The organism is Marinobacter sp. VGCF2001, from assembly GCF_049943275.1.
GTDB lineage: Bacteria > Pseudomonadota > Gammaproteobacteria > Pseudomonadales > Oleiphilaceae > Marinobacter.
Map to the genome: position 1 here is coordinate 54,234 of NZ_JBNFVX010000004.1, position 54,644 is coordinate 108,877.

Annotated in this window: 59 protein-coding genes (2 of these 59 cut by a window edge); 40 read left to right on the forward strand and 19 right to left on the reverse strand. The window is 55.9% G+C overall.

All coding sequences use genetic code 11. The features are described 5' to 3' along the window. The 7 genes from ACP2AU_RS06890 to ACP2AU_RS06920 all read left to right on the forward strand — a co-directional run. On the forward strand, window positions 1–168 hold the 3' portion of the coding sequence (locus ACP2AU_RS06890) for a hypothetical protein (protein WP_426375380.1). It extends 141 nt beyond the left edge of the window; only the last 168 of its 309 coding nucleotides appear in the window; its start codon lies beyond the left edge, outside the window; it ends in the stop codon at window positions 166–168. Window positions 169–279: 111 nt separating this feature from the next. Next, entirely contained in the window at window positions 280–546 is a 267-nt protein-coding gene (locus ACP2AU_RS06895) for a DksA/TraR family C4-type zinc finger protein (protein ID WP_426375381.1), read from the forward strand. 284 nt (window positions 547–830) lie between these two features. Beyond that, entirely contained in the window at window positions 831–1,244 is a 414-nt protein-coding gene (mntA, locus tag ACP2AU_RS06900) for a type VII toxin-antitoxin system MntA family adenylyltransferase antitoxin (RefSeq protein WP_426375382.1), read from the forward strand. Then, window positions 1,226–1,642, forward strand: a complete 417-nt coding sequence (gene hepT, locus ACP2AU_RS06905; RefSeq protein WP_426375383.1) for a type VII toxin-antitoxin system HepT family RNase toxin — start codon at window positions 1,226–1,228, stop codon at window positions 1,640–1,642. The genes mntA and hepT overlap by 19 nt, the downstream gene beginning before the upstream one ends. 249 nt (window positions 1,643–1,891) lie before the next feature. Next, entirely contained in the window at window positions 1,892–3,196 is a 1,305-nt protein-coding gene (locus ACP2AU_RS06910) for a ferredoxin reductase family protein (protein ID WP_426375384.1), read from the forward strand. 475 nt (window positions 3,197–3,671) lie between these two features. After that, window positions 3,672–3,965, forward strand: coding sequence for a type VI secretion system PAAR protein (locus ACP2AU_RS06915; RefSeq protein ID WP_426375385.1), 294 nt, complete (start codon window positions 3,672–3,674; stop codon window positions 3,963–3,965). A gap of 29 nt (window positions 3,966–3,994) precedes the next feature. Further along, complete coding sequence (locus tag ACP2AU_RS06920; protein WP_426375386.1) at window positions 3,995–4,945, forward strand: adenosine deaminase; 951 nt, start codon at window positions 3,995–3,997, stop codon at window positions 4,943–4,945. A gap of 48 nt (window positions 4,946–4,993) precedes the next feature. Here ACP2AU_RS06920 and ACP2AU_RS06925 read toward each other — a convergent pair whose 3' ends face one another. Next, window positions 4,994–5,554 carry a TIGR00730 family Rossman fold protein gene (locus ACP2AU_RS06925; RefSeq protein ID WP_426375387.1) on the reverse strand — a complete coding sequence of 187 codons (561 nt, stop codon included), beginning with the start codon at window positions 5,552–5,554 and terminating at the stop codon, window positions 4,994–4,996. 147 nt (window positions 5,555–5,701) lie between these two features. Between ACP2AU_RS06925 and ACP2AU_RS06930 the strand changes: the two genes are divergently transcribed. Beyond that, window positions 5,702–6,418: a substrate-binding periplasmic protein gene (locus ACP2AU_RS06930; RefSeq protein ID WP_426375388.1), complete on the forward strand. Its 717-nt coding sequence runs from the start codon at window positions 5,702–5,704 to the stop codon at window positions 6,416–6,418. A gap of 126 nt (window positions 6,419–6,544) precedes the next feature. On the opposite strand, the gene ACP2AU_RS06935 is transcribed toward ACP2AU_RS06930, so the two are convergent. Further along, window positions 6,545–7,879 carry an ATP-binding protein gene (locus ACP2AU_RS06935; RefSeq protein ID WP_091855226.1) on the reverse strand — a complete coding sequence of 445 codons (1,335 nt, stop codon included), beginning with the start codon at window positions 7,877–7,879 and terminating at the stop codon, window positions 6,545–6,547. Continuing rightward, complete coding sequence (locus ACP2AU_RS06940) at window positions 7,866–8,531, reverse strand: response regulator transcription factor (protein WP_022990681.1); 666 nt, start codon at window positions 8,529–8,531, stop codon at window positions 7,866–7,868. Before ACP2AU_RS06940 ends, ACP2AU_RS06935 begins: the two co-directional genes overlap by 14 nt. Window positions 8,532–8,730: 199 nt before the next feature. On the opposite strand from ACP2AU_RS06940, the gene ACP2AU_RS06945 reads away from it, so the two are divergent. From ACP2AU_RS06945 to ACP2AU_RS06985, 9 genes are all read left to right on the forward strand, one after another. Next, window positions 8,731–9,264, forward strand: a complete 534-nt coding sequence (locus ACP2AU_RS06945; protein WP_058340739.1) for a cupredoxin domain-containing protein — start codon at window positions 8,731–8,733, stop codon at window positions 9,262–9,264. 84 nt (window positions 9,265–9,348) lie between these two features. Beyond that, the gene (locus ACP2AU_RS06950) at window positions 9,349–11,058 is read left to right on the forward strand and encodes a copper resistance system multicopper oxidase (protein ID WP_064226807.1); all 1,710 of its coding nucleotides are present in this window, start codon (window positions 9,349–9,351) and stop codon (window positions 11,056–11,058) included. Next, window positions 11,055–11,804, forward strand: a complete 750-nt coding sequence (locus ACP2AU_RS06955; protein ID WP_426375389.1) for a copper resistance protein B — start codon at window positions 11,055–11,057, stop codon at window positions 11,802–11,804. Before ACP2AU_RS06950 ends, ACP2AU_RS06955 begins: the two co-directional genes overlap by 4 nt. Before the next feature lie 152 nt (window positions 11,805–11,956). Next, window positions 11,957–12,310: a hypothetical protein gene (locus tag ACP2AU_RS06960; protein WP_094625993.1), complete on the forward strand. Its 354-nt coding sequence runs from the start codon at window positions 11,957–11,959 to the stop codon at window positions 12,308–12,310. 11 nt (window positions 12,311–12,321) lie between these two features. After that, a complete protein-coding gene (locus ACP2AU_RS06965) occupies window positions 12,322–13,674 on the forward strand; it encodes an APC family permease (protein ID WP_426375390.1) in 1,353 nt (450 codons plus the stop codon). A gap of 27 nt (window positions 13,675–13,701) precedes the next feature. Beyond that, window positions 13,702–13,929 carry a hypothetical protein gene (locus ACP2AU_RS06970; protein WP_048496390.1) on the forward strand — a complete coding sequence of 76 codons (228 nt, stop codon included), beginning with the start codon at window positions 13,702–13,704 and terminating at the stop codon, window positions 13,927–13,929. After that, entirely contained in the window at window positions 13,922–16,282 is a 2,361-nt protein-coding gene (locus ACP2AU_RS06975) for a heavy metal translocating P-type ATPase (RefSeq protein ID WP_426375391.1), read from the forward strand. The genes ACP2AU_RS06970 and ACP2AU_RS06975 overlap by 8 nt, the downstream gene beginning before the upstream one ends. A gap of 24 nt (window positions 16,283–16,306) precedes the next feature. Then, window positions 16,307–16,693, forward strand: coding sequence for a DUF302 domain-containing protein (locus ACP2AU_RS06980; protein ID WP_104739845.1), 387 nt, complete (start codon window positions 16,307–16,309; stop codon window positions 16,691–16,693). 176 nt (window positions 16,694–16,869) lie between these two features. Next, entirely contained in the window at window positions 16,870–17,328 is a 459-nt protein-coding gene (locus ACP2AU_RS06985; protein ID WP_022990672.1) for a hypothetical protein, read from the forward strand. Between the two features lie 60 nt (window positions 17,329–17,388). Here the strand turns inward: ACP2AU_RS06985 and ACP2AU_RS06990 are convergent, their stop codons facing one another. Next, window positions 17,389–18,681 carry a hypothetical protein gene (locus ACP2AU_RS06990; RefSeq protein ID WP_142947944.1) on the reverse strand — a complete coding sequence of 431 codons (1,293 nt, stop codon included), beginning with the start codon at window positions 18,679–18,681 and terminating at the stop codon, window positions 17,389–17,391. Window positions 18,682–18,869: 188 nt separating this feature from the next. Between ACP2AU_RS06990 and ACP2AU_RS06995 the strand changes: the two genes are divergently transcribed. The 5 genes from ACP2AU_RS06995 to ACP2AU_RS07015 all read left to right on the forward strand — a co-directional run bounded on the left by ACP2AU_RS06995 (window position 18,870) and on the right by ACP2AU_RS07015 (window position 21,552). Continuing rightward, on the forward strand, window positions 18,870–19,940 hold the full coding sequence (locus tag ACP2AU_RS06995; protein ID WP_426375392.1) for a YncE family protein: 1,071 nt from the start codon (window positions 18,870–18,872) through the stop codon (window positions 19,938–19,940). A 71-nt stretch (window positions 19,941–20,011) separates the two neighbouring features. Further along, complete coding sequence (locus ACP2AU_RS07000; protein WP_246166816.1) at window positions 20,012–20,230, forward strand: DUF2933 domain-containing protein; 219 nt, start codon at window positions 20,012–20,014, stop codon at window positions 20,228–20,230. Continuing rightward, entirely contained in the window at window positions 20,223–20,888 is a 666-nt protein-coding gene (locus ACP2AU_RS07005) for an isoprenylcysteine carboxylmethyltransferase family protein (protein ID WP_426375393.1), read from the forward strand. Before ACP2AU_RS07000 ends, ACP2AU_RS07005 begins: the two co-directional genes overlap by 8 nt. Then, window positions 20,885–21,307: a c-type cytochrome gene (locus ACP2AU_RS07010; protein ID WP_022990666.1), complete on the forward strand. Its 423-nt coding sequence runs from the start codon at window positions 20,885–20,887 to the stop codon at window positions 21,305–21,307. Before ACP2AU_RS07005 ends, ACP2AU_RS07010 begins: the two co-directional genes overlap by 4 nt. A gap of 41 nt (window positions 21,308–21,348) precedes the next feature. Further along, window positions 21,349–21,552 (forward strand): hypothetical protein, encoded by a 204-nt coding sequence (locus ACP2AU_RS07015; protein ID WP_022990665.1) that lies wholly within the window; start codon window positions 21,349–21,351, stop codon window positions 21,550–21,552. Between the two features lie 264 nt (window positions 21,553–21,816). Here ACP2AU_RS07015 and ACP2AU_RS07020 read toward each other — a convergent pair whose 3' ends face one another. Together ACP2AU_RS07020 and ACP2AU_RS07025 are read right to left on the reverse strand one after the other, a co-directional pair. Beyond that, window positions 21,817–22,056 (reverse strand): hypothetical protein, encoded by a 240-nt coding sequence (locus ACP2AU_RS07020; protein WP_426375394.1) that lies wholly within the window; start codon window positions 22,054–22,056, stop codon window positions 21,817–21,819. A gap of 149 nt (window positions 22,057–22,205) precedes the next feature. Then, window positions 22,206–22,490, reverse strand: a complete 285-nt coding sequence (locus tag ACP2AU_RS07025) for a hypothetical protein (protein WP_426375395.1) — start codon at window positions 22,488–22,490, stop codon at window positions 22,206–22,208. Between the two features lie 275 nt (window positions 22,491–22,765). Here ACP2AU_RS07025 and ACP2AU_RS07030 point away from each other — a divergent pair, with 275 nt between their 5' ends. The 3 genes from ACP2AU_RS07030 to ACP2AU_RS07040 are packed head-to-tail and all read left to right on the forward strand — an operon-like array spanning window position 22,766 to window position 28,445. Continuing rightward, the gene (locus ACP2AU_RS07030; protein ID WP_426375484.1) at window positions 22,766–24,025 is read left to right on the forward strand and encodes a TolC family protein; all 1,260 of its coding nucleotides are present in this window, start codon (window positions 22,766–22,768) and stop codon (window positions 24,023–24,025) included. Window positions 24,026–24,030: 5 nt separating this feature from the next. Further along, window positions 24,031–25,326, forward strand: a complete 1,296-nt coding sequence (locus tag ACP2AU_RS07035; protein WP_426375396.1) for an efflux RND transporter periplasmic adaptor subunit — start codon at window positions 24,031–24,033, stop codon at window positions 25,324–25,326. Then, window positions 25,323–28,445: an efflux RND transporter permease subunit gene (locus ACP2AU_RS07040; protein WP_426375397.1), complete on the forward strand. Its 3,123-nt coding sequence runs from the start codon at window positions 25,323–25,325 to the stop codon at window positions 28,443–28,445. The genes ACP2AU_RS07035 and ACP2AU_RS07040 overlap by 4 nt, the downstream gene beginning before the upstream one ends. A gap of 177 nt (window positions 28,446–28,622) precedes the next feature. Here the strand turns inward: ACP2AU_RS07040 and ACP2AU_RS07045 are convergent, their stop codons facing one another. Beyond that, window positions 28,623–29,531, reverse strand: coding sequence for a bestrophin family protein (locus ACP2AU_RS07045; RefSeq protein ID WP_426375398.1), 909 nt, complete (start codon window positions 29,529–29,531; stop codon window positions 28,623–28,625). Window positions 29,532–30,027: 496 nt separating this feature from the next. On the opposite strand from ACP2AU_RS07045, the gene ACP2AU_RS07050 reads away from it, so the two are divergent. Further along, window positions 30,028–31,308, forward strand: coding sequence for a dicarboxylate/amino acid:cation symporter (locus tag ACP2AU_RS07050; protein ID WP_426375399.1), 1,281 nt, complete (start codon window positions 30,028–30,030; stop codon window positions 31,306–31,308). Window positions 31,309–31,372: 64 nt separating this feature from the next. Here the strand turns inward: ACP2AU_RS07050 and choX are convergent, their stop codons facing one another. After that, window positions 31,373–32,320 (reverse strand): choline ABC transporter substrate-binding protein, encoded by a 948-nt coding sequence (choX, locus tag ACP2AU_RS07055; RefSeq protein ID WP_426375401.1) that lies wholly within the window; start codon window positions 32,318–32,320, stop codon window positions 31,373–31,375. A 218-nt stretch (window positions 32,321–32,538) separates the two neighbouring features. Further along, the gene (locus ACP2AU_RS07060; RefSeq protein ID WP_426375402.1) at window positions 32,539–32,979 is read right to left on the reverse strand and encodes a DUF3010 family protein; all 441 of its coding nucleotides are present in this window, start codon (window positions 32,977–32,979) and stop codon (window positions 32,539–32,541) included. Window positions 32,980–33,555: 576 nt separating this feature from the next. Here ACP2AU_RS07060 and ACP2AU_RS07065 point away from each other — a divergent pair. Next, on the forward strand, window positions 33,556–33,885 hold the full coding sequence (locus ACP2AU_RS07065; RefSeq protein ID WP_426375403.1) for a thioredoxin family protein: 330 nt from the start codon (window positions 33,556–33,558) through the stop codon (window positions 33,883–33,885). A gap of 80 nt (window positions 33,886–33,965) precedes the next feature. Here the strand turns inward: ACP2AU_RS07065 and ACP2AU_RS07070 are convergent, their stop codons facing one another. From ACP2AU_RS07070 to ACP2AU_RS07080, 3 genes are all read right to left on the reverse strand, one after another. Then, window positions 33,966–34,172, reverse strand: a complete 207-nt coding sequence (locus ACP2AU_RS07070) for a cold-shock protein (RefSeq protein WP_219474292.1) — start codon at window positions 34,170–34,172, stop codon at window positions 33,966–33,968. Between the two features lie 250 nt (window positions 34,173–34,422). Beyond that, window positions 34,423–35,535, reverse strand: coding sequence for an ADP-ribosylglycohydrolase family protein (locus tag ACP2AU_RS07075; RefSeq protein WP_426375404.1), 1,113 nt, complete (start codon window positions 35,533–35,535; stop codon window positions 34,423–34,425). A gap of 119 nt (window positions 35,536–35,654) precedes the next feature. Continuing rightward, a complete protein-coding gene (locus ACP2AU_RS07080) occupies window positions 35,655–36,257 on the reverse strand; it encodes a DUF938 domain-containing protein (RefSeq protein ID WP_426375405.1) in 603 nt (200 codons plus the stop codon). A gap of 96 nt (window positions 36,258–36,353) precedes the next feature. On the opposite strand from ACP2AU_RS07080, the gene ACP2AU_RS07085 reads away from it, so the two are divergent. After that, window positions 36,354–36,836 (forward strand): FKBP-type peptidyl-prolyl cis-trans isomerase, encoded by a 483-nt coding sequence (locus ACP2AU_RS07085; protein WP_426375406.1) that lies wholly within the window; start codon window positions 36,354–36,356, stop codon window positions 36,834–36,836. Between the two features lie 38 nt (window positions 36,837–36,874). Here the strand turns inward: ACP2AU_RS07085 and ACP2AU_RS07090 are convergent, their stop codons facing one another. Continuing rightward, a complete protein-coding gene (locus tag ACP2AU_RS07090) occupies window positions 36,875–37,153 on the reverse strand; it encodes a YebG family protein (protein ID WP_426375407.1) in 279 nt (92 codons plus the stop codon). 405 nt (window positions 37,154–37,558) lie between these two features. Here ACP2AU_RS07090 and ACP2AU_RS07095 point away from each other — a divergent pair, with 405 nt between their 5' ends. The 4 genes from ACP2AU_RS07095 (at window position 37,559) to ACP2AU_RS07110 (ending at window position 42,064) form a co-directional block, all read left to right on the forward strand. Further along, the gene (locus tag ACP2AU_RS07095) at window positions 37,559–39,322 is read left to right on the forward strand and encodes a DEAD/DEAH box helicase family protein (protein ID WP_426375408.1); all 1,764 of its coding nucleotides are present in this window, start codon (window positions 37,559–37,561) and stop codon (window positions 39,320–39,322) included. 40 nt (window positions 39,323–39,362) lie between these two features. Then, a complete protein-coding gene (locus tag ACP2AU_RS07100; RefSeq protein ID WP_426375409.1) occupies window positions 39,363–39,917 on the forward strand; it encodes a methylated-DNA--[protein]-cysteine S-methyltransferase in 555 nt (184 codons plus the stop codon). 158 nt (window positions 39,918–40,075) lie between these two features. Further along, on the forward strand, window positions 40,076–41,149 hold the full coding sequence (locus ACP2AU_RS07105; RefSeq protein ID WP_426375410.1) for an SO2930 family diheme c-type cytochrome: 1,074 nt from the start codon (window positions 40,076–40,078) through the stop codon (window positions 41,147–41,149). A gap of 180 nt (window positions 41,150–41,329) precedes the next feature. Beyond that, window positions 41,330–42,064: a ZIP family metal transporter gene (locus tag ACP2AU_RS07110; protein WP_426375411.1), complete on the forward strand. Its 735-nt coding sequence runs from the start codon at window positions 41,330–41,332 to the stop codon at window positions 42,062–42,064. Window positions 42,065–42,106: 42 nt separating this feature from the next. Here ACP2AU_RS07110 and ACP2AU_RS07115 read toward each other — a convergent pair whose 3' ends face one another. After that, window positions 42,107–42,772, reverse strand: coding sequence for a glutathione S-transferase family protein (locus tag ACP2AU_RS07115; RefSeq protein ID WP_426375412.1), 666 nt, complete (start codon window positions 42,770–42,772; stop codon window positions 42,107–42,109). A gap of 186 nt (window positions 42,773–42,958) precedes the next feature. Between ACP2AU_RS07115 and ACP2AU_RS07120 the strand changes: the two genes are divergently transcribed. The 3 genes from ACP2AU_RS07120 to ACP2AU_RS07130 all read left to right on the forward strand — a co-directional run bounded on the left by ACP2AU_RS07120 (window position 42,959) and on the right by ACP2AU_RS07130 (window position 45,404). Then, window positions 42,959–43,597 carry an SDR family oxidoreductase gene (locus ACP2AU_RS07120; RefSeq protein WP_426375413.1) on the forward strand — a complete coding sequence of 213 codons (639 nt, stop codon included), beginning with the start codon at window positions 42,959–42,961 and terminating at the stop codon, window positions 43,595–43,597. Between the two features lie 36 nt (window positions 43,598–43,633). Continuing rightward, entirely contained in the window at window positions 43,634–44,020 is a 387-nt protein-coding gene (locus ACP2AU_RS07125) for a DUF2750 domain-containing protein (RefSeq protein ID WP_426375414.1), read from the forward strand. 70 nt (window positions 44,021–44,090) lie between these two features. Beyond that, on the forward strand, window positions 44,091–45,404 hold the full coding sequence (locus ACP2AU_RS07130) for an MFS transporter (RefSeq protein WP_426375415.1): 1,314 nt from the start codon (window positions 44,091–44,093) through the stop codon (window positions 45,402–45,404). Between the two features lie 81 nt (window positions 45,405–45,485). On the opposite strand, the gene ACP2AU_RS07135 is transcribed toward ACP2AU_RS07130, so the two are convergent. Next, the gene (locus ACP2AU_RS07135; RefSeq protein WP_426375416.1) at window positions 45,486–45,971 is read right to left on the reverse strand and encodes a nucleoside deaminase; all 486 of its coding nucleotides are present in this window, start codon (window positions 45,969–45,971) and stop codon (window positions 45,486–45,488) included. A 306-nt stretch (window positions 45,972–46,277) separates the two neighbouring features. On the opposite strand from ACP2AU_RS07135, the gene ACP2AU_RS07140 reads away from it, so the two are divergent. Beyond that, window positions 46,278–47,834: a BCCT family transporter gene (locus tag ACP2AU_RS07140; protein WP_426375417.1), complete on the forward strand. Its 1,557-nt coding sequence runs from the start codon at window positions 46,278–46,280 to the stop codon at window positions 47,832–47,834. Here ACP2AU_RS07140 and arfB read toward each other — a convergent pair. Further along, window positions 47,831–48,244: an alternative ribosome rescue aminoacyl-tRNA hydrolase ArfB gene (arfB, locus tag ACP2AU_RS07145; RefSeq protein ID WP_426375418.1), complete on the reverse strand. Its 414-nt coding sequence runs from the start codon at window positions 48,242–48,244 to the stop codon at window positions 47,831–47,833. The genes ACP2AU_RS07140 and arfB overlap by 4 nt on opposite strands. A 97-nt stretch (window positions 48,245–48,341) precedes the next feature. Between arfB and ACP2AU_RS07150 the strand changes: the two genes are divergently transcribed. Then, window positions 48,342–49,019 carry an NAD(P)H-binding protein gene (locus tag ACP2AU_RS07150; protein WP_426375419.1) on the forward strand — a complete coding sequence of 226 codons (678 nt, stop codon included), beginning with the start codon at window positions 48,342–48,344 and terminating at the stop codon, window positions 49,017–49,019. 102 nt (window positions 49,020–49,121) lie between these two features. On the opposite strand, the gene ACP2AU_RS07155 is transcribed toward ACP2AU_RS07150, so the two are convergent. The 3 genes from ACP2AU_RS07155 to ACP2AU_RS07165 all read right to left on the reverse strand — a co-directional run bounded on the left by ACP2AU_RS07155 (window position 49,122) and on the right by ACP2AU_RS07165 (window position 52,930). Beyond that, complete coding sequence (locus tag ACP2AU_RS07155) at window positions 49,122–51,617, reverse strand: M66 family metalloprotease (protein ID WP_426375420.1); 2,496 nt, start codon at window positions 51,615–51,617, stop codon at window positions 49,122–49,124. Next, the gene (locus ACP2AU_RS07160) at window positions 51,577–51,969 is read right to left on the reverse strand and encodes an Ig domain-containing protein (RefSeq protein WP_426375421.1); all 393 of its coding nucleotides are present in this window, start codon (window positions 51,967–51,969) and stop codon (window positions 51,577–51,579) included. The genes ACP2AU_RS07155 and ACP2AU_RS07160 overlap by 41 nt, the downstream gene beginning before the upstream one ends. Before the next feature lie 217 nt (window positions 51,970–52,186). Continuing rightward, on the reverse strand, window positions 52,187–52,930 hold the full coding sequence (locus ACP2AU_RS07165) for a substrate-binding periplasmic protein (protein ID WP_426375422.1): 744 nt from the start codon (window positions 52,928–52,930) through the stop codon (window positions 52,187–52,189). Window positions 52,931–53,052: 122 nt separating this feature from the next. On the opposite strand from ACP2AU_RS07165, the gene ACP2AU_RS07170 reads away from it, so the two are divergent. The 3 genes from ACP2AU_RS07170 to ACP2AU_RS07180 all read left to right on the forward strand — a co-directional run. Further along, window positions 53,053–53,427, forward strand: a complete 375-nt coding sequence (locus ACP2AU_RS07170) for a hypothetical protein (RefSeq protein ID WP_426375423.1) — start codon at window positions 53,053–53,055, stop codon at window positions 53,425–53,427. 124 nt (window positions 53,428–53,551) lie between these two features. After that, the gene (locus tag ACP2AU_RS07175) at window positions 53,552–54,250 is read left to right on the forward strand and encodes a crotonase/enoyl-CoA hydratase family protein (protein ID WP_426375424.1); all 699 of its coding nucleotides are present in this window, start codon (window positions 53,552–53,554) and stop codon (window positions 54,248–54,250) included. 220 nt (window positions 54,251–54,470) lie between these two features. Beyond that, a protein-coding gene (locus ACP2AU_RS07180) for an acyl-CoA thioesterase (protein ID WP_426375425.1) crosses the window boundary here: on the forward strand, window positions 54,471–54,644 show its 5' end (the start). Its footprint extends 324 nt past the window's final position; the window shows 174 of its 498 coding nt (coding positions 1–174); it begins with the start codon at window positions 54,471–54,473; the stop codon falls past the right edge of the window.

Below are 54,644 nucleotides of genomic sequence, written 5' to 3' on the forward strand. Positions count from 1 at the left end.
CAGGCCATTGCCGATGTCTTCAAACAGCACGGCATTGACCCCTCCCGTTGCCAGCAGGTGGGCGCGATGGTGATGCCGCAGTTAAGAAAGCAGGGCCTGAAACCGGAAGATGCCCGAATTGTGATGGGGCAGGTGAGGGCGGCGTACCCTCTCGTTCGCGAGACCTGAATCAAAGCGGCCATTTGATCGGCCGCGTGCTCACAGTGATTGTTGACGACAAGCCCTCAACGTATTTCACTTAATCTTAAAGCTGCATTCATTTGATGATCGGAGAACGCTATGGCTGGTGGATGGTCACGGGATGGCGCCGTTCAGGATCAGATCGACGCCAGTGTTGAAGACGAGGTGCAGCGGGCCCGGAGCCAGCTCGGTAACGGCGAAAGTGCGCTCTATTGTGAGGAGTGTGACCGCGCGATTCCAGAAGCCCGCCGCCGGGCCATTCCGGGCGTGCGGCTTTGCGTTGACTGCCAGTCTGCGCTTGAGAAGGAGCAATCGACGTCGCGCGGGTTCAATCGCCGGGGCAGCAAGGATAGTCAGCTACGGTGAGAGCAAGGCCTGCACGTTGTTACCGAGGCCTTTATTGGTTCACCGAGAGCGGGGCAAGTGCCGATACGTTCAAAGCGTCCGAGCTTGGGGGAACCGGTGTTGAGGTGGAGTTGATTCTTTTTGCATCAAGTTTGCCTGGCCCCCGTGGCATGGGGCTTATGGCCAGTTAACCCGAGGTTCCCAACAATGTTATCCACAGCTTTTGTGGGTAAAGTTTCTTTGTTAGACCGACCGCCTGAACGCTTTCTGATACACTCGGAACTTAAACATTCCAGGCGAAAACCATGGCTCCTGATCAAACCAAGCATCCAGATATCGAGAAGCTCAGCGAGTTACTGGCCGATTTTCCCCATATACGGGTTGCGGCGCTCTTTGGCTCCATGGCTCGGGGAACGGCCCGGCCAGACAGCGATATCGATGTTGCCGTTCAGGCGGACAAAGAGCTCGGTGCGGATGAGCGTATTGCTATAACCGAAGCCATTGCTCTGGCCTTCAATCGCCCTGTGGATTTGGTGGACTTACGAACAGCCGGGCAGCCTCTGCTGCACCAGATTGTCAGCACTGGCATACAGGTTGTTGGCACGCGCCACCAATGGGGTGATCTGATTTATCGTAATATTATGGAAAACGAAGACTTTGTCCCTTACCAGAAACGTATCCTCGAAGGTCGACGCAACGCATGGATGAACAACTCGTAGCACAGAAACTGGAGTCCCTCCGGCGCTGCATTCAGCGTGTGGAATCCCGCCTACCGGAAGACCTGGATACTCTGCTGGTTGATCTGGACGCCCAAGACATCATTTCGCTGAACCTCACCCGAGCGGTACAGATGTGTGTCGACATCGCCTCCCACTGGCTTGCCGAGCACACTGAAGCGACAGCACCAAAAACCATGGGGCAGGCATTTGAAGCGCTGGCGCAGTCCGGCATTATCGACCCTGAACTGGCGGCTCGTATGCGGAAGTCCGTCGGATTCCGGAATGTGATGGTTCACAATTATGACGATGTGAACTGGGAGATCGTGTATACCATTTGCAGTAAACATCTTGGTGATTTTCGTGCGTTTGCCAGAGTGTTTTCGGATTTGATGGCGTAAACGAGAAAGCCTGAACCGGTCTTCGCCGGGTATCGTCCATTTTTGCATCAGGTTTCCCGAGCCCTTGTGAAATGGGGCTTATGAGGAGTTAACCCGAGGTTCCCAACACAGTTATCCACAGCTTTTGTGGGTAAAGTTCGCGGTGGGCCGCGATTCATCACTCAAACGAATTCGAATGTTCCCAAGCCGGCAGTATTGGCTAATATCAGGGTATGTTGCATGACCTGATACAGGGAACAGGCTATTCAGATGAAACCGCTCCTTCTGGTTGTTGCTTACTTTGCCGCTGTCACCCTGCCGTTGCTTTTGTCGGCCTGGGTGGGTGGTCCTCCCCGTTCGTTCCACCAGGAGCTGGCCTCCGGTCTGGGCATTCTGGTTTTCTCGATGGTGCTCGTGGAATTCATTCTGTCTGGCCGGTTCAAGGCGATTTCAAATGATGTGGGCATGGGGGTGACCATGCGGTTTCATCAGGTTATGGCCCGCACGGCTCTGGTCTTTGCGCTGCTGCACCCGTTGCTTTATCAGGGGACCCCGGCAGGCGGTTTGCGCCCATGGGACCCCACGCGCCAGTTGACGCTTACCATGGATTTTTCCGCTCTGGCGACTGGCATTGTCGCCTGGTTGCTGCTTGCTGGCCTGGTTGTTATGGCCATCGGGCGCGCTCAGTTGGGCTACCGATACGAGACCTGGCGTCTGTTACACGGGCTTGGCGCGCTGCTGATCGCGTTACTTTTGTTGCACCATACCGTGTTTGCCGGGCGATACGGATCGCAGCCTGTGATGGCTGGGGTGTGGCTGGCCATGACGGGTGTGGCGGTGGGGTCGCTACTGATGGTGTATCTGGTGGTGCCCTGGTGGCAGAAAACTCGCCCCTGGCGCGTGACGTCTGTTACCCGGTTAACGCCAAAGCAATGGGAAGTGACGGTGACTCCCGACGGTCACCGTGGTCTGGCTTACCAGGCCGGGCAATTCGCCTGGCTGAATGTGGGGCACAGCTCCTTTTCGTTGAAGGAGAACCCGTTCTCCATTGCCTCCGCACCGGCGGCCGGGCCGGACCTTTCCTTCATGATCAAGGAACTTGGCGATTTCACGGGAACCATTGGCAAGACAGAACCCGGAACCGTCGCCTATGTGGATGGCCCCTATGGCAATCTTACCATCGATAATTGCGAGGCTCCGGGGGTTGCGCTTATCGCCGGTGGCGTTGGCTTGGCGCCGTTGCTGGGCCTGCTCCGGCAAATGCGCCTGACTGGCGATGCACGCAAAGTGAAGGTGGTCTATGGCAACCGCACCATGGATCAAATTGCGTATCGTGAGGAATTGGGGGATGAGGGTGTGGCCTATGTCTTGTCGGAACCGCCGGAGCATTGGCAGGGAGAGACCGGCTTCATCGATGGCCCGCTGTTGGACCGCGTGTTCTCAGCGGAGGAGTTCCACGGCTGGGTGTTTGTGATGTGCGGGCCGGTGGCCATGATGGATGTTGTTGAAGACCACCTGATTCAGCGGGGCACACCCGCTCACAGAATTCTCTCGGAGCGGTTTAGCTATGACTAATCCCATCCAGCGGTTGACCCGGCAGCAGCGGCTTTCTTTGGTGATCTGGGGGCTGAATATTGCTCTGATGCTGAGCCTGCTGGTGTTTGTGTTGCGCTGAAAAACAGGGGCAGGAGCGCTGGCTCAGCCCTTGCCGCCAGACAGCCTGAAAACTCATCGTCTTTGAACCTGCCTGTTTTAGCATCAATTTTCGCGAGCCCCCTCTGCACGGGGCTTATGAGTAGTTAACCCGAGGTTCCCAACAACGTTATCCACAGGTTTTGTGGGTAACATTTTCGGCTATACCGAGTTATTCAACCGTCAGCACCGGCCAGAATTCGTGGCAGCAACGGCAGATTGAGGTCGCGTTCTGGTTAATAGGCGCGGTGTTTTGCTTGGGAATTGATCGGGCTTTGTTTACCATGAACCGGTTGGTTGCCAGTGACGGCAGCCCAATGGAAGCTTTGTAAATATTCAGGGACAGAAGGAACTGGGAATGAGCAAGAACGTTGTATTGTTGGGTGATTTAGGAACCGATCATCAGGGCTTTCCGCCCACGCCGGTGCTGGCTGGCTCCGCCGATGTCCTGATTGACGGCAAACCCGTCGCCCGCGTTGGCGACCCTCTCGCGCCGCACTCCAAGCCCAAACACCCGCCTCATCCACGCGCCATCGCGGCGGGCTCGGCAACGGTATTGATCAACGGCATTCCGGCCGCGATCACTGGCGGTGCAATCTCCTGTGGTGGTGTCACGATTGGCAGTGGTAGCGTGGTGATTGGTGATGTCTAGACAAGACTGAGCAACCTGTGGAGCGAATAATGAATGATTCCTGGCTAAAAGCCCTGCCCAAGGCTGAGTTGCACCTGCATTTTGAAGGTGCCCTGGAGCCGGAGCTGCTGTTCCGCCTGGCCGAGCGCAACAAGATTGATTTGCACTGGCAGGATGTGGAGCAGCTTCGCCAGGCCTATTCGTTCAATAATCTGCAGGAATTTTTGGATCTGTATTATCAGGGTGCCAACGTGCTGCGCACCGAACAGGATTTCTACGACCTCACCTGGGCCTATTTGCAGCGTTGCCAGGCTCAGGGTGTGGTCCATGTAGAGCCCTTCTACGATCCTCAAACCCATACCGAGCGGGGCATTCCCTTCGAGGTTGCCATTCGCGGCATCAGTGCCGCCATGGCGGACGGCCAGAGCAAATTGGGGATCAGCGGAGGCCTGATTCTGAGTTTTCTCCGGCATCTGTCGGAAGATGAGGCGTTTCAGACTCTGGAGCAGGCGATGCCGTTCCGCGATCAGTTTTTTGCCGTGGGTCTGGACAGCTCGGAGCAGGGGCATCCGCCGAGCAAGTTTGAACGGGTGTTTGCCAAGGCCCGAGCCGAAGGCCTGCTGGCGGTGGCTCACGCCGGGGAAGAAGGCCCGCCCGAGTACATCTGGGAGGCGCTGGATCTGTTAAAAGTGAGCCGGATTGATCATGGCGTGCGTGCGGCCGAAGACCCCAGGCTGCTGGATCGGCTGGCGGAGGAGCAGATTGCCCTGACCGTGTGCCCGCTGTCGAACATCAAACTGCGGGTATTCGATAACATGGCCCAGCACAATATTCTCGAGTTGCTGGAGCGGGGCTTGAAAGTCACCGTCAATTCCGATGACCCGGCCTATTTCGGCGGCTATGTGCTGGAGAATTTTGTGGCACTGCGTGACAGCCTGGGTATGACCGAAGCGCAGGCCCGGCAGCTGGCGAAGAACAGCCTGGATGCTCGGCTGGTTTAGAAGTTGGCGGCGTGTGCCGCCAACTTTAGCGCTCAGAGTCAGAGGCTGTTATGTCCATTTTGGCGTGGGTGCTTCGTAGCCGCGGATTGCCGAGAGCAGTTCTTCGGCGTTGTCCGTGCGAATCAGCATATCTGAGTGCTGTTGTTTCACAAAGCCGGCTGTCGACATATTCGAGATCATCTCGAACAGCAGATTGTAGAAACCGTTGATGTTGTAAAACGCACAAGGCTTGGCGTGGTAGCCAAGCTGGGTCCAGGTCCAGGCTTCGAAGATTTCCTCGAGTGTGCCAACGCCTCCGGGCAGGGCAACAAAGGCATCGGCCATCTGGGCCATGGCGGCCTTGCGTTCGTGCATATCGGCAACAATGCTCAGCTCGGTCAGCCCATGATGGGCCAGCTCCCGGTCTTTCAGGTGCTCGGGTATCACCCCGTATACCTTGGCTCCTTTTTCAAGAAAGGCATCTGCCACCACGCCCATCAGGCCGACGTTACCTCCGCCATACACCAGATCCACTCCGTTCGCTGCCAGGTAATGCCCCAGGGCGCGGGTTGCCTGAGCGAATTCCGGGTTTTCTCCACTGCTTGAACCACAAAATACGGCAATTTTCATGTGTTTGTAGAGGCTCCATCGAATCGGTTTAGGGAGTTGAATGGGTTGTTCACTCGATAGTGTTGGTCTGGCCGTGTATCTTCAACTATAAAGGCCGAGTTGGGCAATTGACGGCCCTACCGGATGGACCATTCCAGCGAGGACAGAATGAGAGTAGCACTGTTTACCATCATGGCATTCTGGTTCCTTCCAGTTTCTTCCCAAACGCTCCAGATTATGGGGTCGGACGATAGTTTTCTGCCATTTTATTACGGCCACAACCTCAACCAGGGCATTTTTGTCGAGGCGATCAGAGACTTCACAACGGAGACCGGTATCGCAGCCGATTTCCTCCCGATGGCCCGTAAACGCCAGGCCTGGGCCCTGCAACGAGGGCTCGCCAACGCAGTGTTTGCCAGCCCACGGTGGATGCCCTTGCCAGACCAAATGCACGCCGTCGGGCCGGTATTAACCTGGCGTGACCGGGTGTTCGCGCTACCGGGTCGCCAAGCGGATTCGTTTGATGATCTCCAGGGAAATATCTGTCTACGCAGATGGTTTGTATACAGTGATCAACTCGAGCGGCGGATCGGGAGCCAACTGGTGCGCCAGGATGCGTACAGCGCCCAGCATATGCTGCTGATGTTTTTGCACAAACGTTGCGATTACATCGTCATGAACGAAACGGAGTTCCGGTTTCTGGCATTGCTCGGAGATGTTGATCATGAGCGTTACAGCACGGAACTGATAGCCGCCGAATGGCCGGTCTATCTTGGAATACTCAAAACCGAGGCGGCTTTAATTGAAGCGGCGGAGAGCTTTTTCGCTACCTACTCGATTGATGTTGAAACCCTGTTGCCCAAACTGCCGCGGCCGGACCGTTGAAGAGGTTGACGGCCGATTTGTCCATATGACGGGCAGGCAAGGGGTGTTCCGGGCGTCGTACCTAAATTTCCGCTTTACTGTGTGGCCGCATCCAGAGCACTACTAAACAAAAGCGAACGTTCGATTTTATCTTAATAATTCGATAGAAACGCGTAAACCGCTACAGGACTTAGTCGAAAAGCTGATTTTACCTTCATAGCGAGTCACTATATCTCGAACGATAGCAAGACCGAGACCGTGCCCAGGTGTTTGCTCATCTAGCCGCAGACCCCTTTGGCCCAAACTGGCTAAATCCTTGTGATTAACCCCTGGGCCATCATCAGCAACAACTATTCGCTTAAAGCCGCTGCCTTGTTCCACAGAGAGCTCTACGCATCTCGAAGACCATTTGCCAGCATTGTCGAGTAAGTTGCCCAATACTTCATTAAGATCATGTTCTTCTATTGGCCATCGGCTGTCTTCAGGCAGAGAACTCGATAGTTCAAACGACTTTTCCGGATATAAACGACCGAGCATCCACAAAAGATCTCGTGCCTGTTTTATGGGGTAGGCGCTTTTCCCAATCTGGGGCCCTGCAAAACGGCTTCGACGCATTTCAGCTTCTAATTGCCTGTCGATATCGCTTAATCGCTCCGCCATCTGGCGCCTTAGATTGGTGTCGATAGGACGTGTGTCGTCTTCCAGTATCTGCCGGACGGCTGCGATGGGGGTTTTGACGCTATGAGACAGGTTTGCGAGAGCGTCTCTGGAGCGCTCCAGTCGCTGATCTAAGGAGTCCAGCAACTGATTTAGTTGAAGAACCAGCGGGTGGAACTCCTCTGGCGACTGAACGTTGATTCGGGAGATCTCTCCGTCCTGGAGTCTTTTTAATGCGGCTTTGAGTGTGACAACCGGTCGCATGGACATCGTGATACCGAACCAGAGCACGGCGACCAAGAGCATAATCAACAGAACTGATACTACGGCGGTCCAGGCATGAAGTGCAGCTTGGCTGCGTTTCAGCGCACCCAGATCTTCAGAAACGATTACGACGATGGGTGTTTCACCGACCTGAAAAGACTTTCGGTAGGCGAGGATGTCTAAGGGAGTATCAGTGGTTTCGGCATCTTCTACGCGAACGGTTCCGTCTTCTTCGTTTTCAATCAGAGGCGTTAACAAGGGCTCCCAAGTATCGGGTGAAATGATGGTCTGTTCGGGTGTATGTATGGCAAAGGCATGATGAAAAACATCCTGGAAATAATCGCCCGTCTGGAGAGTGTCAACTTCACCATTCGCGTCGCGAATCTGGTGTTCAAGGAAAGCGACTTCATCTTTCAGTCGGCTTTCAACGAATTCCCGAGACATTCGGTCGAGCAGCAAGCCATGAACCAACCACGCTACCCCCATTAGACCAATTCCGGCGGGCAGTAACAGCGCAAGCAAGGTTCCTTTTACGGACGCAGGCTTTTTAAGGAATCGCATTAAAAATGTACCCCTGGCCGCGTCGTGTTGAGATGGTTTCGCTGCCCACTAGCTTCCTTAACCTCCGAATATACGCCTCAATGACGTTTTCGCTCGGGCTATCATTCAAGTTGTAAAGCTGTTCCATTAGTTGTTCTTTGGAAAAGACGTGGCCAGGGCGGCTCATCAAACAACGTAGCAGCCGGAATTCGGTGCCGGTAAGTGTATGTTCCACGCCGTCGTCCATCTTGAGACTCTGGCGGTTTTCGTCCAGTTCAAAGCGGCCGGCTTTAACCTGAGCATGGACCCTTCCTTCACTTCGACGCACGAGTGCGTTGAGGCGTGCGATTAGCTCTTCTGTCTGAAAAGGTTTTGCCAGGTAATCGTCTGCCCCGGCTTTTAAGCCGTTAACCTTATCCTGCCAATCGCCTCTCGCGGTCAGAATCAAGACCGGACAGCTGACGTGATTCGTTCGCCACTTTCTCAATACGTCCAGCCCGTTGCCATCAGGTAGACCCAGGTCCAGAACAACAGCACGGTAATCCTCTTGCTCACCCAGAACGACGGCTTCTCGGGCACTGGGAGTTGTATCAACGCTGAAACCTGCTTTTCCCAACTGCCTGACCAGACCCTCAGCAAGCAAGCGGTCATCTTCGACGAGCAGTAAACGCATGAGTTTTTCCTTCTATGTATGGTCCGCGGTCGAAAGTGTGACTGATTAACCTGAATTCAGCCTGAACGGAAAATAGTTCGAGTTTTTCAGAAAGAATTCAGGTTAGTGAGAGAAGGTAACAACCGATTCTGGACATTGCTCAAGATTGGGGCTCAATCCTGCAGTGTTTTTCGAGCAATATTTTACAGAGGATAAAAAGATGAATGCATCAAAACTATTCGTAGCGGGTATGGCGCTTTCAATGTCGGCAACAGCGTTTGCGGCTGGCGCCCATGATGGTGGCCACGGGCACGGCGCTACAAGCGGTGAACCTGGCAAAGCGTCGGAGGCCAGCCGAACCGTAACTGTCGAGATGTACGACAACTACTACGAACCCGAAGAAATCAGTGTAAAGCCGGGTGAAACCGTTCGCTTCGTGGTGGAGAACAAGGGAAACCTCGTCCATGAGTTCAATGTTGGCACTCCCGACATGCACGAAGCTCATCAAGAGGAAATGATGATGATGGTTGAGCATGGCGTCATCCAGGGCGGCAAGCTGAACCACGACATGATGAATATGGATATGGGGAATGGCCATTCCATGAAGCATGACGACCCGAACAGCGTGTTGCTGGAACCGGGCCAAAGTAAAGAAGTGGTATGGAAGTTCTCTGATAAAGGCAATATCGAATTTGCCTGCAACGTGCCGGGCCACTATCAGGCCGGGATGTACGGTGAGGTCAATTTCGAGTAACTCGCTTAACTGAGGTCCGCGAGCGCGGGGCTGAGACACGTTTCTCGGCCCGGCTTCAATGACGTGTAGTTCGGAGCAACACAGATGAAACCACGCTTTTTGACAGGGCTTTTGAGCCTGCTGATGCCAGCCATGGTTTTGGCCGGCGAATACGACCTTACGGTCGACCGGGTAAAAATTGATACCGGCGATTTTGTGAAGGAAGGCATTGGATACAACGGCGCATCTCCGGGACCGGTAATGCGTTTCAAGGAAGGCGAGAACGTCCGGATCAACGTGACCAACAACCTGGATGAGATGACGTCCATTCACTGGCACGGCCTGATCCTTCCTTTTAACCAGGACGGTGTGCCTGGTATCAGTTTCCCGGGCATCAAGCCGGGTGAAACCTTTACCTATGAGTTTCCTATCCAGCAGGCAGGCACCTACTGGTTCCACAGCCACTCTGGTTTTCAGGAGCCGGACGGCGCCTATGGTGCCATTGTCATCGAGCCCGAGGGCCGTGAGCCATTCCGCTACGATCGTGAATACGTGGTGCAGCTGACTGACAAGCACCCCCATTCCGGTGACCGCATCATGCGCAACCTGAAAATGATGCCGGATTACTACAACCGCGAGCAGCAAACTGTCGGCGAGTTTTTCTCGGACGTGTCAAAGAATGGCCTGATGAACACCGTCAGTGACCGTATTGCCTGGGGTGGTATGCGGATGATGAAGGCGGACGTTGAAGACGTGCAGGGCTTTACGGGCCTGATCAACGGCAAAGGCCCGGACCAGAACTGGACGGGACTCTTTGAGCCGGGCGAACGCATTCGGCTGCGATTCATCAACTCTTCTGCGATGACCTACTTCGACATCCGGATTCCTGGTCTGGACATGACGGTTGTCCAGGCTGATGGCAACAACGTTCAGCCGGTCAATGTGGACGAATTCCGGATTGGTGTGGCGGAAACCTACGATGTGATCGTTCGCCCGAGAGACAAGCAGGCCTACACCATTTTTGCTGAATCCATGGGGCGGTCCGGCTATGCCAGGGCAACGTTGGCCCCCGAAGAAGGTATGGAAGCGGCTGTTCCGCAACTGCGTGATCCGGCGCGCCTGACTATGGCAGACATGAGCGGTATGCCCGGCATGGACCATGGCAACATGGCCGGTATGGATCATGGCGACATGGATATGAATAGCTCAGAAGGGATGTCCGGAATGGATCATTCCAACATGGAAGGCATGGATCATGGTTCCATGGCGATGGGAAAAGGCGGCCAAAGCGACCCCTTTTACGCCAAGGGAAGTGGCCTTGTACCCACGGCAGCCAATGGCGGCAAGTTCCTGTCCTATGCTGACCTGAAGGCCCAAGATCCACTGTATGAAGACCGCGAACCGACCCGGGAAATTGAGCTTCGTTTGACCGGCAATATGGAGCGTTATACCTGGAGCATTAATGGCGTCAAGTACGAAGACGCAGACCCAATTCGTCTCAAATACGGTGAGCGAGTTCGCTTCAAATTCGTGAACGAGACCATGATGACTCACCCTATGCACCTGCACGGTATGTGGTCCATTCTCGATGTTGGTGCAGACCAATGGAACCCGATCAAGCACACGGTCAGTGTGCAGCCAGGCACCACGGTTTACATGGAAACCGAGGTCGACGAGCCCGGTCAGTGGGCGTTCCACTGTCACCTGTCCTATCACGCGGCCGCTGGTATGTTCCGCAAGGTCATTGTTGAAGGTGGGCCAGAGTCGACGCAGGCCAAAACAGACGTGATTGCCAAAGATGGAGGTGAGGTATGAGCTGTATTCGATCAATTGTCGCAGTCAGCTTCCTTGCCTCTATTGGTGTCTCAACGGCGGTGACAGCTCAGGAAATGATCTCCGACACGACCGCTCGAAAACAGTCGCTCACAACCTGGGGCGTTCAATTCGAGGAATTTGAGTACCGCTACAGCGACGATGACGAGGAGCTGGGCGTCTGGAATGCGGATGCCTTCTATGGCACCGACGACTTTAAAGTCCGGCTGCTCACAACCGGGGAGTACGAGATAGAGGAGCAGGCCTACGAAACGCTGGAAAACCAGCTGGTCGGCCAGATCCCTATCTCCAAGTTCTTCGACGCCAAAGCGGGCGTGCGTTTCGATACGCCCGAGGGGCCGGACCGTACGTATGCGGTTCTCGGTGTGGCCGGGCTGGCGCCCCAATGGTTTGAGATCGATGCAAATCTGTATGTCAGCAAGGATGGCGATACGTCAGCTGAACTGGACGCTGAGTACGAATTGCTGTTCACCAACTACTGGATTCTGGCGGCAACGCTGGATGCCTCAGTAGCGTTCAGTGAGGATGAAGAGATCGGCGTCGGCAAGGGATTGGTTTCCACCGAAACCGGCCTCCGGCTCAGCTACGACCTGATCGACCGTGCGTTCTCACCCTACGTAGGTGTGGTGCACGAGCGTAAGTATGGCGATAGCGCCGACCTGGCCGAGGCGGACGGCGGTGGCACAGAAGACTGGTTTGCCGTGATCGGCGCTCGAATCGCATTCTGATGCTGATGGGCCATGGGGAAACCCACGGCCCTTTTTCATCTATGATTTGATGTAACTCAAATCCACCGAAAGTCTGTGTCCATTTTCAGCCGCAGTTCAGATTGAAGTGTTTTGATACAGGGAGAAGTCATCAGGAAGAGAGGTGTCACCCCATGACCAAAGCACACAAAGCAACCAATCAGGAGCAGTTTTTGTTGCGCCGAAAAATGGCCGTCGAGGGGCTTGGAGAGGATCAGTGGGATGGGCTCATCCACGATCTTAATCGCCACCCCTGCGTTGATTTCGCCGAGCGTAAGCCAAATGGCACATTGCAGGTGACGTACGACGGAACCCACTGGTCCGTCGATGAATTACTGGAACTGATCAAGGCTTACGGTGGCCAATTGAAAACCGGATGGTGGACCCGGCGCAAATTGGCTTGGTACCGGGTTACCGACGACAACGTCCGGGCAAATGCCAAGCATGAGCCGTTCTGCTGTTCCAAGATTCCACCCATGAAAAAATAACAGGAGGTTGAATGAACAGGGAGGAAGATCGAACTACCCGCTACCAGGAGGGCAGTCTCACTTTACCAGGGACAGTCATGCTGGGTACCGGCGTCATGATTGGCGCCGGTATTTTTGCACTTACCGGGCAGATGGCCCAGATGACCGGTGTCCTTTTCCCGCTGGCCTTTCTCGCGGCGGCGGTGATTGTCAGCTTCAGCGCCTATTCCTACATCAAGATCTCCAATGCCTACCCGTCCGCCGGCGGTATCGGCATGTACCTGCACAAGGCTTACGGAAACCGGCTGCCAACGGCTTTCAACGCCCTGTTGATGTACTTTTCCATGGTGATCGCCCAGAGCTTCCTGGCCCGCACCTTTGGCTCTTACACCATGCAACTATTCGGAGGGGACGAAAGCGGCCGTATGGTGCCCATTCTGGGGGTGGCATTAATCCTCGTGGCTTTCGTGATCAACCTGCTCGGCAATCGGATGATTCAGGGGGTGGCTTCCTTTATCGGGATCCTGAAAATCGGCGGCATACTGATTTTCGGTCTGGTCGGGATCTGGATTGCCGACTCAGTCTCGGTTGATTTTTCGGAGCCCGGTGAAGCCGGAGCGCTGGGCAACTTCCTGGGCGCAACCGCACTGGGGATTCTGGCGTTCAAAGGCTTTACGACCATCACCAACAGTGGTTCGGAAGTAATAGACCCAAAGCGAAACGTCGGGCGCGCCATCGTGATTTCCATTGCCGCCTGCGTGGTGATCTACACGCTGGTGGGCTTCGCGGTCGCCAGCAACCTGTCACTGGCTGAAATTATCGAAACGCAGGATTACTCCCTCGCTGCTGCTGCGCGTCCCGCTCTCGGCGATTACGGTGTCTGGTTTACTGTCGCTATTGCCATGATGGCCACGGCGGGCGGTATTCTCGCCAGCGTCTTCGCGGTATCCCGCATGCTGGCGATGCTGACGGAGATGAAGCTCGTACCACATCGGCATTTTGGCATGCCCGGCAGCATCCAGAAACACACACTGGTGTATACCGTTGTCCTGGGGCTGATCCTCACCGCCTTCTTTGATCTGTCACGAATTGCCGCGCTGGGTATCGTGTTTTACCTGATTATGGACATTGCCATTCACTGGGGTGTACTGCGCTATCTTCGCAAAGACATCAAGGCCAACACCTGGGTGCCAACTACAGCCATCTTGTTGGATCTTTTGGCGCTGGGCGGCTTCGTCTGGGTAAAGCTTAATACGGACCCGTTCGTCATCAGCGTGGCAGTCGTGACCATGATCGTGATTGCAGTATCCGAGCAGATTTTCCTTAAAAGATCACCGGAATCGGCGCAAGCGAAACAGGAAGAGAGTCATGCGCATCATCATTAATCTGAATCAGGAAGAGAGGCTATTGCCATGATGGGAGATAACATGTTCGGGAATACCATGTGGGCAGGCCACTGGCTGTGGATGCTGGTGATTGCCATTGTGGTGGTCATTCCGGCTTGGCGTATTTGCCAGCGCACCGGGTATCCGGGGTGGATGGGTGTGCTGATATTGATCCCCATCGTCAATCTGGTTCTGCTGTATTTTATTGCATTTGCAGACTGGCCCGCCGACAAAACAGGAGATCGCAATGGCTGAGCACCATCACGCCCATGACCACGATCACCACACCGATAAGGAACCTGGTGAGCACACCGCCAAGGATCCGGTTTGCGGCATGGCAGTGGATCCGCATACCGCGGAACACCGCAGCCAGCATGGCGGTAAAACCTGGTACTTCTGCTCGTCGCGTTGCCAGTCCAAATTCGACGAGGACCCTGAGCAGTACCTCGATTGGGAAAAGAAACAGCAAGAGCCGGTAGCGCCGGGCACTATGTATACCTGTCCCATGCACCCCGAGATTCGGCAGCAAGGGCCAGGGGACTGCCCAATCTGCGGCATGGCCCTGGAGCCCGAGCAGGTAAGCCTGGACGACGGGCCTTCGGAAGAACTCAAAGACATGACCCGCCGATTCTGGATCGGCCTGGTGCTGGCCCTGCCTGTACTGGTGCTGGAGATGGGTGGGCACCTCACCGGACTCGATCACATTATAGCCCCGCAGATGTCCAACTGGATTCAACTGGTGCTGGCAACGCCTGTGGTGCTCTGGTGCGGTTGGCCCTTCTTCGTCCGGGGTTGGAAATCCGTGGTTAGCCGTAACTTGAACATGTTTACGCTCATTGCCATTGGTACCGGCGTCGCGCTGATCTACAGCCTGGTTGCGACCCTGGCGCCGCAGATCTTCCCAGGCGCCTTCCGGCAGGAAGACGGGTCGGTCGCCGTCTACTTCGAGGCGGCTGCTGTCATCGTGGTGCTGGTGCTGCTGGGGCAGGTGCTGGAATTGCGCGCCAGAGAGAAAACCTCTGGTGCCATCAAGGCCCTGCTGGATCTGGCACCGGCGACGGCCAGAAAACTGGACGACGATGGCAGCGAATCCGATGTGTCGCTTGATCAGGTCAAGGTCGGTGACCGCTTGCGGGTACGTCCGGGAGACAAGGTGCCGTTGGACGGCGAGGTGCTTGAAGGCAGCTCCAACGTGGATGAATCCATGGTGACCGGTGAGCCTTTGGCAGTCAGCAAAAAATCCGGCGACCAGGTGATCGGCGGCAGTATCAACCAGCAGGGCAGCTTTATCATGCGGGCCGACAAGGTTGGCCGTGACACCATGCTGTCCCAGATTGTGCAGATGGTGGCGAGCGCCCAGCGCAGCCGCGCGCCCATTCAGGGCCTGGCCGACAAGGTGGCGGGTTATTTTGTGCCTGCGGTGATCGTGATCGCCATTATCGCCTTTATAGCCTGGTCATTCTTCGGGCCCACGCCGCCTATGGCGTTCGGGCTGATTGCAGCGGTCAGTGTTCTGATCATTGCCTGCCCTTGCGCACTTGGCTTGGCGACGCCCATGTCCATCATGGTGGGTGTCGGACGCGGTGCTCAAAGTGGCGTTCTGATTCGCGATGCGGAAGCCTTGGAGCGTATGGAGAAGGTGGACACCGTGGTGGTGGATAAAACCGGCACGCTGACAGAGGGCAAGCCGCAAGTCACCCGGCTTGTCGCGGCCAACGGGTTCGATGACAGTAGTCTCATGCGTTATGCAGGCGGCCTGGAGAAAGGCAGTGAGCACCCACTGGCTCACGCCATACTCGATAAAGCCAAGGGCATGGACCTGAAGCTTCCGGATGCGGAAGACTTTGACTCTCCGAATGGTAAAGGGGTTACCGGTCGAATAGACGGCAAGCGGGTGCTACTTGGTAACCGCCTTCTCATGGAGTCGGAAAATGTCGACACCACGCGATTTGACGGCGACGCCGACCAGCTCCGAAAAGATGGTGCTACCGTGATTTTTGCTGCTGTCGACGGAAACGTCGCAGGGTTGCTGGCGATTGCCGATCCGGTCAAGGAAACCACCGAAGCCGCTATTTCCGCGCTGCAAAAAGACGGCATCCGGGTGGTCATGCTGACCGGCGATAACCGCACTTCAGCTGAAGCAGTTGCCCGAAAACTGCATATCGACGAAGTGGAAGCGGAAGTCCTGCCGGAAGATAAGGGCAAGATCGTCCAGCGCCTGAAAGACGAAGGCCGTGTTGTCGTGATGGCGGGTGACGGCGTAAACGATGCGCCTGCACTGGCAACGGCGGATGTCGGTGTGGCCATGGGCACCGGGACCGATGTCGCCATCGAAAGCGCCGGCATTACGCTGCTACGCGGCGACCTGATGGGCATTGTCGAGGCGCGCCGTTTGTCTCTGGCGACCATGCGCAATATCCGTCAGAACCTGTTTTTCGCCTTCGTTTACAACTCCGCCGGTGTTCCGATAGCGGCAGGGGTTTTGTACCCGTTTTTCGGGATACTGCTGTCGCCCATTTTTGCAGCGGCCGCCATGTCGCTGTCCTCGGTCAGCGTGATCGTGAATGCGCTGCGTTTGAGGGTGGTGAAACTCGGGTCAAAGCAATGAACTTCTGAATCATTGGAGGTAGCTATGTCATACACGATCGATCAAGTTATCAAAGATGTCGATTTCGAGGACGTGGACAGAAGAGCGCGTCAGGCCCTCACTGATCACGGGTTCGGTGTGCTGACAGAAATTGATGTCAAAGCCACCATGAAGAAAAAGCTGGACAAGGATATGCAGGCCTATCGGATTCTCGGGGCCTGCAATCCTGGCATGGCCTGGGAAGCCATCGGTGTGGAGCCTCGCGTGGGTGCCATGCTGCCTTGCAACGTTATTCTTCGTGAGGTTTCGGAGGGCATTGAGGTAAGTGCAGTGGATCCATTGGCTTCCATGAGCGCCATCGATAATGACGAGCTCAAGCAGGTTGCCGGGAAGGTCAGGGATATGCTCTCTGAGGTTGTGGAATCGATCTGAAGCCGGTAGAGGCGTCGATTTGCTGCAGTGCCTGCGGTTTGCAATGGATTAGCGAATTAGCCAGGCGAGCGCATAGCCCAACTGAACACTGGAAATGCAAATAGGACTCCTCATTTGACGACGGGATACCTATTTGATGTCAGTCATATTATGGAGAAGAAAAAAGGAAAAAAGATATGGATATAAAGACTTTTGGACAACTGATCGACTGGACGCGCGATCTGCACTCACATCTGGCGAGCTGTCTGTCCCATTGCGCAACAAAGCACGAGGAAGAACGGGCCCGTGCGCTTTTGGATTATCTGGCAGCTCATGAATCGGAAATAGAGCGGATCGTGAACGAGTTTGAGCATCAAGGGGATAAGAAGGCACTGGAAACTCGGGTGTACGACTACCTGTCCCATAATCCGATCAAAACTCATCGAACCTGCGACGAGCCTTACGCGAAGCTTGATTTTGATGGTATCTGCCGGGAAGTGTTCGACTTTCATGATCAGATTATTGATCTCTACAAAACGCTGATTGGAAAAGCCGAAATTCCAGAAGCAAAAGAGCTGTTCGAATCTCTTTTGGCGATGGAGGAAAATGAGTCGATGAGACTGGCTCGTCAGGTTGGCCGAATGCAGGATCTATGAGATCCGAGCACTTTTGCTGACAGCTTAATCCCTTTGAATGTTTCCAATTGAGGCTCACCTTCACACCTCAAAGACGGGCGCAAAGCCACCTCCCGGCGTTCGAAAGTTGGTGGCCTGGCCCTGGTACACACGGGCAGCGGCAAGCAGATGTTGCCCGGCATAGGTGTACAAACGGATATCGACCTTTCTGGTGGTGACCGTGCCATCCACTCTCAGGGTGCGTTCTCCGGCGGGAACGAAGTTCTGCGCGATGTAATCACCCTTCAGGATCTCTTCGAAAACGCGGCGAGTTAGTTTTTCGCCCCGATAGACGCCCTTGCTGCCATGGCCCGCTACCGGTTTGAAAAACAGTTTACGCCGGTTGCTCCACAACTCCGCCTCATCACTTGCTGAAACCAGCCGGGTCTTCGGTACAGCTCTATCCAGAAATCCTGCCTCGGTTTCACTCAGGCCCCAGTCGCGCAGGGTTTGGGCATCAGATAGCAGGATCAGGTTCCGTTTGTCGGCCATCAGCGCATGGGCGCGTGGATTGGGCGTGACGACCGCCGCGCCGTCGAGGTAGGCGCGCCTCAGCGCCCCAAGAGCCGGGGCCTCCAAGGCAAAATCCACCAGGCGGTTGTACACCATGTCAATAGGCTTGCCGTGGGCGCTCAGGGCACCATCAACATACTCAAGCTCCGATGGGTCGAGGATCAAGGTCTCTATGCCTCTGGCCTGGAATAACTGCTGGGCCAGTTGGAATTCCGGGAACATAAACTGGGATTCTGGGGCATCGTCCACAATGGCCAGCCAACCGGGCGTCGAGTCGCCACCTTGCCGTTCCCACTCCTGCTGGAACATGGCAAACACCGCGTCCTCGAACCCATCCAATGCACGGTTGGTGCCAGCGGTCTGCTGGGACGGGTCACAGCATCGGTGTTGAGCCCGGGCCAATACCGTGTTCAGAAATGCGCCGCCGGCGTTGGTGTTGATTTCGATCAGCTGAGGCCCGTTCTCGCCCAGGTGAAAGTCGTAGCCCATGAACGCCCCGATGGGGCCTGGATCAAAACCGGCGATGTCCGGCGCCCAGGACAGAGCTTTTTCCTTATAGGGCGGAAGCTCGGCTGCGGATTCGATCGCCTGAACAATCCGCTCCATCGTCGCGATGTCAGCCTGGGGAACAAAAACCGGCGTGTTTGAAAAGAGATGATGGATCTCGGGAGTGGCCGGCGCCTCGTTCCCAGTGTCTGAAAACTGCTTCTGGAGGCTGTCAGTGAGCGCTTTTCGGTCAAGGGTGATGCAGTAACACTGCCGGTTGAGCTGGTCGGCGTGGGTTTTGGTTGTTCGCTGGTTTTCCTGGGGCACGTCTTGCATTGGTCGTCCATGGTCATTGTGAATCGTTCCACCTTGATTCTGGTCAAACGAATGCATGTTTCGCAACTGTTTTCAGGCCTGTTTCAGCTTGGTGTGATGGACTGCCAAGTAATGACCATGCCTGTTCGGGATCTTGCTTACCGGGCGAGGAGATCTTACTGAAACCCTCTGACCAAAAAGGGCACGCTATGAACCATTCGTTGCGCAAGCAGTGTATTGCTGGTATTACGGCCAGTGTCGCTATGAGTTTTTCGCTGATGGTGGCCGCAGACACGAACCGGGCATTTGTTCCCATGGGCACAGCGGATGCCGTCGGCGTTATTGATCTGGAAAACCGCAAGGTGACGTCGTCCATTGGCGGCACCCTGAATACCCACGGTTCGGCACTGACCCCGGATGGCCGGTATCTGGTGGTGGGTAGTTTGTCGGCGCATGATCGTCAGAAGCCGGTTAGTCGCCCCGAAGGCATTTCAGAAGATGAACACGCCGCTCATCATGGGGGCGGGAAGTCTACTGAATTGGAAGCAGGGAGTACGGGGCTGCTCTATTTGGTGAACACGGCCACAAAGACGATTGACCGCAAACTGGAAGTGCCGGGGCCGGTGCACCATGTGCTGGTGACTTCCAACGGTCGCTATGCCGTTTCCACGCATCCTGCTAGTGGCAGTATCAGCGTTGTGGATCTGGATTCCGGTCAGTTGGTCAAAACTGTGGCGACGGGGCCGGCCCCCAACTATCTGGTGCAAACCGACGACGGCCAATCCCTTCTGGTCAGCAATACCGGTAATGGCACGGTCAGCGAAGTGGATACCGAGCACTGGTTCGTCGAGCGCAATTTGCGAGTTGGCGGCAACCCAGAGCATATGGTGCTTGCCCCCGGCAACCAGCGGCTCTACGTGAATGATGCTGCATCCGGCCAGGTTCTTGTCCTTGAGCTTGCCAAAGGCGCGGTGGCGAACCGGTACGAGGTTGGGGAGGCGCCCCATGGCGTTGGCTTGAGCGCAGATGGCCAGACCCTCTATGCCACCAGCCAGGGCGGCAACCAGGTGGTCCGGATTGAGCTAGCCAGCGGCGCCCGCCACACCAGGCCGCTGGCTCCTGCGCCCTATCATCTTGCGGTCTCTCCCTACGATGGCCAGCTACTGGTGACCAGTCGGGCAGAGAACAAGCTTTGGGTGCTCGACCCGGAATCCCTCGATGTGGTTGATGAGATCGCGCTGAGCGGCATAGGCCATCAGATATCCCTTGAGGCCCATTAGTACCCTGTTCTGACACTGGCTTTTTCGCAAAGGAACCGCTCATGGATCGACGCTTTAAAATTACCTTGGCAATGTTTGCCGTTATCGCACTGGTTCTACTCTGGGGAGAACACAAGGTTCATCTGCTTGGCGCCTTGCCCTGGCTGATACTGCTTGCTTGTCCGCTGATCCATATTTTTATGCACGGAGGGCATGGAGGACATGGAGGACATGGAGGACATGGAGGACATGGAGGACATAACCACCAGGCAGAGCAACCGGGAAAGAGTGGAGAGCAGCGTGATGACTGATGGTGCATCGGATTATGGCCTTTGGAGCCTAGTGGTGCTGAATTCGGCGATTTTCATATTCTTCACCTTCAGTTTTTTCAAACCGCAGACCCGCCGGGACTGGCGTTCGTTTGGTGCTTTCAGCGCGTTTCTGGTGGCACTGTTCACCGAGATGTACGGGTTCCCGCTGACGCTCTACTTCCTCTCCGGCTGGCTGCAGAGCCAGTATCCCGACGTGAACTGGTTGGCTCACGACAGTGGCCACTTGCTGGAAATGCTGTTTGGTTGGAAGGGTTCCCCACACTTTGGGCCGTTTCATCTCTTGAGCACAGTGTTTATTGGCCTCGGGTTTTATCTGATTGCGGCTGGCTGGCGTACCCTGTATGCCGCGCAAAAGGCAGGGCAGTTGGCCACAACCGGCCTGTATGCCCACGTTCGCCACCCCCAGTATTCCGGCTTCGTGCTCATCATGTTCGGTTTTCTGCTGCAGTGGCCAACGCTGCTGACGCTGGCCATGTTCCCGGTGCTGGTGTGGATGTACTCGCGCCTGTCTATTCACGAGGAGCGTGAAACAGAAAAAGCGTTCGGCTCCGATTGGCGGGCCTATGCAGCCAGAACTCCCCGTTTTATTCCGCAATTGAGGAATTTGAGGCGCAAGGAAATCGAGGAACAAGAATGATGCATGGGGCAACTATCTCAGTAGGCGTTCTTGCAGTCGCACTAATCAGCGGCTGCGGTAAACAGACGGTGGATGACCGCTGGTACACACAGGCTGAGGTCGAGCGCGGCGCAGTGGTGTTCGACGACAACTGCGCAAGCTGCCATGGCGGCAATGCCCAAGGCGCTTTCAATTGGAAAAAGACTCTGAAGGATGGCTCTTACCCGCCGCCACCGCTCAACGGAACAGGTCATGCCTGGCACCATTCCTTCGACACGCTGATGGGTACAATTAGTCAAGGTGGCGCCCCCATGGGTGGGAAAATGCCGGCCTTCGCAGACGAGCTCTCCAGGGACGATCAAAAAGCCGCTATCGCCTATTTCCAGAGCAAATGGGACAAGCGGATCTATGAGGCATGGTCTGAAAGGAGTGGGCTCTGATTTCTCTGGGTAATCAGACGATTAACTCAAGGAGGCAGCGTATGAAATGCTTATGGGTGGTGGCTTTTCTAAGTGTTTTTCCGGGCAGTGCGCTGGGTGGTGCGCCCTCGGCGGAATCATTGATTGAGGGGATGGAGGCCACCCTGTGGTCGGACAGCAACCACGGCCGTTTCACCATGCGTATCGAAACCGAATACTGGACCTGGGAACCGGACCTGGAGGCCTGGATGGTTCGGCAGGTTTAAGATGGAATTATAGCGAGTTAATGCCGGTAGTCACATGGACAGGCACAGGGGGTAATTCCTCTTGCACAATGGGTTTTCTTGCCACCGATAACGGGCCTGATTGTCAAATGGATGTTTCTTGGGTGGTTGACTCTGAGAGCCAAATGAAGAGGCATCGTGGAAGTGAAGTAAATTACTTTCTGTATTTTCAATATTTAATAAATAGTCGACTGTCGTTCTAAGAGACAGTCGACTACTGGTTATTCTCTAACACGCTGGATTTATTTAAGTATGATTGTGGTGTGTGTTTCTGACTGATATTTTTTGCTGCTTATTGACATTGGACCCGTTCATTGATTTGCGAGATTGCATGTCTTTCATACAGGTCATCATTCTGGTTTTCGTGTCGACTGTTTTGTTCGGGTAAGTGCGCGCTTCATTAATCCGATCGGCCAATCCTGAATTGGCAGTGGCCATGGTAGAAAATAAAGTGGCAGCTGCGGCAGCGATAATGATTTTTTTCATGATACTCTCCTTAATTGCCTTAAACCGTTCAAGAAATTCAGTTCAGTTTCAGTTTTCTGTGATTTACTTGAGCGCGATCAGGACGTCGACTGCTCGAAGCCCGAGCCAGCCGGCGCTTGCGTCTCCACGAGTTGACTTTACCGCAGGGATTACCCTGCGGTATTTTTTTGCCTTTGTTTCAGAGCTTTGTGATAAGCCCGGCCTTCTTCCGTCATCATTTGCACGCGAGCCTCAAAGCCCCCTTCGGACATCGCATTACGTGTCATGTCTCTGTGTAAGCGCTGCATCTCTTCATTCTTAAGTATTTCTTCAATGGATGATTTGTCCATCATTTGGCTGTGCATGGCCTTCATGTCCTTATTGTCTGACATGTTGCCGGCGAGTACGGACGTTGAAACAGTAACTGCTGCTGCAAATATAAGAAAATTTTTCATTATTACACCTCCTAGTTGGTTGGTGAGTTAATTAAAACATCGGTTTCTGAATTGATCCTGAAAGAAATAAGAAAATTTAAAATAAAGTAATTTTTTTCAGGAATAACAGTATCTTGATATAAATCAAATTGTGAATTTTCGTTCTGCAATTCAGTTTGGTTTCAGATGAGCGCTATAAGATTGCGAGTCAGAAACATTTCAATGGAGATATAACGTTGTCCATTCTTCCTCACCTTATAAAGCCGGCCTTTCTCGGTGCTCTGGTTTTGACCAGTTTGCCCGCTTGGACGGCAACCAGACTTGAGTTAACCGGCGCGATTGATGCGGCCATCGAGAATGATCCGTGGCTGCGTCAGAGTGTGCAGATGCAAGATGCTCTGTTGGAAGAAGCTGTTGCCGATGGGGCACTCCCGGACCCCCGGATGACGCTTGGTGCCGCGAATTTGCCCACGGATACTTTCGATACCGGACAGGAGCCAATGACTCAGGCCACCATTGGATTTACCCAGCGAATTCCGCGAGGTAATAGCCGTCAGTTGGCCAGCGCAAAAAAAGAGGAAATGGCAGGCGTTCAGCCTTTTCGACGCGAGAACCGCCGGGCGCAGGTCATGGAATCGGTAACGCATCTCTGGCTTGAGGTCTGGCGATCCCAGCAAAGCATCGAACTGATTGAAGATAATCGTGCTCTGTTTCAACAGTTAGAGGATGTCGCAGAGGCTGGGTATACCTCAGCAAGCATGGGTTCCAGGCAGCAGGATGTTATCCGTGCCTCGCTGGAACTGACGCGACTTGAGGACCGGCTGACGGTGCTGCATTCGCAACAGGCATCGAACCGCGCGGAGCTGGCAGAGTGGATCGGCCCGGACCAGGCCAAGCTGGCTGTCAGTAAAGATGTACCCAACGAGTTGCTGAGAGTGTTTCCTCTGGGCTGGGCTGAAACATCCGCAGAGGCACTGATCCGTCATCCGTCAATCCGCGCGACTGATCAGCTGATTGATGCCCAGAGTGTTGACGTTGACCTGGCTCGCCAGGCCTACAAGCCGGAATGGTCAGTATCTGCACAATATGGATACAGGGAGCGGGCACCAAACGGTCAGGACAGGGCCGACCTGTTTTCTGTAGGCATTGGCTTTGATCTCCCGATCTTTACAGGCAACCGGCAGGATCGAAAACTGAATGCATCAGTGGCGCGACTGGAGGCGGCAAAAACAGAACGTATTTTGCAGATCCGGGGACTTCAGGCCAAAGCCCGTGCGGCCGTGGCCCGGATCGAACGACTGGATGACCGCATAGAGCTCTATGAACAGACCCTGCTGCCGCAAATGGAGGCGCAGGCAAGCGCAGCATTGACTGCTTACAACAACGATGACGGCGACTTCGCCGAAGCGGTACGAGCGCGAATTGCAGAGCTTAATACCCAGGTTGAATTGATACAGATGATGGCCGAGCGGGCCAAGAATCTGGCGAGTTTCCGTTATCTGACGTCCGACACTTCCGACATACCTTCCTTTTCACTGAATCGTTACCAGGACTGACCATCATGGCTAATTTTGCTCGCCCTTTGGGCTTTGTATTGCTCGGCGGCCTCGCCGGTGCAGGGGCCACGTACTGGCTTGACACTGACGCGACTTCGACGCCTGCAGCTGAAATGGCCGCTTCTGGCCCAAAGGAGCCGCTGTATTGGGTAGCCCCGATGGACCCCAATTTCAAAAGTGACAAACCCGGAAAATCCCCGATGGGGATGGATCTGATCCCCGTATACGAGGAGGGTGGGTCAGCTGAGGATCCAGCCGGCACGGTCCGAATTTCACCAACGGTCGTCAACAACCTTGGGGTTCGAACGGAGCCGGTGATTCAGGGGCGCCTGCCTAACAACATTACTACCGTAGGCTACGTGCAGTACAACGAAGACGAGATGGCCCACGTGCACCCTCGTGTTGAAGGCTGGATCGAAGCGCTTTATGTCAAAGCCGAGGGCGAGCCTGTTAAGCAAGGCAAGCCTTTGTACACGCTGTACTCGCCCACCCTTGTGAATGCGCAGGAAGAACTGCTTCTCGCGATGAACCGTGGCAATCAGAGACTGGTTGATGCTGCTACCGAGCGATTGTTGGCGCTGAACGTACCGGCTAGTCTGATCAGCCAACTGCGCCAGAAGCGCGAAGTCCAGAGAACCATGACGGTTTACGCTCCGGGTTCCGGGGTGATCGAGAATCTGAATGTTCGTGAGGGTATGTTCATCAAGCCCGGAAACCGGGTTTTATCGATTGCCGCACTGGATGAGGTCTGGGTGATCGGCGAAGTGTTTGAAAGCCAGCTTTCCGCCGTAGAGGCTGGTAATCGGGTGCAGATGACGCTGGATTACATGCCCGGTCGCGAGTGGCGCGGAAACGTGGATTACGTCTACCCCGAAGTGAACCCGAAAACCCGGACGGCGCAAGTGCGGATGCGCTTTGATAACGATGATGGTGTTCTGATGCCAGGCATGTTCGCTCGCCTGGATGTTCAGGGCGAACGGGGACAGCGGCAGTTTCTGGTGCCACGGGAGTCGGTCATCCGCACCGGACAGAGCGATCGACTGGTTCTGTCGATGGAAGAGGGCGCCTTCAAGTCGGTTAACGTGAACGTTGGGCGCGTCGGCGACAAGTATGCGGAAATACTCAATGGCCTCTCGCCAGGCGACACGGTGGTCACATCCGCCCAGTTCCTAATCGATTCGGAATCCAGCAAAACCTCGGACTTCCAACGGATGTCATCGCCTCAGGATATGGATGAGCAGGGGATGGATCATGAAGGCATGGATCACAGCACCATGAGCCATGGCGGAGGCGAGTCATGATTGCCGCTATTATTCACTGGTCTATTCGTAACCGCTTCCTGGTGTTGCTGGCGACGTTGCTTATCACAGGGCTCGGCCTTTATTCGCTGAAACAAACGCCGGTGGATGCTCTGCCGGATCTGTCCGATGTGCAGGTCATTATCAAAACCAGTTTCCCAGGCCAGGCGCCGCAGGTGGTGGAAGACCAAGTGACCTACCCGATGACGACAGCCATGCTCTCGGTACCGGGCGCGAAAACGGTCAGGGGATACTCGTTCTTCGGTGACTCCTATGTTTACGTGATCTTCGATGAAGACACCGACATGTACTGGGCCCGCTCCCGGGTACTGGAATACCTGTCCCAGGTTGCGCCCAGCCTTCCAGACTCTGCAAGGCCTCAGCTCGGGCCAGACGCTACCGGAGTTGGCTGGGTTTACCTGTATGCGCTGGTAGACCGCACTGGGAACCAGGACCTAAGCCAGTTGCGCAGCCTGCAGGACTGGTTCCTGAAGTACGAACTGCAAACGGTGCCGGGTGTCTCTGAGGTGGCTGCGCTAGGCGGTATGATAAAGCAGTACCAGGTCAAGGTCAGCCCGGAAAAACTCAGGGCGCTGGGAATTCCTCTGGCTCACATCCAGAACGCCATTAAGAGAGGCAACCAGGAAGTGGGCGCCTCCGTCATCGAGATGGCCGAGGCGGAATACATGGTGCGCACGTCTGGCTATATAAAGTCCCGTGAGGATCTTCTGTCGATTCCATTAGGACTCGATGACAACGGTACCCCCATATTGCTGAAAGATGTGGCCACCGTTGAAGTTGGCCCGCAGATGCGGCGTGGGGTTGCCGAACTGAATGGGGAAGGTGAAACCGTCGGCGGTGTTGTGGTGATGCGCTTTGGTGAGAACGCTCAGGCAACCATTAATGGCGTGAAGGCGAAACTGGAAGACCTGAAATCCAGTTTGCCTGAAGGCGTCGAGGTGGTGACGGTTTACGATCGCTCTGGTCTGATTGAGCGGGCGGTCAATAATCTCGGCTTCAAGCTGCTTGAAGAGTTTCTGGTGGTGGGCCTGGTGTGCATCGTCTTCCTGTTCCACGTGCGCTCGTCGCTGGTGGCGATTCTTAGCCTTCCCGTGGGTATTCTGGCGGCCTTTATCGTCATGCACTGGCAAGGCATCAATGCCAACATCATGTCACTCGGGGGGATTGCCATCGCTATCGGCGCCATGATTGATGGTGCTATTGTAATGATCGAGAACATGCACAAACACATGGAGCGAACCCCGTTAACGTCTGAGAACCGATGGGAAGTCGTTGCACGGTCAGCCTCTGAGGTCGGGCCCGCGCTGTTTTTCTCGCTCCTGATCATTACCGTCAGTTTTGTGCCGGTGTTTGCCCTGGAGGCGCAGGAAGGGCGGATGTTTTCTCCCCTGGCGTTCACCAAAACCTACGCCATGGCGGCGAGTGCGGCCCTGGCGGTGACGCTGGTGCCGGTGCTGATGGGCTATTTCATTCGCGGCAAGGTGCTGCCGGAGCACAAGAACCCCGTGAACCGCCTGCTGGTTGGCGTTTATATGCCGGTGCTGAAGCTGGTGTTACGCTTCCCGAAAACGACGGTTATTGTTGCGTTGCTGGCATTGGCTGTGGGCCTTTGGCCAGCCACCAAAATCGGCAGTGAATTCATCCCGCCACTGGATGAAGGCGACCTGATGTACATGCCCACCACCTACCCGGGCATCTCCATTGGTAAGGCTCGGGAACTGTTGCAGCAAACGGACAAGCTGATTGCCACCGTACCCGAAGTCGAAACCGTGTTCGGCAAAGTGGGGCGGGCGGATACCGCTACCGATCCGGCTCCATTGACGATGATCGAGACCTTCATCCAGCTCAAGCCGAGGGATCAATGGCGGGAAGGCATGACCACCGAAAAGCTGAAGCAGGAGCTCAATACTCTGATTCGGTTCCCGGGGGTAACCAATGCCTGGGTTATGCCGATCATCACGCGCATCGATATGCTGGCAACGGGTATTAAAACGCCGGTGGGCATCAAGATTGCCGGCCCGGACCTTACAGTCATCCAGAATATCGGTAAACGCCTTGAGGAAGTTATGGTAGACATCCCCGGTACAGCCTCCGTTTACTCTGAGCGAGTCGCTGGAGGCCGCTACATCAAGGTGGATATTGATCGTGAGCGTGCCGCTCGTTATGGGCTGAATATCGCTGATGTTCAGCAGGTAGTGGCCTCCGCTATTGGTGGAATCAACGTTTCCAGAACCATCGAGGGGCTTGAGCGCTACCCAATTAATCTGCGCTACCCGGAAGATTACCGGGATTCGCCCGAGAAGCTGGAGCAACTGCCCATCGTGACCGCATCCGGCCAGCGCATTGCCCTGGCAGATGTGGCGGAGATCGGCGTGGAGGATGGCCCGCCGGCCATTAAGAGTGAGAATGCCCGCCTGAACGGCTGGACCTTTGTGGATATTGAGGGTGTCGACGTAGGCACCTATGTTGAACAGGCCATGGTTACCGTGAGTGAAGAGCTGGATCTACCTCCCGGTTATTCAATCAACTGGTCTGGTCAGTATGAGTACATGCTCCGTGCGAAGGAAAAACTGACCTATGTGGTGCCGTTAACGCTGGCCATCATCGTCATCCTGCTGTTTCTTAACTTCCGCCGTTTTGCCGAAGTGGGGATTATTATGGGCACGCTACCGTTTGCGATGATCGGTGCTATCTGGCTGATGTATCTGCTTGGTTATAATTTTTCGGTAGCCGTCGGTGTCGGTTTCATTGCGCTGGCCGGCGTTGCGGTAGAGATTGGGGTGATCATGCTGGTGTATTTGAATCAGGCTTATAACGCAATGCTGGAAACGTGTGATGACAAAGGGCTGACGCCAAGGCGAGAAACCCTCCGCCATGCCGTACTACACGGTGCCGGTATGCGGGTTCGGCCAATCATGATGACGGCGGCCGCCATTATCGGGGGGCTTGTGCCCATTATGATTGGCACCGGTACAGGGTCGGAGGTGATGGGCCGGATTGCGGCACCTATGGTGGGCGGTATGATTTCCGCTGTCATTCTGGCGCTGCTGGTGATTCCTGTGCTCTTTTATCTCTGGAAACAGCGAACTCTTGGTGAGTAACGCCGATAGCAAGGTGCCAAGATTCGGCCTGGCACCTTGCTATCACGTCTTTACCGGTTATCACGATCATTCGCAGAGTGCCTACCCGTCTACTGCGCATATTCCAAAATCTATTTGCCTGAACGTTCGCTTTGCGACCTAAGCGGCTAGAATGCGGCGCCATGCCCAACCTGACCCTCACTGCAATTGGTAGTGAACCGGCTGCAGCGGCGCCGGTGCCGGGTCGCCCAGGGCTTCGGCCACGCTGATTTCGTGAATCCGGCAGATGGCATCCAGAGGCAGGTCGTTGGTGTGCCGGCCAAAGGGGAATTCGAGCTGTTCTGACAGCCGGTCTAGCCCGAAAAAGGTGTAGGCCACGATGGCGGTGAACACCGGCGTAAACCAGCCGGCAACACCCACCAGCCCGAACGGCAACAGGTAGCAGTAGACATAGGCGGTACGGTGCGCCAGCAGGGTATAGGCAAACGGAAGCGGGGTCAGGGCAATGCGTTCTGAGGCCGCCTGAATGCCAGCCAGGTTGTGCAGGTGCCGGTCGATGGCCGCGGTGGCTACCGAATCCAGCTCGCCCGCCCGGCGGGCTTCGGTCAGCACGTTTCCGGCCTGGTGCAGCATGAAGGCGGCCGGGTTCTGGGCGTTCAGGGCCTGGTCGATCAAAGCCGGTGGCAGTGCCTCTGGTAAGTCGTGCCGCACATCTTCCCCCCGCAGCTGGCCGCGCAATAGATGAGTGTGCGCCAGGCACCGTATTAACAGAGCCCGCTGTCGCTCCGTGTTCAAATAGATATTGCCGGTGCGCGCCAGGCTGCGTATTTCATACACCATGTGCCCCCAGTGTTTTCTGGCTTCCCACCAGCGGTCGTAGGTGGCGGTGTTGCGCACGCTTAAAAAAATGGACAGGGCAATGCCCATGATCGTGAATGGCAGCAGGGAATAATCCACAATGCCGTCGAGGTAGTGGTGGCGCGACACCCAGGTTACTGCGGCAGCAAATAGCCCGGCCAACGCGATGTGCGGCAGAATGTGGGGAACAACGGACCCTTTCCAGGCCAGCATGAGCCGGAGAGCGCCGGGGCGTTCGCGGACGATCATGTTCGAAACTCCTGTCATTGATGCTTGGGCGCAGAGAATAACCCAAAGCTCGCCAGAAGACAGTTGGAGGTGTTGGTCACATACCGGCTATTTTTGCATCAGGTTTCCCGAGCCCCTGTGTCGCGCGGCTCCCGGGTAGTTAACCCGAGGTTCCCAACAATGTTATCCACAGCTTTTGTGAGTAACTGGCCACTGGCCGGTTTCTATTTGCGCGATTTGTTTGGCCAGGCCTTGCTTTTTTACTTCTTTTGAGACTAATAATTTATATCCATATATCAGCCACTAATAGCCCAATTTTGCATCAATTTCCCGGAGCCCCTGTGGCGTGGGGCTTTCAGTTACTTAACCCTAGGTTCCCAACAACGTTATCCACAACTTTTGTGAGTAACGTAAGTGGCACTACCGGTTTACCCACAAGCCACTACTGACCAGAATCCCCTCCCTCAACGTAATAGTTTGCCTGCTCACTAAATGGTTAGGGTGTATGGGAGCCTCCATGAAAGCTGTATTTAACGCGTATTTGAATACCTCACTGGTGCTGCGCATTGGCGTTGCGCTGGTGCTGGGCCTGGTGGTTGGGCTGGTGGGCGGCCCGACGGTGGCTGAGTGGCTGAACCCTTTGGGCGACTTGCTGCTTCGATTGCTCAAGTTCCTGATTGTGCCGATTGTTCTGTTCACCCTTATGGTGGGCATCAATCAGGCTAACCTCGGCAGTATGGGGCGTGTGGGCAGGAAGCTACTGGGTTTTTATGTGTTGACCTCTGCATTAGCCATTGCGGTTGGGCTGGTCGTCGCCTCGGTGTTTGCTCCCGGCAGTGGTCTGGAACTGTCGTCTTCGGCGAGTGTCGATGTGCCGGAGAATCCAGGATTTGTGCAGGTGCTTTTGAATATTGTGCCCACCAATATCGTGGGGGCTTTTGCCGAGCCGAACCTTTTGGGGATTATTTTTACCGCGATTGTGTTTGGTATTGCGCTACTGAAGCTGCGGGAATCACAGGCGCACTCAGAAGCCGCCGAGCGTGTTTACGGGGTGGTTTCCGGCCTTAACGAGGTCACCATGAAGGTGATGGCCGGGGTACTGCAGTATGTGCCGATTGGTGTATTCGGCATTGTCGCCAGTACCGCCGGTGAGCAAGGCATGAACACTATCCTCGCCCTGGGCGATATGGTGATGGTGTTGTACATCGCTCTGGCGGTGCAACTGGTGGTCTATGGGGTTCTTATGCGCCTGAATGGCGTTAGCCTGATGGACTTTGTGCGTGAGGCGCGGGCGCCGGTCGCCACGGCCTTTGCCACCCAGAGTAGCTCTGGCACGTTGCCCCTGACCCTGAACGCCGCCCGGCGTATGGGTGTTCCGCAAAGTATTTACGGCTTCAGTCTGCCGCTGGGTGCCACCATCAATATGGATGGAGCGGGTATCCGCATCGCTATTTCGGCTGCATTCGCGGCCAATGTCATTGGCGTGCCTCTCGACATGATTACCATGCTGGAAATTGTGTTGATCGGGACCCTCGCTTCCATTGGTACGGCCGGTGTGCCGGGCGCAGGGATCGTGATGATTGCCACGGTATTCGCCCAGGTGGGCCTGCCCATTGAAACTGTGGCGCTGCTGGTGTCCATCGATGCTTTGGTGGGTATGGGCGCTACAGCGATGAACGTGACGGGGGATCTGGTGTGTACGTCGGTGATTGCCCGTTCCGAAGAGAAGCATGAGGCGACAGAGACAGGCCCGGGCGCGGCGATGCCAGAGCAGCAATGGTCTTACGGGCGGGAATGATCTCGAGCTTGCCCAAATACGCAAAAAGCCCCAAGCGGGGCTTTTTGCGTTTTGACTGACGCCTCTAGTTATTCAGGGTCAGCTTCATCGATTGCGCTATAGCGGTGGGGTTGGTTTTACGGCCATCACGATGAGTAACGCCGTTGAGCCAGGCTTCCACGGCCTCCGGGTTTTGATGCATCCAGTGGCGGGCCGCCCGGTCCTGGGGCACAAACTGGTTCAAAATCATATCCATTACCTGGCCTTCCATTGCCAGAGAGAATTCCAGGTTGTCCAGAAGGGTCGCGACGTTCGGGCACTGTTCGGAAAATCCGGCTCGGGTATTGGTGTACACCGTGGCACCGCCTTTATTCGGCCCAAAGTAATCGTCACCGCCATCCAGGTACGCGATATCAAAGCGCTCGTTCATGGGGTGGGGCGCCCAGGCCAGGAAGACAATCCACTCCTGATCACGAACCGCGCCATTCACCTGAGCCAACATGATGCGCTCAGAGGTTTCAATCAACTCAAACGGGCGTAAACCAAAGGCATTGGAATTGATCATATCGAGGATGAGCAGATTGCCATCGTTGCCTTTTTCGATGCCGTAAATGTTGTTTTCAAACTTGTCTGCAAACCGGGCGATGTCCGAGAAGTGTTTGACTCCGGCATCGTAGACGTACTGCGGCACGGCCAGGGTGTATTTGGCGCCCTCGAGGTTGGCGCCCAGCCGCTCGACCTTCTGGGCCTCAATCAGCGGGTCTGCCACCGGGGCCATACTCGGCATCCAGTTGCCCAGAAAAACGTCGATGTCGCCCTTCGCCAAAGCATCGTAGGTATCCACAACGGATTGGTTGGAAATATCCACATCGTAGCCAAGAGCCTGCAGCAGTTCCGAGGCCACAGACGTGGTTGCCTTTACATCGGTCCAATCGACAATACCAAATCGCACCTGATCACACTGTTCGGCGGCATGAGCGGTTTGGCCAGCCATAACCGATGCAAAAAGCACCAGAATCAACATCGTTCGCATATCGAATCCTTAATTGAACGCTCAATTAATAAAAAATTGGCGGGGATCATACCTAAGGCTGATTGAAAATGATATGCGAGTTCATGCTGTAAGAGGTTGTATTTGTGACAGTTTACGTCATTTTGTTACTTTTTTTGGGGTTCGGTTGTGGGGTGCATGACCGAGCGCACTGGATCAGTCCCTGACGCACGCCTGAAGTCTGTTGTGTATGGTTTCGCTCAGACTTGGCGATTCTGCAACTGCCCCACATAGGCGGCGGTAAAGGCGGTTTCCTGAAAGGCTTTCAGGCCTGTCTCTGCAAACGCAATGGGCAGCGGGTTGGCGGCCAGGGTGGATTTGATCAGGGCCGGGGGAAGCAGGGTCACCGTTAACTCGATACTGGTGATCAGTTGAATGGCCGCTTCCATTTTGAAGCTGACGGCGCCACCGGCAAACTTGCCTTTCGGCATCCGCTCTTTGATCGCAACCGTGGAGACCTCGTACTCGGTCATCAACTCCGCGAAGGTCGCCTGAAACCGCTGCAGATCTTCCCGACTATGATTTTTGGGCAGTGACAGCTTGCGCACCTTGCATTCCGGCAGGTTGAACTGCCCGCGATCCATATTCAGCATACATACCACGGCGTCACTGCCTGTCAGTTCCACTCCACACACAATCATCGTTATTGCCCCTTGTGCCACGACAGCGATTGGTCCTGGCATTGCCTGAATTTGAAACCGCCAACGCAATGTTTGCCTCGTTGCGGGACGGGGATATTACCACGATGACAGGCTCTCAGGTTCTTGTTGTGCGACCGGGGTTTCAGACACCTTCTTTAAATTTGGCTTTGCAATTCCCGCTCATGCACATGGTGCAGTAGTGCTCGCGATCCTCGTGCTTTGGGCCTTTCGCGATCGTGATGCCGCAGCCGTTGCAGAGCAGAAGGGCCACGTCTCCTTCAACCTTTACAACTGCATACTGGTAAGTCATAAGCTTGCTCGCTCTGCGTGGATATGGGCGGTATGGTATTGAGCTGTCGCCTTTTTGAATTGACTAATAGTGTTACGCATTCAAACTAAAGCCAGATTGCAGTCAACAGAGCGTTGCTGAGCTTGCTATGCACTCAATAAGCAACCGAAGTAAAATGGCATGACACTTCACGGAGAGGCCGAGACTGGATTTCGATTGCGGCCCGAAGCCGAGTTCGCCCGGCAGGCGCTGGGAATTGAACCTGCCATGCTGATCAGGATGTAACGATGCAAAATATCTGCTCTGAAGAAAGCTTGTCGCAATTGCTGCAGTCCAACCCTGCGGTGCTGCTTCTGTATGGAGGCGCGAACTGCGGTGTGTGCCAGGCCATCAAGCCTCAACTGGGGAAACTGTGCAAAGAAGAATTTCCGGGAGTGGTTACCGCCTACATTGATTGTCAGGAGTCTGCCGGCCCGTTGTGTGCCGCGCGGGGTATCTTTTCTTTGCCGGTTGTCCAGCTGTGGTTCGAGGGGCAACGGTTTGCGGAATTTGCCAGGGTGTTTTCGATTGGCGATGTGCGGGCAGCGCTGGAGCGGCCTTATGGGATGTTGAACTGATGGGGTGGGGAAGGGTGTGTTCAGTTTGCATTAAAAAAGGCAGCCGAAGCTGCCTTTTCTGATTACGTATTGGCTGTTATTTACAGGCCAATCACGTTCTCTGCCTGGGGACCTTTCTGGCCCTGGGTCACGGTGAATTCAACTTCCTGGCCTTCGGCCAGAGTTTTGAAACCGCTACCCTGAATTGAGCTGTAGTGAACAAAGACGTCTGCACCGCCTTCACGAGTGATAAAACCAAAACCTTTTGCTTCGTTGAAGAACTTAACGTTGCCGGTAATTGTAGACATAACTATTTATCCTGAAATTAATCAATAAGGTGCCGCCAAATGATCGTTGTGATCTTTGATCAGCGATATGCGGGAAACAAAAAAACGTGCAGGATCAAAAACAGGACAAAAGGTGTGACAACACAAGAGGTCTTATTCGTGAAATGCTTTGCTAAATCTTTCCAACGAGACTGACAGTACGCTAATTAAGAGCCCCTGCATAGCAAAGTTTCGGATATGGGTGAAATAACTTCATTCCGGCCTTCCGATGCTAAACCCTCTTTTGGGTTGCCGAAGAGATCAGTGCGGCGATCTCCCGGCCAATTGCCCGATGCTCCACCAACTGATCAAACCACTCGTTGGCCACGTCGTCGTTGGTCAGCCCCAGTATGGCCCCAAGCACCATCCCCCGATGAACATTGTCGCCGCCCAGGTTGGTGTTCACCCGCAGAGCCAGCCATGGGTCGTTGCGGTATTTGTACGCCAGGTACAGCACCACTGGCCAGGAGTCCGAAATGTAACACGCAGACGAATACATCCGGCCCACCACCTGGGAGTCTGGCAGGTTTCGGTTTGCCAGGGCCGCGACATCCAGGCCTCGTGCACCCTTACCGGCTTCTTCGAGAAGCGTTTTAATGCCTTCTTCGTCTGGCTTTTCCAGCAGGCCGCACAGCAGGTTTACATAGCGGTCGCACACCTGCATCAAGCCTTCATCCGGATGGGTGAGCGCGAGATGTTCCCGGCAAAGTGCCTGAATGGCTGCCATGCCTGTGCCCCGGAGACGCTCAGAAAAGACCAGCGGAGCAATGGTCACCAGGCCGCCGATGGACGGTGTGTCGTGGGTGACCATGGCGCATTGCTCGGGCGGCCTGCCTTTGGCCAGGTTGGCGAAGAAGCCGCGATGATACGACTCGGCGTAAGTGTCCGGATGCTCAGGAGGGTCGGCGGTCATAAAACCAATGTAGGCTTCGAGGAAGGCCTGTGACCGGTAGTGCCCGCTGGCTTCTGAGAGGCAGCGCATCAGTACTCGGCTGCAGTGCGCGTTCAGCGTGTTCTCACCGGCAATCATGCCGTGGTGATAGTGAACGTTCGGTACGTTCCAGAATTGTGCCCGGCCCTTGAGAATAAAGTCTCCGACAATCTGCGGTTCCTCTTGGTTTCGGTTGCCCCCATGGCGCCCGCCACGGCTTGTGGAGTGCAGCGACATGATGGAGGAAGGGTGAAAGTCGGGGGCTGCCTCGAATTGTTGGATGCCGCCGGGAAATGCCTTTTCAATATCCATCGGGTTGTAATACCAGTGCACGGGCATGGCCAGGGCATCGGCGATGAATTGGGTCTTCAGGCTGGTGCTGATGCTGTTTGCGTAACTGGAGTGTGTTGGCACTGGACGCTCCCGGCTGGATGTGTCCTTGTTAATACGATCATTTGTGATGCGCGGTTTTTCAGGACATCATGGAGCATCATCGCCGGCCGGTTTTTGCCTGGCGTCGACAGGCATGAACGCTAAACGCGGCGGGTGAATACCAGCAATTCGTTGTTCGCGGGCATCGCGATATCCGCCTGCATTGCCAGGCCCACCTGCCCGGCCAGCTCCGCCAGTGCTTCAATATCCCGTATGCCCATGTGAGGCGCGTTGGCTTTCAGGGATTGGTCGAAGGCCCGGTTGCTCTCGCTGGTGAACTCGCCCTGATGCCTGAACGGCCCATACAGGCAAAACGCGCCATCGCTCTGCAGGTGCGCACCGATACCCTGAAACATCTGCTCGACCTCTTCCCGCGCCATGATGTGGGCGGTGTTTGCTGAGAATGCCCAGCGGAAGCTTTGCACGGGCCAGGGAGCGGTGCCCACGTCCAGTTCGAGTATGGGGTGGATGTTTGGCAGCGCGGCTTGCGCTAATCGTGCGGTTGCCAAATGCGCGGCCCTTGGGTGGTCAGTGGGCTGCCAGCGCAGATGAGGCAGGGCAGAGGCAAAATGTTCGGCGTGCTGGCCGGTGCCGGTGCCGATTTCCAGTACGGTGCCGGATGCGCTGAAAATGTTGCGCAGCTTTGCCAGGATGGGGCCTTTGTTGTTTTCGCAGGCCTGGGAATAGGGGAGTTGGGTGTTCATGACGGCGTTTCTCCTTTTCCGGAACGGTAGCATAAAACAGTGTTTTTCTGATCAGGCCGTTATAATGGGACGACATGAATCAGTACAGAGAACACTATGCCAATCGAAAAGAATCAGGTGGTCCTTTTTCACTACAGTGTGCGTGATGAACAGGGTAATGAGGTTGAAAACTCCCGGGGTGGCGAGCCCAATGCCTACCTGCATGGCCACGGGGGCATTATCCGGGGGCTGGAAGAGGCTCTGGAAGGCCGCGAGGCCGGTGACACGTTCAGTGTGACCGTGTCACCGGACAAAGCCTACGGCGCGCGCCAGCCAGACGCTATTCAGCGGGTCCCCATCAAACACCTGATGGGCGCCAAGCGCTGGAAACCGGGCATGATCGCGCAGGTAAAAACCGAGCAGGGGCCCCGGCACGTTCTGGTTGCCAAGGTGGGGCACAAATTTGCAGATGTGGATACCAACCACCCGATGGCCGGAAAAACCCTCACGTTCGACATTGAAATTACCGACGTGCGGGCGGCGGATGCCGAGGAGATCGCCCATGGCCATGTTCATGGGCCGGGTGGGCACCATCACTGACAACCGGTGGTTGGTAAGGTAACAGCCGGGCCTGGTTGCTACTCGGCGTCAGCCGTCTCGTTAAGCAGCTCCGGCTTTTTCAGGGCCCGGGTGAACAGGTCCTTTTCTTCCGCAATGGCCAGGGCGCACTGCTCGGCCAACTCTTCAGACAGGCCGCTGACCTTGCGCTGCAGGAACGCGGCCACTTCTTCGGAAAGTTCGAGGATTTTGTCCCGGGCATCGGCTTCTGCTTTGGACGAAAACAGCATTTTGTCCGGGTTTTTCAGTGCCATGTCCAGTCCGTCCCTCTCGGAATAATAAAGTGCTTTTACGCCCATGGTATGCCATAGCCTCCGGGTAATGATGGTCGGCAAGACCGTTTGATGAGTGGGCAGTCTAGCACGAGTGGTGTATATTTATACAGTGTTTTGAGGGCTGGCGTTCTGGTTCAGGTATTGATCGATCAGTGGCTGTGTTTCGTCAGTCATTTCTGTGATTGAATAAATGGTCTCTACGCCGTTAGCCGTATTGTCTGTTTGGCTGAGCGCGTCAACGGATGGCGTGAAAAGGTACACGCTCGAAACCAGCAGAAATCGTTTTGTGATGGGGCTCATTAAAATTCCTTCTAAGTGAGTTTTCATATTAGTTACCTAATGATTGGGGTGGTTTGGATATTCCCAAGTTGCGGGAAACCGAGATGGCCGCCGTCGCTTTGCTTTCACATCAACCAGTAGACGCTTGCAATGCCTGTTTCCTTCCAGCTTCGGCCTTATCAGCAGGAGGCCGTAGACGCCACGCTTCAGCATTTCCGTCAATCGGATGAGTCGGCGGTGATTGTGCTGCCGACCGGCGCCGGGAAAAGCCTGGTCATTGCCGAGCTGGCCCGGCTTGCCCGGCGCAAGATTCTGGTGCTGACGCACGTGAAGGAACTGGTGGAACAGAACCACGCAAAATACGAGAGCTATGGGTTGTCGGGCGGCATTTTTTCCGCGGGCCTGAAACGCAAGGAACGTCAGCATCAGGTGACCTTTGCCAGTGTGCAGTCTGTGGCGGCGAATCTGGCTCAGTTCCGAAATGAGTATTCCCTGATCATCATTGATGAATGCCATCGTGTGAGCGGCGAGGATACCAGCCAGTATCAACGCATCATCGAACTGCTGCGCCAGCAGAACGCGTCGCTCAAGGTTCTTGGGCTGACCGCCACTCCTTATCGCCTGGCCATGGGCTGGATTTACCGTTACCACTACCGCGGATTTGTGCGCGGTTCTGCGGATGGGCAGGAAAAGCCGTTCCGGCACTGTATTTACGAGTTGCCTTTGAGCTACATGATCAACCGGGGCTATCTCACCCGGCCAGAGCTGGTGAACGCGGCGGTGGCGCAATACGATTTCTCCGCGCTGGCTGCGGATCGGTTTGGGGAATATGCCGAGAAAGACGTCAACCAGTTGCTGAGCAAACATAAGCGAGTGACTCGAGCCATCATCGAGCAGGTGGTGGAGTTGGCGGCGGAGCGCCATGGGGTGATGATTTTCGCCGCCACAGTGGCGCATGCGCAGGAGGTGACCGGCTATCTCCCGCAGAACGAGACCGCGCTGGTAACCGGGGCCACGGATTCGAAAGATCGGGATGTGCTGATTCAGCGCTTTAAACAGCGGCAGTTGAAATACCTGGTGAATGTCTCGGTGCTGACCACGGGGTTTGATGCGCCCCACGTGGACTTCATTGCCATTTTGCGCCCCACTCAGTCGGTGAGCCTGTACCAGCAGATAGTCGGCCGGGGATTGCGGCTGGCGGAGGACAAGAAGGATTGCCTGGTAATCGATTACGCCGGTAACCACATGAACCTGCACCACCCGGAGGTGGGGGAGCCAAAACCCCATCCGGACAGCGAGCCGGTTCAGGTGTTTTGCCCCGGTTGCGGCTTCGCCAATATTTTCTGGGGTAAAACCGACAGTGATGGCCGGGTTATTGAGCATTATGGTCGCCGATGTCAGGGGCTGCTGGAAACGGCTGAAGGCGACAACGCTCCGCCGCAGCAGTGTGATTACCGGTTCCGTTTCAAGGAGTGCCCGCATTGTGGCGGCGAGAACGACATTGCAGCGCGGAACTGCGGGCACTGCCGGCAGACCATCATTGATCCGGACGATCAGTTGCGCGATGCCCTGAAGCTCAAGGATGCATGGGTGATTCGCTGTGCGGGCCTTTCGCTGAATGTGGAGGGCACAAAGCTGAAAATCACTTACCATGGTGAAGACGGGGAAGAGCTCCGGGAGTCTTTCGATTTCAGCAAGCCGGCCCAGCGTGCGGTGTTCAACACCTTGTTTGGCCGCAGATTTGCCCGCGGGCAGGCACCGAAGACTTTTCACAAAGTGAACGAGGTGCTGGAAATGCAGGCCATGTTACCGGCCCCGGATTTTGTGATTGCCCGTAAACAGAAGCATTACTGGCAGGTGCAGGAGCGTATGTTTGACTACCAGGGGCAGTATCGGAAGGCGAACCAGATTTGATCAGGTTCGCCGTTGAGGCTAGATACGTGAGGCAAACAGGATGACCCGGCAAAAATCAGAAACCGATGCCGCGCCCAAGCCTGAAGAGGCTGTTGAACGTATTGTTTATGCTCTCAGGAGCACCCGGTTGGGATGGATGCTGGTGGCTTTTACCGACCGGGGTATTTGCTGTGTGCAGTTCGCTGATGACGAAGGCGTTCTTCTTGATGCTTTGAAGTCGGAATTCCCGCACGCGCACCTGGCGGCCGCACCGACCTCGGCGCACGATTCCTGGGTTACCTTACTGGATCAATACATCGGCGGAGTGGCGTCAAAGCCGGATTTGCCTCTGGATATTCGTGGAAGTGAATTCCAGAGGCAGGTATGGCAGGGCCTGCAGCGAATCCCGGAGGGGCAAGTGCTCAGTTATCGCGCCCTGGCAGAGCGCCTTGGCAGACCTTCGGCCGTCCGGGCTGTGGCTACGGCCTGTGCCAGAAACCGCATAGCCGTGCTGATCCCTTGCCACCGGGTAGTGCGCCAGGATGGCGGTCTCGGTGGTTATCGCTGGGGGCTGGAGCGCAAGCGTGCGATTCTCGCTGCGGAGCAGCTCAGATAAACCTCGCCAGAGCCCACTTTGCTGGTTAATTTCTTGAAGATTGCCGATTCAAGAAATTGCACACTCCCGCCTTTTCCTGTCTTGCAGCCCCTGGCCCACCGACGGGGGCCGAGGGCAGCTGCGATGCGCAGGCAGCCGGGGTGAATTGGGATGCCCTGATGTCTGAAACCTGCCCGAATCTGTCTGATTACAAGCTGTTTGCGGACGCCAGTGACCCGACCAGCGGCCCGGCTCAAGGCGGCGTGCCTTACGATTTGTCCACCGCCTTGTTTTCTGATTACACCAGCAAGTACCGATTTGTTTTTGTGCCTGAAGGCAAGACCGTGGGTTACAACGAATCGGAGGCGCTGGACTTCCCGGTCGGCACGGTAATTACCAAAACGTTCGCTTTGCCGGCCAACACGGCGATGCGCGATGGTGATGAACTGGTGATCGAGCCCCGTCTACTGATTCATCGAGACGATGGCTGGGTGGCGCTGCCGTATTACTGGTCCTCAGAAACCGATGCCACGCTGGCGATTGCCGGCAAGCGCCTGACGGATCTCAGTACCATTAACAATCAGGGCCAGACCCTGACCTTTGATTACGCGGTGCCGAAAGCGGCGGACTGTACGTCCTGCCATTCCATCGTGCCGGACCTTGAGGGATCGGACGATCAGCGGGAGCAGATATTTCTGCCTATCGGGCCGAAAGCCCGTTACCTGAACAAGGATTACACCTATCCGGATGGCACCGTGTACAACCAGTTGCAGTACTGGGCGGAGGGTGAGTTGCTGGCGGGCTTGCCTGCCGATTTCAACAGCGTGGAAAAGGCAGCTGCGTTTGATGACCAAACCAACATTGCCTCGTTGAGCGCAACCGAGCTAAACGACAAGGCCCGGGCCTACCTGGACATCAACTGCGCCCATTGCCATCGTGCCGACCTGACCCTGCCAGAAGGCTATGCCGGTCCTGCCGGTAGCAGCGGCGTGCAGTTGGAATACAACCGGGTGTACGCAGATTCGCCGGGCAAGTTCGGTGTCTGCAAAGACCCCGTCGCCGGGGGCAAAGACGGCTACCCGTTTGATGTGATTCCCGGCAATGCTGACGAGTCTTACCTGCAGTTCCGCATTGAAACCACCGATAGCCGCCACAAAATGCCGGAGCTAGGCCGCAGCACCGTGCATCAGGAAGGGGCAAGGCTGATACGGAGCTGGATCAACCAGTTGCCGAGCGCCAGTTGCTCGCCCTGAATGATCGTGTCGACCTGATGGCCTGTCGAGTAAGAGCAGGCCATCAGTTTTCCTGCACTTTCCCTCGGCCTCTTAACGCCCTTGATAACAGCAACTTTGCTATGGTTCCTGTCTGGCTATGATGACAACCCATGGTGATTTTGCTGTTTCAAGCTTCGGGACGGATAAGGGTAGGTGGAAATGCTGGAAGCTCTTCAGGCCAATGGCCTTCTGCAGATAGTTCTGCTGACTTTGATTGCCGGCCTGGCCATGCCGCTGGGTGCGGCGCTGGCCTCGGTGGAGCGCATTCACCCACGCTGGCTGGAAACCGAAGTTCGCCACAGTGTGATCGCGTTTGGTGGCGGTGCGTTGCTGGCGGCGGTCGCTTTGGTTCTGGTGCCGGAAGGCACGGAGAACCTTGCCATTTGGGCGATTGTGGCCTGCTTTTCTGCCGGTGGCGTGGCATTTATGATGCTGGATCGATGGCTGGCCGCCAATGGCACCCAGGCCAGCCAGCTGGTGGCCATGTTGTCTGATTTTGTACCCGAAGCGCTGGCTCTCGGTGCCACCTTTTCCGTCTCCAGCGAGGGCGGTATGTTGCTGGCCGGCATTATTGCGCTACAAAACATTCCGGAGGGATTCAATTCCTATCGAGAGTTGGCAGAGTCCACCCATTATGGCCGTTTGAAAATCATTGGCACTCTCGCGCTTATGGCCCTGCTAGGGCCTGTCGCAGGCGCCCTGGGGTATTTTCTCCTGTCGGATATGCCCCAGCTGGTGTCTGGTATCATGCTGTTTGCCGCCGGTGGCATTCTCTACATTATCTTTCAGGACATTGCACCGCAGGTGCACTTGAAGAGGCATTGGGCCCCGCCTCTGGGCGCATTGGCGGGCTTTATGCTGGGGGTTGTAGGTGAGGTGGCATTGTCCGGCTAGGGGCGCGCTGGCCGGTTAAGCCAGCGGCCCGGTGCGGCAGGCTCAGGCAAAATCGTATTCGCCGCCTTTCTCCAGCGCCCTCTGGTACGCGGGGCGTGCGTGTACCCGCGCAACCCAGGCTTTGATGTTGGGCCGATCACCAGCGGTGCCGCGGGCGACGGTGGCCTCCAGCGGGAAGCTCATCTGAATGTCGGCCGCGCTCAACTGCTCCCCCAGAAACCAGGTCTTTCCGGCCAGCTGTGACTCCACGAAGTCCAGGTGGGTTTTGATCATCGGGCCGATGAAGATCTGATTGGTTTTATCGGAAATGCCTTTGGCGATGGGCTTGATGAAAAACGGCATCGGGCTGGTTTTGACTTTTTCAAAGACCAGGCGCATCACCAGCGGCGGCATCAGTGAGCCTTCCGCATAATGCATCCAGTAAGTGTAATCCAGCCATTGCTGGCCGCCGGCCTCTGGCAACAGAGTGTCTTTGCCGTAGGTGTGGGCCAGGTAGTCGATGATGGCGCCAGACTCCGCCACCACCAGATCCCCATCGGTTATTACCGGTGATTTACCCAAGGGGTGGACTTTCTTGAGGCTTGCCGGGGCGAGCATGGTTTCGGGGTCCCGCTCGTAGCGCTGAATCTCGTAGGGCACGCCCAACTCTTCCAGCATCCAGAGAATGCGCTGAGAGCGTGAGTTGTTGAGGTGGTGTACTGTGATCATGCGGAAGCTCCGTTCTCGTGAAATAAGTGGACAGGTTACTACAGTAGGCCGTGAAGGACTGTTTGGTTCACCTAAAAGTGCAAACAGGTTATGCCTTAAAAATGGCCCTGTCTCTTGAATTATCCGTCTGCCGGGCGCAGCTTTGGGGTAAGCGAAATTCACACAGTCGAAAACGAGAGGTATTCCATGCACGTATTTATTGCAGGAGCCAACGGCCAGATCGGTCGTTATCTGCTGGAAGAAATGGCCGACAGCAACCATGAGGCCCGAGCGCTGGTACGTCATGCAGACCAGGGCCCGGAGTTGCAGAAACTGGGAGCAACCGAGACCGTTATTGGTGATCTGGAACAAGACTGCAGTGAAGCTATGCGGGGCTGCGATGCCGTGGTCTTTACTGCAGGATCAGGCCCCCATACGGGGCCGGACAAGACAGTCGACGTTGACCAGGACGGTGCCATTCGCCTGATAGATACGGCAAAGGCGATGGGCATCAATCGCTTTATCATCGTCAGCAGTATGCGCGCCGAAGAGCCGGAGAAGGGGCCGGAGAAGCTGCAACATTATCTCCAGGCCAAGCGTAATGCCGATGAGCACCTCAAAGCCAGTGGCTTGAATTACACCATCGTGCGCCCCGGTCGACTGACCAATGACGATGGCACCGGCAAGGTATCGGCGAGTGATCAGCCGGCAGCGTTTGGCGAGATTCCCCGCCAGGATGTTGCGCGGGTTCTGCTGGCGGTGTTGGATTCTGACAATACCGACCGCCGGGTTTTTGATGTAGTGTCGGGTGATGTGCCAGTGCGAGATGCGTTGGCGAAACTCTGAGCCGTCTTAGCCGGCATGATCAATAAGTGAGCCGTAATGAGCGATAACCCGTTAGCCTCGATTCTGGAAATGGATGGCGAGGAGCGCTACGACTTTTTTCTGGACGCTGTCGTAGAGGAGCGTGAGCTCTGGATACTAATTAACACCGAAAACCAGTTCCTGAAAATCGTATCGGACGAGGATGGCGTGGGCTATCTTCCGGTTTGGCCCAGCGAAGACTTTGCGGCTAACTATGCCGGGCCATCGAGTGATCTTCGCCCGAAAGCGCTGTCCCTGCCGGACTTTTTCAATAAGTGGGTGCCGGGTCTGACCCGGGATGGCCTTGAAATTGGCGTGCTCCCCGGCGCGGATGGAGAACTCTGGATCACAATGCCAGAGGAACTGAAGAAGGATCTCCAGGAAGTGATGTCAACGGCGTTCTGAGCCTGAATGCGGGCAGCCCTGTAAGTGCATTTTTCATGAGGCTGCCCGCCTTGCTGATTAGGGAAGATCGATGAGTTTCACCCCCAGGCACCGACCCTCCAAGCACTCTCGTGATCACGAGAACCGGCCTGCCCTCTGGTCGTGGGCGCTCTACGACTGGGCCAACAGTGCTTTTTTTACCATCATTCTCACCTTTGTTTTTGCTCAGTATTTCAGTGTTTCGGTGATTCAGGATGAGGTAGAAGGTACCCGGGCCTGGGGCAATATTGTGGGTATTGCGGGGGTGCTGATTGCTATTATTGCGCCCGTTCTGGGGGCTGTTGCCGATCAATCTGGCCGGCGTAAACCCTGGTTGATCGGGTTTACCCTATTGTGTGTTGGCTCTTCCGCCATGCTCTGGACGGTTACGCCAGATCAGGCGCAGTTCTGGAAGGCGGCGTTGTGGGTTGGGCTTGGAACCCTCGGGGCCGAGTTCGCGTTTATATTCTATAACTCCATGTTACCGGATCTGGCCCGGCCAGAGCGCACGGGGCGCTGGTCTGGCTGGGCCTGGGGGCTGGGCTACGTTGGCGGTATTGTCAGCCTGGTGGTGGCGCTTTACGGTTTTATCGAGGCGGATGGGACGCTCTTTGGCCTGGATCACGAGGCGGCAGAGCACGTTCGGGCGACCTTTATTCTGGTGGCGGTGTGGTATCTGGTGTTTTCGCTTCCGGCGTTCTTTTTTATCCCGGATCGTCCTGCAACAGGCCTCGGGCTGGCGGCTGCCACTCGTGCCGGATTACGCCAGTTAAAAGAATCGATTGCCCACGTGCGCCAGTATCGGGACATTGTAAGGTTCCTGGTTGCCCGTATGCTGTACACCGATGGTCTGGCGACGATCTTTACCTTCGGGGGCGTCTATGCCGCCGGCACGTTCAACATGAGCTCAAGTGAAGTATTGCAGTTTGCGATTGCGTTGAATGTGACTGCTGGTCTGGGGGCTCTGGGGTTTGCCTGGATTGATGACGCTCTGGGCGGGCGCAATACCATTCTTTTGTCTCTGGTGGGCCTGGGCACCAGCGCGTTCGCGATTCTGGTGGTGGAGGGCGCAGCGGCATTCTGGGTATGGGGAATGATACTGGGGATCTTTGTCGGGCCTCTTCAATCAGCCAGTCGCTCCCACCTTGCGCGGGTGGCACCCCCTCACCTGCAAACCCAGATGTTTGGCCTGTTCGCTTTTTCCGGCAAGGCGACCGCCTTTGCCGGCCCATTGCTGGTGGGTTGGGTGACGGCACTCACCGGCAGTCAGCGCTGGGGGATGAGCACAATTTTGCTGTTCCTGCTCATCGGGTTTGTGCTGATGTTGAAGGTGCCATCCAGTGAGGGAAATAAGGCCCGGGTCTGAATTGTGCAAAACGATGCTCTGTGCCTTCGGCCGGGCCATGGAAACGTGGGGAGCCTGAACGTGACGCCCAGGCTCGCGTATTCAGCCGTTTTCTTTTCTCAGGTAACGCGTGTGCAGGTTTTTCACGGTTTCCGCCAGTGATGGCGCCGGCCCGTCTACCTTGAGGCCCGGAACTACTTCGTTAATGGGCAGTGGTGTGATGGGCGGGCGTGCTGCGCCCAGTTCGTCCAGCCAGCCGATCAGTTGTTCCGTAGAGCTGGCGTAAACAATCCGGCCAAGGCCCACCCAGCCATGGGCGGCCGCGCACATGGCGCAATGCTCTCCGGAGGTGTAAACAATCGCTTTCGCCCGCTCTTCCGGGCTCATGTTTTCGGCCGCCCAGCGGGCAATGGCAATCTCCGGATGCTGGGTATCGTCGCCGCCGGCAATGCGGTTGTGGTCTTCAAAGCGCACCTTGCCATCGCCATCAACCAGCATCGAACCGAAGGGCGAGTTGCCGGTTTCCAGTGCCTCGCGCGCCAGTTCCACACTGCGTTCCAGATACTTCAAGTCCACATCACTGATCATGCGGTTCTCCTGTTGCGTTGACGAATGAGCAGGGTAAGGGCTTGATGGCCTGAATGCGACCCGGCGTGATTGGTTATTTTACCTCCGATCACCGCCAGAGCCTGTCGTTGTCGGTTTTTCACCGACTGTCATGCCATTGCCAACAAGGTTATCCACAGATTCTGTGGGAAAACTCCGGCCAGAAGATTGTATGCACTGACTACCGGAGTGGGGCGTGCGGCTCCTTCGTAATTTCCCCTAATTTCGTGCATTTTTCAGGCAAATCCTGTAGGGTCGCCCCCTTTTTCCCGAAAGGACCCTCTTGTTATGACAGCGAAAACTGTCCCTCCGAAATCGCTTCGTGCCCGTATGTTGCACGACAGCGACCCCGTAGTACTGGTGCTCACCATTGGTTTTATTCTGCTCTTCGTTGGTGCATCTGTTATTGATGCCGACGCCGTTGCCGGATTCATTGGCGCAGGTTTTACCTGGACCGCCAAATACCTGGGGTCGTTTTTCCAGTTCCTGTTGTTGATGACGTTTTTTATTGCGGTTGGTACCGCGATCAGCCGTGCCGGTCGCGCCCGGATCGGTGGAATGGGCAAGCCCGAAATTGGCAGCTTCCGCTGGCTTTCCATGATCATGTGTACGCTGTTGGCCGGTGGCGGTGTGTTTTTCGCCGCTGGCGAGCCGATTTATCACTATGTGGTCACCCCGCCTGCCTTTGCAACGGAAGCGGCGACGGCATCAGCCATTGCTCCGGCCATGGCTCAGTCTTTCATGCACTGGGGCTTCCTGGCCTGGGCGGTATTGGGTTCGCTGACGGCCGTGGTTTTGTCGCGAGCTCATTATTCAGAAGGCCAGCCGCTGCAGCCGCGCACGCTGCTGTACCCGGTATTGGGCGAGCGGGTGGTTAAAGGCCGCCTGGGTGGCGTGGTTGATGCTGCCTGTGTGATTGCCGTTGTCGCCGGCACCGTTGGCCCTATTGGTTTTCTGGCAACCCAGATGAGCTTTGGCCTGCACGAGCTGTTTGGTTTTGAGGACGGCTACAGCACTCAGTTGATGGTGTTGGCCGTTCTGGCCGCGGTTTACATGACATCCGCCATGACCGGGTTGCATCGTGGTATTCAGTTGTTGAGCCGCTTCAACGTGATTCTGGCGCTGGTGATCGGGGCGGTAATTTTCCTGTTCGGGCCCACGCTGTTTCTGACCGACGTTTATTTCCAGTCCATGGGCGAATACGTGACCTCGTTCTTCTCTATGGCAACCATGACCGCCCAAACAGCACCAGACTGGTGGATGAAGTGGTGGACGGTGTTCTTCTTTGCCTGGTTTATTGGTTATACACCTCTGATGGCGGTGTTCGTGTCTCGCATTTCCCGTGGCCGCACGGTTCGGGAAACCATTCTGGCCGTTGCTGTGTTGGCACCCATCGCCACCACCATCTGGTTTACTCTGCTGGGTGGCTCAGGGATCTACCACCAGTTGAACGGCACGTTTGATCTGACCGAAGCGTTGAACAGCTTTCGCTTTGACGTTGCGACTCTGACGGTTGCCCAGGCGCTGCCGGGTGGCACCTGGATGGCGGCGGCTATTCTGTTGCTGACCACGATTTTTGTCGCGACAACCGGCGATTCGATGAGCTATTCCATTGCCATGGTTGGCGCGGGTCATGATGAGCCGGAGCCTTGGATTCGGGTCTTCTGGGGTGGCGCCATGGCGCTGATGGCGGCCATTCTGCTGTACATGGGCTCTGGTCAGATTGGCGTGTTGCAGCAGTTCATTGTGATCACGGCTATCCCGGTATCGCTGATTATCCTGCCTTCACTCTGGACTGGCCCCAAGGCCGCGGCTGCACTGGCTGAGGAACAGGGCCTTAACTAAACCTTCACCTTGCCGCGGAGCGATTTGATGTCTCCGCGGCGGGTTTTATTGTCCACACGCCGCCGCTGAGATGACTTGGTGGGGCGTGTCGGGCGTCTTGCCTTCTCTGGTTTAACGGCCTGTTGAATCAGCACTTTCAGCCTGTTCAAGGCATCCTCTTTGTTCTGTTCAAACGTCCGGTAAGACTGCGCCTTGATGATGATCACGCCGTCTTTACTGATGCGCTGGTCCGAAATGGATAATAGCCGCTCCTTGTAGAACGCTGGCAGCGTGGAGTGCGCGATGTCGAAGCGCAAATGCACAGCGGATGCGACTTTGTTGACGTTCTGGCCACCGGCCCCCTGGGATCGTATCTGTGTGATCTGGATTTCCCAGTCTGCGAGTTCGACGGCGTTGGATAATTTCAGCATAGTGGCACGTAATGGATCGTCCGATGTGTGGAGCAATGGCTATCATCCTACGCAATCGGGGCCGCGATCAGAAGCGATGGACCAAAAGGAATACCCGATGAAAGTAATGGTATTGGGGGCTACTGGCCTGACCGGTGGCAAGGTTGTGGAAAACCTGCTGGTGAAACCCGAGATATCCACCGTGGTTGCGCCGGTACGTCATGCAATGACGCTGGAGCACCCGAAGCTGGATCAGCGGCTGCTTGATTTTGATGCCATGGAAGCACAGGCGCAGATATTTCAGGTGGATGCCTTGGTATGTTGCCTGGGCACGACGTTAAAAAAAGCGGGCTCCAAAGACGCGTTCCGTAAGGTTGATTACCACTATGCCCTGAATGCTGCCAGGCTCGCCCGCAAGGCCGGTGCCAAAACACTGATATTAATGTCGGCGGTGGGGGCTTCTTCAGATTCACCGGTGTTTTATAGCCGGGTGAAAGGGGAGCTGGAAGAGGCTGTGAGGGCGCTTGAGTTTCCTTATCTTGTGATTTATCACCCGAGCTTGCTGCTCGGTCAGCGGAAGGAGAATCGTACCGCCGAGTCTCTCGGCATGGCGGTGATGCCGTATGCCAATCGGGCGCTGGTCGGGCCGTTAAGGAAATATCGGGCCATTGAAGCCAAACGGGTGGCAGCGGCGATGGCCAGTGAGGTGGCGACGAGTGGGCAGAATCCGGCCGAACACGAGGGTGTGGTCATCAGGGAGTACAACGATATTCTAACCATGGGTAACGGAGACTGAGGCCGCAGATAAGTCATTATCCGGGTCGAAGACGCGGTTAAAAGCAGACTGGAAGAGGGGCAGTATGGCCGGGGCAGGGCCCCGGCCAACAGGTCAGAACGCTTAGTCGATCAGAAGAGTGTTGTAGACTTCGGCGAGAAGTTCACCACTCAGTAATGCCAGCAGGCGGCTGGAGGCAACCGGAGCCTGGCTCCATTTCTGGTTCCATCCGCCGGTGCAGCCATAGGTTATCACCGTGCCATTAACGCGGTCGTAGTCCAGGCAGCGGCGGCTGCTCTCATTTTGCAGCCGCTGCGAGTCGGCATCGTAGAGCCAGCGTTGCGCCGCATTGTCTTGCTCGCACAGTCTCAGGCCCAGGCGGCCACCGACGGGCGTCAGGCACTGCCAGGGTGTGGCAGTCGGATGCAGTCGGTTTTGAAGGTCCATGGTCCATTGGCTCAGGGTTCCGGCTTCCACATCGGCCACTGGTGTCAGAGCAACGTATTGACCGTTTTCCAGTTGAGTATTGAAAAAGCGCCCGTTACCCTGAATAGACGCGCCCTCAAGTACCAGATCTGAGACCGAGCTGATCAGGCCGTTGCTGCGAAGCGCGTTCATAAGTTGTTGCTTCTGTTCCGCTGGCGTCAGGTTGTCCTTCTGCGCCTTGGCAACCACGACGGCCAGTTCGTTCGCCACCGCTTCCTGTTCTTTCAGCCCGTTCAGGCGCTGGAGTGCAGCGTTGGAGAGGCCGACCTGCAGTTCTTCGTCACTGTAGCTGGCCACCAGAGTCGCCAGTGAGCCAGTAAGGAGGTTGAACTCGCTGGTGTCCATAGCCATCAGCGCGTCTTCAATCTGTGTCATCTCACGATCACGAAGTTGCTGATAGCCGGCTTCCTGGCCAACGATGGCTACAGGCGGTAGTTCGGGGATAGTGCCGTCAAACGCAGTCTCGGTAAGCTTGGTCACGGTGCCGTCGCGGCGACAGAACAGGCTGGCCTTGGTGGGACGGAAGTCCGCGTGCAGGTTAAAGTTGATCTGATTGATGCTGTTGGCTGCGTGGCGCTGCGCTGCAACGCGAACCTGTTTCTGCTCGCCGTTGGCGTTATCCACTTCTACCCAGCACACGTTGCCGTCGGCGCTCAGATCGGGGGCAGGCAGGTCAAACACGTTACCGTAGTTGCCGTGGAATACCGGGTAGATGAGTGCCGCGCTGCCGTCCGGGTCGTACCCTCCCAGAATGGTGGCAACCGGCACGCCAACGCTCTCCGGTACCGGCCGGTTGGCGTCGTAGTTTTCGTATTCGCCAGTGGTGGTGTTCCATTTTTTGTAGCCGCTTGGGTAGCGGGTGTCCGGAATCGGCAGTCGGGCGACATCGTTCTGGATGATCCGCGCCGAGTAACCGGTATAGAGGGTATACACCGAGAAGGGGCCGCCCGCTGAGCCACCGGACATGGCATCCCGCTTGTAGTTGTATTCGCCCTCGTTGTTCAGGCCGAACAGATTGGCACGCATTCGATCACGGTGGGCGATGTAGCCCCAGCCACTGTCCGCATGGTGAACCGCCCAGCGCCCATCAGTCGTTAAGCCTTTGCCCGGATAGTGTCCCAGGCCATACGCATGGCCCCACTCGTGGCTGGCCTCGTTGCCCCAGCTGTCGACAATGGTGCCAATGCCATTACCGCCGCTCAGGCCGTGTTTATGGCGCCCGTTTGCGTACATGCCCCAGGCATGGTGATTGGTGATCTGTTTAAAAACGTGGGGGTGGCCCTGGTTCATGTGGTGGCTGGTGTAGCCGAAGTTGGCCATGTTGATGCCCACGCTGACCTGGGATTTTCCGACATTTTCACGCATATCGCCATTGTAGATGCCACCGTCGCTCTCGCTGGCGCCGGTGCCGACGTCTTTGTCGTAGATCGCGCCGGAACGGATGATCACGCGATCCAGCACAGCGTCGGCATAGCTGCCCATCACCAGCCTGGACACGGGCATGGTCTGGAAGTAATCGGTGGCCGCCATAATTGGGTCACGCAGCGTGTAGTGGCCGTTGGTGTGGTCCGGTGTTGTCAGCATGCCCAGTCGCAGGCTTTGAAAGACAATCTGTGACGCTTCGGCAATATCGATGGCAGCCGCAGGCAGTTCGCCGGCCTGGCTGGCCTCTGAGTTTTGATCGGCCACAAAACGCAGTGACAGGCCGTTCTTTACCGAATCCCACGGCAATCTGACGGACCAGGCTCTGCCGGAGTACTGAATATCCTGGCTGGCAGGCGCATCGGATTTCGGCAGATCGTTGGGGTGTGCCATGGGCAGCGTCATCAGCGGCTCACCATGCACGCTGACCTCAACATGGACGGTGGTCGGCGAGACGTTTTCGTCCGGCATGAACAGCAGCAGCGCATCCCGCAGCGCGATCAGTCTCGGCCTGTACGTGCTTTGGGTTTCATCGCCCTGATTGCGTTCGTAGTTGTTCGCCGGCGCAACCGAGTGGGTCTGGACAAACTGCACTTCACCCCGAAGTTCGCCGCCGGAGAGGTCGTTTCGCAGTGCGCGCGGGTTACCGTCGAAGTCGGTTGAGTAGAAATCATAGGCCGGTCCGTCGGCATAGGCGGCGGCATACTCCACGCTGAGAGCCTTTCAGATGGAGCGTGCGGGACCCGTTGGTGGCCTCCACCACGACGGGCGACTGAGCCGAGACGTCCTGTTGCGTTGGTTCGCCGGAGATAACGCCAGTGGCCGGGTCGATGGAGGCCCATTTGGGAAGCTCCTCAGCGCTGTAGCGGACATCGCCTGACAGAGGCTGATGATCAACGCGATAACGGTACTCTACCGTTGCGACGGCGGCGGGCAAGTTGATTGAAGCAGAGATGTCCGCTTGGGGCTGGCTCGGGCTTTCATCGCTATCTGAAGAGCTTCCTCCGCATCCGGCCAGCAGAATGCCTGTTAATCCAAGAACAGCTGTTTTTCTGAAAAACATCTTGAATTTCCTATCAAATTTTCTGATTTAACGTGATTTTACAAAGGGCTGCGCATTCTGCGGGCGTGTGGGCGCTGCGGATACAAGTAATTTGTAACACTTGTGTAACTTTGAGTACTGGTTCGCGTTTTGGTCGGGATACCTGCGGCGGATGGAGTGGCCGGTAGGCGGCGTGCCCCCGGAGTCGGGCTGCGGTCTCCGGGGGGGCAGCAAAGGGTTAAAGCCCGTAGGAGCGGGAAATGGTGTCGATTTCGCCGTTGTCTTTCATGGTCTGGTAGGCAGACCGCAGTGCGTCGATCAGCTCCGGGTCCGAGTTCTTGTTGATGGCGAGGTACATGGGGGTTTCCCGGAAGACCAGCACTGGCGTCAGGCCGGTAACGTCGGATGCATCTGCTGCGAGATAAGGGCCCGCGAGGCCATCGGCAACCCACAGATCGATCTGGCCCTGAACCAGCCGCTTGGCGTTCAGGCCGTTGTTGGTAATGGCCGAGATGTTGAATCCGTTGTCTTCCAGGTAGCCGGTCATCACGTCGCCTTTGTAGCCACCGATCAGGTAATCTCGCGCGTCTTCTAGATTGTCGAGCTGCATTTCAGAGTCTGGCTTGGCAAAGAGCGTCCACTGGATGCTGGAGAGTGGGCCAACCCACTCGAAAAATGGCTCGCGTTCTGCGGTTTTGGAAACGCAGTAGATGCCGTGGTCTTCGTGTTTCTGCGAGCGATTCATGCCGTAGCTCAGGTCCCGCAGTTTAATACTGTAGCCAACCTGGGCCTTTTCCATCAGGGCTTTCAGTACATCAGTGCACAGGCCTGTGATTTCGAATTCAGAATGGGCGAAGGGCTGGCCGTTGGTCGTCATGTTGTAAGGCGGGTACTGTTCGGTGTAGATGCGCAGTTGCTCGGAAGCAGTGGCGCAGCCGGTAAGGACCAGCAGGGCGGCAAGAAGCCCGAGTTTCCCTTTCATCAGAATGCTCCGTTCTCGTTGGGGAATTTGGGAGCGCGCCATACTATTGCAGCGTCGATCAATGCGGCATTTCGGATTCTTCTTGTTTACAATGGCTTATCACTATGCTCCAAGGATTTTTAATGAAGATGCCCGTTGTCACCATCACGCTGGTTTGCGCCGCCCTGGCTTATGTTTTGTGGGATCAGGCCCGGGAATCATCCGCCCCCGCCGGGGCTGGGCGTTTTAGTAACCTGGCAGCCCACCCGGCAAGCCGGAGTGAGGTGCTCGATTTCATGGTTGGCCGTATTCCCGGGCAGTGTACGGAGGCAGTCGGCCAGGCCAGTGGTCCGGCATTTAACGATTGCGCCGAACTGGCCGACAGTCGCTCGTCATCTTGCCGGCGATCGATGGCGGACAGGTTACCGGATAATGTGGCCTCTGAGGCGGTATTCCGGGATCTTTCCATTAGCATGATCAATTGTCTGATCCCGAAGGCCGGTGTGGTAAAGCCCTGATACGGACCGGCCCGACGTCACGTAAACCCGGATGCTTCCGGGGTTTTGACGTTGCCGATATTTGGTGTTCGCTATACAGTTAACAAACACTCACTTAATTCTGGCAGTAGATGAGGAAATCCAGGTGACAGAACTCGTAACTTACGAACTGAACGATGGCATTGCCACGCTTACTATTAACAACGGCAAAGCCAATGCGCTCGGCCACGAGGTGTTTGACGCCCTGAATGCCGCACTGGACCAGGCGGAGCAGGACAAGGCGATTGTGATTCTTACCGGCCAGCCCGGTATGTTCTCTGGCGGCTACGATCTCAAGCAGATGCAGAAAGGCCCGAAAGAAGCCATGGCGCTGGTGAAAGTGGGGTCAACCTTTACCCGCCGTCTTTCCGCCTTCCCACTGCCGGTGATTACCGCCTGCAGTGGCCATGCCATCGCCAAGGGCGCCTTTATTCTGCTGTCGGCGGATTACCGGATTGGCGTTGAGGGGGCATTCAAGCTGGGCCTGAACGAGGTGGCCATTGGTATGACCATGCACCATGCGGGGATTGAAATCGCACGTCATCGTATGCCGGCACCCTACTTCTACCGTTCTGTGGTGAACGCCGAGATTTTCAATCCGCAGAGTGCTATTGCCGCCGGCTTCCTGGATGAGGCCGTTGCTCCGGAGCAGTTGCTGGAGAGGGCTCAAGCGGTTGCTACCCAGATGAAACAGTTGAACCTGAGAGCCCACAAGCAGACCAAGCTGAAAGTGAAAGCAGATTACCTGGCCCTGTTGGATCGTTGCATTGAACAGGATGCTGCCCATTTTGACCTGCAGGGCTGAATGCGTTCCGGTCGCCCGGCGGGCGGCCATTCCCGGGTTTGGGGCCGCGCTTCGTGGGCGGCCCCTGCCGGTTGCCGTCGTAACCGGCGGCACACCTGGTCAATTTCCCCGCAGTGGCTGAAAACTCAGGTTTCATGCCGGCTATGACCGGGTGTCCTTACCTTGCTAACAAAGTTATCCACAGAAAGTGTGGGTAAACCCACAAAGGAATGACAGTCTTATGACCGGTAACCCCGCAAAACCTGTGTCTGCGTCGGCCATCGACAAACATGTGTATAAAGTGTTTCCGAACGATATGAACTCGCACAATACGGTTTTCGGGGGCATGATCATGGCCAAATGCGACCGGCTGGCGTTGGTGGTGGCGGAGCGACATTCTGCCCATGTCTGTGTA

Excerpts from the sequence above, each read along its gene's own strand:
- ACP2AU_RS06895 (WP_426375381.1), top strand. The coding sequence starts at position 280 with ATGGCTGGTGGATGGTCACGGGATGGCGCCGTTCAGGATCAGATCGAC.
- mntA (WP_426375382.1), top strand. The coding sequence starts at position 831 with ATGGCTCCTGATCAAACCAAGCATCCAGATATCGAGAAGCTCAGCGAG.
- hepT (WP_426375383.1), top strand. The coding sequence starts at position 1,226 with ATGGATGAACAACTCGTAGCACAGAAACTGGAGTCCCTCCGGCGCTGC.
- ACP2AU_RS06910 (WP_426375384.1), top strand. The coding sequence starts at position 1,892 with ATGAAACCGCTCCTTCTGGTTGTTGCTTACTTTGCCGCTGTCACCCTG.
- ACP2AU_RS06915 (WP_426375385.1), top strand. The coding sequence starts at position 3,672 with ATGAGCAAGAACGTTGTATTGTTGGGTGATTTAGGAACCGATCATCAG.
- ACP2AU_RS06920 (WP_426375386.1), top strand. The coding sequence starts at position 3,995 with ATGAATGATTCCTGGCTAAAAGCCCTGCCCAAGGCTGAGTTGCACCTG.
- ACP2AU_RS06925 (WP_426375387.1), bottom strand. The coding sequence starts at position 5,554 with ATGAAAATTGCCGTATTTTGTGGTTCAAGCAGTGGAGAAAACCCGGAA.
- ACP2AU_RS06930 (WP_426375388.1), top strand. The coding sequence starts at position 5,702 with ATGAGAGTAGCACTGTTTACCATCATGGCATTCTGGTTCCTTCCAGTT.
- ACP2AU_RS06935 (WP_091855226.1), bottom strand. The coding sequence starts at position 7,879 with ATGCGATTCCTTAAAAAGCCTGCGTCCGTAAAAGGAACCTTGCTTGCG.
- ACP2AU_RS06940 (WP_022990681.1), bottom strand. The coding sequence starts at position 8,531 with ATGCGTTTACTGCTCGTCGAAGATGACCGCTTGCTTGCTGAGGGTCTG.
- ACP2AU_RS06945 (WP_058340739.1), top strand. The coding sequence starts at position 8,731 with ATGAATGCATCAAAACTATTCGTAGCGGGTATGGCGCTTTCAATGTCG.
- ACP2AU_RS06950 (WP_064226807.1), top strand. The coding sequence starts at position 9,349 with ATGAAACCACGCTTTTTGACAGGGCTTTTGAGCCTGCTGATGCCAGCC.
- ACP2AU_RS06955 (WP_426375389.1), top strand. The coding sequence starts at position 11,055 with ATGAGCTGTATTCGATCAATTGTCGCAGTCAGCTTCCTTGCCTCTATT.
- ACP2AU_RS06960 (WP_094625993.1), top strand. The coding sequence starts at position 11,957 with ATGACCAAAGCACACAAAGCAACCAATCAGGAGCAGTTTTTGTTGCGC.
- ACP2AU_RS06965 (WP_426375390.1), top strand. The coding sequence starts at position 12,322 with ATGAACAGGGAGGAAGATCGAACTACCCGCTACCAGGAGGGCAGTCTC.
- ACP2AU_RS06970 (WP_048496390.1), top strand. The coding sequence starts at position 13,702 with ATGATGGGAGATAACATGTTCGGGAATACCATGTGGGCAGGCCACTGG.
- ACP2AU_RS06975 (WP_426375391.1), top strand. The coding sequence starts at position 13,922 with ATGGCTGAGCACCATCACGCCCATGACCACGATCACCACACCGATAAG.
- ACP2AU_RS06980 (WP_104739845.1), top strand. The coding sequence starts at position 16,307 with ATGTCATACACGATCGATCAAGTTATCAAAGATGTCGATTTCGAGGAC.
- ACP2AU_RS06985 (WP_022990672.1), top strand. The coding sequence starts at position 16,870 with ATGGATATAAAGACTTTTGGACAACTGATCGACTGGACGCGCGATCTG.
- ACP2AU_RS06990 (WP_142947944.1), bottom strand. The coding sequence starts at position 18,681 with ATGCAAGACGTGCCCCAGGAAAACCAGCGAACAACCAAAACCCACGCC.
- ACP2AU_RS06995 (WP_426375392.1), top strand. The coding sequence starts at position 18,870 with ATGAACCATTCGTTGCGCAAGCAGTGTATTGCTGGTATTACGGCCAGT.
- ACP2AU_RS07000 (WP_246166816.1), top strand. The coding sequence starts at position 20,012 with ATGTTTGCCGTTATCGCACTGGTTCTACTCTGGGGAGAACACAAGGTT.
- ACP2AU_RS07005 (WP_426375393.1), top strand. The coding sequence starts at position 20,223 with ATGACTGATGGTGCATCGGATTATGGCCTTTGGAGCCTAGTGGTGCTG.
- ACP2AU_RS07010 (WP_022990666.1), top strand. The coding sequence starts at position 20,885 with ATGATGCATGGGGCAACTATCTCAGTAGGCGTTCTTGCAGTCGCACTA.
- ACP2AU_RS07015 (WP_022990665.1), top strand. The coding sequence starts at position 21,349 with ATGAAATGCTTATGGGTGGTGGCTTTTCTAAGTGTTTTTCCGGGCAGT.
- ACP2AU_RS07020 (WP_426375394.1), bottom strand. The coding sequence starts at position 22,056 with ATGAAAAAAATCATTATCGCTGCCGCAGCTGCCACTTTATTTTCTACC.
- ACP2AU_RS07025 (WP_426375395.1), bottom strand. The coding sequence starts at position 22,490 with ATGAAAAATTTTCTTATATTTGCAGCAGCAGTTACTGTTTCAACGTCC.
- ACP2AU_RS07035 (WP_426375396.1), top strand. The coding sequence starts at position 24,031 with ATGGCTAATTTTGCTCGCCCTTTGGGCTTTGTATTGCTCGGCGGCCTC.
- ACP2AU_RS07040 (WP_426375397.1), top strand. The coding sequence starts at position 25,323 with ATGATTGCCGCTATTATTCACTGGTCTATTCGTAACCGCTTCCTGGTG.
- ACP2AU_RS07045 (WP_426375398.1), bottom strand. The coding sequence starts at position 29,531 with ATGATCGTCCGCGAACGCCCCGGCGCTCTCCGGCTCATGCTGGCCTGG.
- ACP2AU_RS07050 (WP_426375399.1), top strand. The coding sequence starts at position 30,028 with ATGAAAGCTGTATTTAACGCGTATTTGAATACCTCACTGGTGCTGCGC.
- choX (WP_426375401.1), bottom strand. The coding sequence starts at position 32,320 with ATGCGAACGATGTTGATTCTGGTGCTTTTTGCATCGGTTATGGCTGGC.
- ACP2AU_RS07060 (WP_426375402.1), bottom strand. The coding sequence starts at position 32,979 with ATGATTGTGTGTGGAGTGGAACTGACAGGCAGTGACGCCGTGGTATGT.
- ACP2AU_RS07065 (WP_426375403.1), top strand. The coding sequence starts at position 33,556 with ATGCAAAATATCTGCTCTGAAGAAAGCTTGTCGCAATTGCTGCAGTCC.
- ACP2AU_RS07070 (WP_219474292.1), bottom strand. The coding sequence starts at position 34,172 with ATGTCTACAATTACCGGCAACGTTAAGTTCTTCAACGAAGCAAAAGGT.
- ACP2AU_RS07080 (WP_426375405.1), bottom strand. The coding sequence starts at position 36,257 with ATGAACACCCAACTCCCCTATTCCCAGGCCTGCGAAAACAACAAAGGC.
- ACP2AU_RS07085 (WP_426375406.1), top strand. The coding sequence starts at position 36,354 with ATGCCAATCGAAAAGAATCAGGTGGTCCTTTTTCACTACAGTGTGCGT.
- ACP2AU_RS07090 (WP_426375407.1), bottom strand. The coding sequence starts at position 37,153 with ATGGGCGTAAAAGCACTTTATTATTCCGAGAGGGACGGACTGGACATG.
- ACP2AU_RS07095 (WP_426375408.1), top strand. The coding sequence starts at position 37,559 with ATGCCTGTTTCCTTCCAGCTTCGGCCTTATCAGCAGGAGGCCGTAGAC.
- ACP2AU_RS07100 (WP_426375409.1), top strand. The coding sequence starts at position 39,363 with ATGACCCGGCAAAAATCAGAAACCGATGCCGCGCCCAAGCCTGAAGAG.
- ACP2AU_RS07105 (WP_426375410.1), top strand. The coding sequence starts at position 40,076 with ATGTCTGAAACCTGCCCGAATCTGTCTGATTACAAGCTGTTTGCGGAC.
- ACP2AU_RS07110 (WP_426375411.1), top strand. The coding sequence starts at position 41,330 with ATGCTGGAAGCTCTTCAGGCCAATGGCCTTCTGCAGATAGTTCTGCTG.
- ACP2AU_RS07115 (WP_426375412.1), bottom strand. The coding sequence starts at position 42,772 with ATGATCACAGTACACCACCTCAACAACTCACGCTCTCAGCGCATTCTC.
- ACP2AU_RS07120 (WP_426375413.1), top strand. The coding sequence starts at position 42,959 with ATGCACGTATTTATTGCAGGAGCCAACGGCCAGATCGGTCGTTATCTG.
- ACP2AU_RS07125 (WP_426375414.1), top strand. The coding sequence starts at position 43,634 with ATGAGCGATAACCCGTTAGCCTCGATTCTGGAAATGGATGGCGAGGAG.
- ACP2AU_RS07130 (WP_426375415.1), top strand. The coding sequence starts at position 44,091 with ATGAGTTTCACCCCCAGGCACCGACCCTCCAAGCACTCTCGTGATCAC.
- ACP2AU_RS07135 (WP_426375416.1), bottom strand. The coding sequence starts at position 45,971 with ATGATCAGTGATGTGGACTTGAAGTATCTGGAACGCAGTGTGGAACTG.
- ACP2AU_RS07140 (WP_426375417.1), top strand. The coding sequence starts at position 46,278 with ATGACAGCGAAAACTGTCCCTCCGAAATCGCTTCGTGCCCGTATGTTG.
- arfB (WP_426375418.1), bottom strand. The coding sequence starts at position 48,244 with ATGCTGAAATTATCCAACGCCGTCGAACTCGCAGACTGGGAAATCCAG.
- ACP2AU_RS07150 (WP_426375419.1), top strand. The coding sequence starts at position 48,342 with ATGAAAGTAATGGTATTGGGGGCTACTGGCCTGACCGGTGGCAAGGTT.
- ACP2AU_RS07160 (WP_426375421.1), bottom strand. The coding sequence starts at position 51,969 with ATGTTTTTCAGAAAAACAGCTGTTCTTGGATTAACAGGCATTCTGCTG.
- ACP2AU_RS07165 (WP_426375422.1), bottom strand. The coding sequence starts at position 52,930 with ATGAAAGGGAAACTCGGGCTTCTTGCCGCCCTGCTGGTCCTTACCGGC.
- ACP2AU_RS07170 (WP_426375423.1), top strand. The coding sequence starts at position 53,053 with ATGAAGATGCCCGTTGTCACCATCACGCTGGTTTGCGCCGCCCTGGCT.